The sequence below is a fragment of the Streptomyces sp. SLBN-31 genome, assembly GCF_006715395.1.
In the GTDB taxonomy this organism is placed as follows: Bacteria; Actinomycetota; Actinomycetes; order Streptomycetales; family Streptomycetaceae; genus Streptomyces.
Genome location: NZ_VFNC01000001.1, coordinates 508,460 through 565,929 on the forward strand (window position 1 = coordinate 508,460; position 57,470 = coordinate 565,929).

51 protein-coding genes (1 of these 51 cut by a window edge) are annotated in these 57,470 nt (G+C 70.7%); 33 read left to right on the forward strand and 18 right to left on the reverse strand.

Annotated elements, in window-relative coordinates; genetic code table 11:
- Positions 1 to 722, reverse strand: partial view of a serpin family protein gene (locus FBY22_RS02460; protein WP_142142247.1) — the 5' portion only. The gene continues 481 nt to the left of window position 1, outside the view; only the first 722 of its 1,203 coding nucleotides appear in the window; its start codon is at positions 720 to 722; its stop codon lies beyond the left edge, outside the window.
- 132 nt (positions 723 to 854) lie between these two features.
- Between FBY22_RS02460 and FBY22_RS02465 the strand changes: the two genes are divergently transcribed.
- From FBY22_RS02465 to FBY22_RS02490, 6 genes are all read left to right on the forward strand, one after another.
- Entirely contained in the window at positions 855 to 2,027 is a 1,173-nt protein-coding gene (locus FBY22_RS02465; RefSeq protein WP_142142248.1) for a DUF4190 domain-containing protein, read from the forward strand.
- Positions 2,028 to 2,174: 147 nt separating this feature from the next.
- Positions 2,175 to 2,927, forward strand: coding sequence for a GntR family transcriptional regulator (locus FBY22_RS02470; RefSeq protein WP_142142249.1), 753 nt, complete (start codon positions 2,175 to 2,177; stop codon positions 2,925 to 2,927).
- 304 nt (positions 2,928 to 3,231) lie between these two features.
- Positions 3,232 to 3,423, forward strand: coding sequence for an SPOR domain-containing protein (locus FBY22_RS02475; protein ID WP_142142250.1), 192 nt, complete (start codon positions 3,232 to 3,234; stop codon positions 3,421 to 3,423).
- Positions 3,424 to 3,447: 24 nt separating this feature from the next.
- Positions 3,448 to 3,840 (forward strand): (deoxy)nucleoside triphosphate pyrophosphohydrolase, encoded by a 393-nt coding sequence (locus tag FBY22_RS02480; protein ID WP_142142251.1) that lies wholly within the window; start codon positions 3,448 to 3,450, stop codon positions 3,838 to 3,840.
- Between the two features lie 125 nt (positions 3,841 to 3,965).
- Positions 3,966 to 4,373, forward strand: coding sequence for an ATP-binding protein (locus FBY22_RS02485; protein ID WP_260844956.1), 408 nt, complete (start codon positions 3,966 to 3,968; stop codon positions 4,371 to 4,373).
- A 256-nt stretch (positions 4,374 to 4,629) separates the two neighbouring features.
- Positions 4,630 to 7,341, forward strand: a complete 2,712-nt coding sequence (locus tag FBY22_RS02490) for a SpoIIE family protein phosphatase (RefSeq protein WP_142142253.1) — start codon at positions 4,630 to 4,632, stop codon at positions 7,339 to 7,341.
- A gap of 64 nt (positions 7,342 to 7,405) precedes the next feature.
- Here FBY22_RS02490 and FBY22_RS02495 read toward each other — a convergent pair whose 3' ends face one another.
- Positions 7,406 to 8,791 carry a hypothetical protein gene (locus FBY22_RS02495; RefSeq protein WP_260844698.1) on the reverse strand — a complete coding sequence of 462 codons (1,386 nt, stop codon included), beginning with the start codon at positions 8,789 to 8,791 and terminating at the stop codon, positions 7,406 to 7,408.
- Between the two features lie 97 nt (positions 8,792 to 8,888).
- Here FBY22_RS02495 and FBY22_RS02500 point away from each other — a divergent pair, with 97 nt between their 5' ends.
- Positions 8,889 to 9,983, forward strand: coding sequence for a glycosyl hydrolase family 18 protein (locus tag FBY22_RS02500; RefSeq protein WP_142142254.1), 1,095 nt, complete (start codon positions 8,889 to 8,891; stop codon positions 9,981 to 9,983).
- Positions 9,984 to 10,013: 30 nt separating this feature from the next.
- On the opposite strand, the gene FBY22_RS02505 is transcribed toward FBY22_RS02500, so the two are convergent.
- The 4 genes from FBY22_RS02505 to FBY22_RS02520 are packed head-to-tail and all read right to left on the reverse strand — an operon-like array spanning position 10,014 to position 13,904.
- Positions 10,014 to 10,790 (reverse strand): succinate dehydrogenase/fumarate reductase iron-sulfur subunit, encoded by a 777-nt coding sequence (locus FBY22_RS02505; RefSeq protein ID WP_142142255.1) that lies wholly within the window; start codon positions 10,788 to 10,790, stop codon positions 10,014 to 10,016.
- Positions 10,787 to 12,730 carry a fumarate reductase/succinate dehydrogenase flavoprotein subunit gene (locus tag FBY22_RS02510; protein ID WP_142142256.1) on the reverse strand — a complete coding sequence of 648 codons (1,944 nt, stop codon included), beginning with the start codon at positions 12,728 to 12,730 and terminating at the stop codon, positions 10,787 to 10,789. The genes FBY22_RS02505 and FBY22_RS02510 overlap by 4 nt, the downstream gene beginning before the upstream one ends.
- Positions 12,731 to 12,753: 23 nt before the next feature.
- Positions 12,754 to 13,575, reverse strand: a complete 822-nt coding sequence (locus tag FBY22_RS02515) for a hypothetical protein (protein ID WP_142142257.1) — start codon at positions 13,573 to 13,575, stop codon at positions 12,754 to 12,756.
- 32 nt (positions 13,576 to 13,607) lie between these two features.
- The gene (locus FBY22_RS02520) at positions 13,608 to 13,904 is read right to left on the reverse strand and encodes a hypothetical protein (RefSeq protein WP_142142258.1); all 297 of its coding nucleotides are present in this window, start codon (positions 13,902 to 13,904) and stop codon (positions 13,608 to 13,610) included.
- A gap of 335 nt (positions 13,905 to 14,239) precedes the next feature.
- Between FBY22_RS02520 and FBY22_RS02525 the strand changes: the two genes are divergently transcribed.
- The 9 genes from FBY22_RS02525 (at position 14,240) to FBY22_RS02565 (ending at position 26,393) form a co-directional block, all read left to right on the forward strand.
- A complete protein-coding gene (locus FBY22_RS02525) occupies positions 14,240 to 16,435 on the forward strand; it encodes an ABC transporter family substrate-binding protein (RefSeq protein ID WP_142142259.1) in 2,196 nt (731 codons plus the stop codon).
- A gap of 123 nt (positions 16,436 to 16,558) precedes the next feature.
- Positions 16,559 to 17,176 carry a hypothetical protein gene (locus FBY22_RS02530; protein WP_142142260.1) on the forward strand — a complete coding sequence of 206 codons (618 nt, stop codon included), beginning with the start codon at positions 16,559 to 16,561 and terminating at the stop codon, positions 17,174 to 17,176.
- Between the two features lie 154 nt (positions 17,177 to 17,330).
- Positions 17,331 to 19,238 (forward strand): translational GTPase TypA, encoded by a 1,908-nt coding sequence (gene typA, locus FBY22_RS02535; protein WP_142142261.1) that lies wholly within the window; start codon positions 17,331 to 17,333, stop codon positions 19,236 to 19,238.
- A gap of 638 nt (positions 19,239 to 19,876) precedes the next feature.
- Positions 19,877 to 21,502, forward strand: coding sequence for an ABC transporter substrate-binding protein (locus tag FBY22_RS02540; protein ID WP_142142262.1), 1,626 nt, complete (start codon positions 19,877 to 19,879; stop codon positions 21,500 to 21,502).
- Positions 21,503 to 21,640: 138 nt separating this feature from the next.
- Positions 21,641 to 22,573: an ABC transporter permease gene (locus tag FBY22_RS02545; RefSeq protein WP_142142263.1), complete on the forward strand. Its 933-nt coding sequence runs from the start codon at positions 21,641 to 21,643 to the stop codon at positions 22,571 to 22,573.
- Positions 22,566 to 23,516, forward strand: a complete 951-nt coding sequence (locus FBY22_RS02550; protein WP_142142264.1) for an ABC transporter permease — start codon at positions 22,566 to 22,568, stop codon at positions 23,514 to 23,516. The genes FBY22_RS02545 and FBY22_RS02550 overlap by 8 nt, the downstream gene beginning before the upstream one ends.
- A gap of 11 nt (positions 23,517 to 23,527) precedes the next feature.
- Positions 23,528 to 24,577 (forward strand): ABC transporter ATP-binding protein, encoded by a 1,050-nt coding sequence (locus FBY22_RS02555; protein WP_142142265.1) that lies wholly within the window; start codon positions 23,528 to 23,530, stop codon positions 24,575 to 24,577.
- A complete protein-coding gene (locus FBY22_RS02560; protein WP_142142266.1) occupies positions 24,570 to 25,715 on the forward strand; it encodes an ABC transporter ATP-binding protein in 1,146 nt (381 codons plus the stop codon). The genes FBY22_RS02555 and FBY22_RS02560 overlap by 8 nt, the downstream gene beginning before the upstream one ends.
- A gap of 288 nt (positions 25,716 to 26,003) precedes the next feature.
- The gene (locus tag FBY22_RS02565; protein ID WP_142142267.1) at positions 26,004 to 26,393 is read left to right on the forward strand and encodes a VOC family protein; all 390 of its coding nucleotides are present in this window, start codon (positions 26,004 to 26,006) and stop codon (positions 26,391 to 26,393) included.
- On the opposite strand, the gene FBY22_RS02570 is transcribed toward FBY22_RS02565, so the two are convergent.
- From FBY22_RS02570 to FBY22_RS02595, 6 genes are all read right to left on the reverse strand, one after another.
- Entirely contained in the window at positions 26,386 to 27,375 is a 990-nt protein-coding gene (locus tag FBY22_RS02570; protein WP_142142268.1) for an ABC transporter ATP-binding protein, read from the reverse strand. The two genes, FBY22_RS02565 and FBY22_RS02570, sit on opposite strands and share 8 nt — an antisense overlap.
- Positions 27,372 to 28,370, reverse strand: a complete 999-nt coding sequence (locus FBY22_RS02575) for an ABC transporter ATP-binding protein (protein ID WP_142142269.1) — start codon at positions 28,368 to 28,370, stop codon at positions 27,372 to 27,374. Before FBY22_RS02575 ends, FBY22_RS02570 begins: the two co-directional genes overlap by 4 nt.
- Positions 28,367 to 29,278, reverse strand: a complete 912-nt coding sequence (locus FBY22_RS02580) for an ABC transporter permease (RefSeq protein WP_142142270.1) — start codon at positions 29,276 to 29,278, stop codon at positions 28,367 to 28,369. Before FBY22_RS02580 ends, FBY22_RS02575 begins: the two co-directional genes overlap by 4 nt.
- Positions 29,275 to 30,306 carry an ABC transporter permease gene (locus tag FBY22_RS02585; RefSeq protein ID WP_142142271.1) on the reverse strand — a complete coding sequence of 344 codons (1,032 nt, stop codon included), beginning with the start codon at positions 30,304 to 30,306 and terminating at the stop codon, positions 29,275 to 29,277. Before FBY22_RS02585 ends, FBY22_RS02580 begins: the two co-directional genes overlap by 4 nt.
- Before the next feature lie 7 nt (positions 30,307 to 30,313).
- Positions 30,314 to 32,185: an ABC transporter substrate-binding protein gene (locus tag FBY22_RS02590; RefSeq protein WP_142142272.1), complete on the reverse strand. Its 1,872-nt coding sequence runs from the start codon at positions 32,183 to 32,185 to the stop codon at positions 30,314 to 30,316.
- A 228-nt stretch (positions 32,186 to 32,413) separates the two neighbouring features.
- Entirely contained in the window at positions 32,414 to 33,154 is a 741-nt protein-coding gene (locus tag FBY22_RS02595) for a trans-aconitate 2-methyltransferase (RefSeq protein ID WP_142142273.1), read from the reverse strand.
- 214 nt (positions 33,155 to 33,368) lie between these two features.
- Between FBY22_RS02595 and FBY22_RS02600 the strand changes: the two genes are divergently transcribed.
- From FBY22_RS02600 to FBY22_RS02620, 5 genes are read left to right on the forward strand one after another with little or no spacing between them, the layout of a single operon-like run.
- Complete coding sequence (locus FBY22_RS02600; RefSeq protein ID WP_142142274.1) at positions 33,369 to 35,006, forward strand: ABC transporter substrate-binding protein; 1,638 nt, start codon at positions 33,369 to 33,371, stop codon at positions 35,004 to 35,006.
- Positions 35,007 to 35,012: 6 nt separating this feature from the next.
- Positions 35,013 to 35,936, forward strand: a complete 924-nt coding sequence (locus FBY22_RS02605) for an ABC transporter permease (RefSeq protein ID WP_142142275.1) — start codon at positions 35,013 to 35,015, stop codon at positions 35,934 to 35,936.
- On the forward strand, positions 35,929 to 36,909 hold the full coding sequence (locus tag FBY22_RS02610; protein WP_142142276.1) for an ABC transporter permease: 981 nt from the start codon (positions 35,929 to 35,931) through the stop codon (positions 36,907 to 36,909). The genes FBY22_RS02605 and FBY22_RS02610 overlap by 8 nt, the downstream gene beginning before the upstream one ends.
- 9 nt (positions 36,910 to 36,918) lie before the next feature.
- On the forward strand, positions 36,919 to 37,893 hold the full coding sequence (locus tag FBY22_RS02615; RefSeq protein ID WP_142142277.1) for an ABC transporter ATP-binding protein: 975 nt from the start codon (positions 36,919 to 36,921) through the stop codon (positions 37,891 to 37,893).
- Positions 37,886 to 38,971: an ABC transporter ATP-binding protein gene (locus tag FBY22_RS02620; RefSeq protein ID WP_142142278.1), complete on the forward strand. Its 1,086-nt coding sequence runs from the start codon at positions 37,886 to 37,888 to the stop codon at positions 38,969 to 38,971. Before FBY22_RS02615 ends, FBY22_RS02620 begins: the two co-directional genes overlap by 8 nt.
- Positions 38,972 to 39,081: 110 nt before the next feature.
- Here FBY22_RS02620 and FBY22_RS02625 read toward each other — a convergent pair whose 3' ends face one another.
- Positions 39,082 to 41,223 (reverse strand): S9 family peptidase, encoded by a 2,142-nt coding sequence (locus FBY22_RS02625; protein ID WP_142142279.1) that lies wholly within the window; start codon positions 41,221 to 41,223, stop codon positions 39,082 to 39,084.
- A 187-nt stretch (positions 41,224 to 41,410) separates the two neighbouring features.
- On the opposite strand from FBY22_RS02625, the gene FBY22_RS02630 reads away from it, so the two are divergent.
- The 8 genes from FBY22_RS02630 to FBY22_RS02670 all read left to right on the forward strand — a co-directional run bounded on the left by FBY22_RS02630 (position 41,411) and on the right by FBY22_RS02670 (position 49,003).
- On the forward strand, positions 41,411 to 41,605 hold the full coding sequence (locus FBY22_RS02630) for a hypothetical protein (RefSeq protein ID WP_142142280.1): 195 nt from the start codon (positions 41,411 to 41,413) through the stop codon (positions 41,603 to 41,605).
- A gap of 19 nt (positions 41,606 to 41,624) precedes the next feature.
- Positions 41,625 to 42,491, forward strand: coding sequence for an N-acetyl-1-D-myo-inositol-2-amino-2-deoxy-alpha-D-glucopyranoside deacetylase (gene mshB / locus FBY22_RS02635; protein WP_142142281.1), 867 nt, complete (start codon positions 41,625 to 41,627; stop codon positions 42,489 to 42,491).
- A complete protein-coding gene (locus FBY22_RS02640) occupies positions 42,488 to 42,898 on the forward strand; it encodes a DUF6113 family protein (protein WP_142142282.1) in 411 nt (136 codons plus the stop codon). The genes mshB and FBY22_RS02640 overlap by 4 nt, the downstream gene beginning before the upstream one ends.
- A gap of 154 nt (positions 42,899 to 43,052) precedes the next feature.
- Positions 43,053 to 45,413 (forward strand): hypothetical protein, encoded by a 2,361-nt coding sequence (locus FBY22_RS02650; RefSeq protein WP_174267068.1) that lies wholly within the window; start codon positions 43,053 to 43,055, stop codon positions 45,411 to 45,413.
- A 125-nt stretch (positions 45,414 to 45,538) separates the two neighbouring features.
- Positions 45,539 to 46,468 (forward strand): ABC transporter ATP-binding protein, encoded by a 930-nt coding sequence (locus FBY22_RS02655; protein ID WP_174267069.1) that lies wholly within the window; start codon positions 45,539 to 45,541, stop codon positions 46,466 to 46,468.
- Entirely contained in the window at positions 46,465 to 47,196 is a 732-nt protein-coding gene (locus tag FBY22_RS02660) for an ABC transporter permease (RefSeq protein WP_142142286.1), read from the forward strand. Before FBY22_RS02655 ends, FBY22_RS02660 begins: the two co-directional genes overlap by 4 nt.
- 5 nt (positions 47,197 to 47,201) lie before the next feature.
- On the forward strand, positions 47,202 to 48,392 hold the full coding sequence (locus FBY22_RS02665) for a sensor histidine kinase (RefSeq protein ID WP_142147305.1): 1,191 nt from the start codon (positions 47,202 to 47,204) through the stop codon (positions 48,390 to 48,392).
- Positions 48,389 to 49,003 (forward strand): DNA-binding response regulator, encoded by a 615-nt coding sequence (locus tag FBY22_RS02670; RefSeq protein WP_142142287.1) that lies wholly within the window; start codon positions 48,389 to 48,391, stop codon positions 49,001 to 49,003. Before FBY22_RS02665 ends, FBY22_RS02670 begins: the two co-directional genes overlap by 4 nt.
- 128 nt (positions 49,004 to 49,131) lie before the next feature.
- Here the strand turns inward: FBY22_RS02670 and FBY22_RS02675 are convergent, their stop codons facing one another.
- On the reverse strand, positions 49,132 to 49,983 hold the full coding sequence (locus FBY22_RS02675) for a transglutaminase-like domain-containing protein (RefSeq protein ID WP_142142288.1): 852 nt from the start codon (positions 49,981 to 49,983) through the stop codon (positions 49,132 to 49,134).
- Between the two features lie 30 nt (positions 49,984 to 50,013).
- Positions 50,014 to 51,021 carry a GNAT family N-acetyltransferase gene (locus FBY22_RS02680; protein ID WP_142142289.1) on the reverse strand — a complete coding sequence of 336 codons (1,008 nt, stop codon included), beginning with the start codon at positions 51,019 to 51,021 and terminating at the stop codon, positions 50,014 to 50,016.
- A gap of 140 nt (positions 51,022 to 51,161) precedes the next feature.
- Between FBY22_RS02680 and fdxA the strand changes: the two genes are divergently transcribed.
- Both fdxA and FBY22_RS02690 read left to right on the forward strand, forming a co-directional pair.
- Entirely contained in the window at positions 51,162 to 51,479 is a 318-nt protein-coding gene (gene fdxA, locus FBY22_RS02685) for a ferredoxin (RefSeq protein WP_004926152.1), read from the forward strand.
- 115 nt (positions 51,480 to 51,594) lie between these two features.
- A complete protein-coding gene (locus tag FBY22_RS02690; RefSeq protein WP_142142290.1) occupies positions 51,595 to 52,689 on the forward strand; it encodes a bifunctional succinyldiaminopimelate transaminase/glutamate-prephenate aminotransferase in 1,095 nt (364 codons plus the stop codon).
- A gap of 84 nt (positions 52,690 to 52,773) precedes the next feature.
- Here FBY22_RS02690 and FBY22_RS02695 read toward each other — a convergent pair whose 3' ends face one another.
- A complete protein-coding gene (locus FBY22_RS02695) occupies positions 52,774 to 53,229 on the reverse strand; it encodes an ATP-binding protein (protein ID WP_142142291.1) in 456 nt (151 codons plus the stop codon).
- 284 nt (positions 53,230 to 53,513) lie between these two features.
- Positions 53,514 to 54,485 carry a heavy metal transporter gene (locus FBY22_RS02700; RefSeq protein WP_142142292.1) on the reverse strand — a complete coding sequence of 324 codons (972 nt, stop codon included), beginning with the start codon at positions 54,483 to 54,485 and terminating at the stop codon, positions 53,514 to 53,516.
- A gap of 85 nt (positions 54,486 to 54,570) precedes the next feature.
- Here FBY22_RS02700 and dapE point away from each other — a divergent pair, with 85 nt between their 5' ends.
- Together dapE and FBY22_RS02710 are read left to right on the forward strand one after the other, a co-directional pair.
- Positions 54,571 to 55,650: a succinyl-diaminopimelate desuccinylase gene (gene dapE / locus FBY22_RS02705; RefSeq protein WP_142142293.1), complete on the forward strand. Its 1,080-nt coding sequence runs from the start codon at positions 54,571 to 54,573 to the stop codon at positions 55,648 to 55,650.
- Between the two features lie 68 nt (positions 55,651 to 55,718).
- On the forward strand, positions 55,719 to 56,477 hold the full coding sequence (locus FBY22_RS02710) for a TIGR00730 family Rossman fold protein (protein WP_142142294.1): 759 nt from the start codon (positions 55,719 to 55,721) through the stop codon (positions 56,475 to 56,477).
- Between the two features lie 19 nt (positions 56,478 to 56,496).
- On the opposite strand, the gene folP is transcribed toward FBY22_RS02710, so the two are convergent.
- Positions 56,497 to 57,357, reverse strand: a complete 861-nt coding sequence (gene folP, locus FBY22_RS02715; protein ID WP_142142295.1) for a dihydropteroate synthase — start codon at positions 57,355 to 57,357, stop codon at positions 56,497 to 56,499.
- Positions 57,358 to 57,470: the final 113 nt, after the last annotated feature.

Consider the following 57,470-nt stretch of genomic DNA (forward strand, 5'->3'; position numbering starts at 1 on the left):
CACCTGCGCGCCAGGACCTCGACCCCCGCCGCCAGGACCTGCCCGGCCGTCATCCGCTCCTCCCCGAGCAGCAGATGGACGTCGACGGCGTTGTCGCCCAGCACCTTCAGCTCGGTGACGTGCCCCCACCGGGTGTCGGCCACGCCGATCCGGTCCAGGACCTCGGTGCGCCGGTGAAGCCCCAGCAGGGTCCGGCCGAACCACGGACCCGCCTCCGGCTCCGTCGCCCTCTCGGTGAAGGGGCGCAGCCAGCGGGTCCGCAGCGCCAGCGCGCTCGCCAGCACCAGGTCGGTGTCCTCGTACAGCGCCACCGGCATCCGCTCGATCAGTCCGCCCGTCCGCTCGGCCGCCCACGCGTCCAGCGCCGCCTTGTCGGCCACCGGGTCCGCCGTCAGCACGCCGTGCGCCCCGGCCGGCAGCCCCGCCGCCCAGGCCTCCCGCAGCTCCAGCGTCCGCCGGGTCCACAGCCCGAGCGCACGGTCGAGCCCGCGCATCGCGCCCATCGCTCCGAGCAACTCCCGTGCCGCCGCGCCCGCTTGCCCGTCGGGCACACCCAGCGCCTCCACCAGCTCCGTCCGGGCCGCGCCCCCGGCCCCGTCGGCCAGGAGACCGAGCAGCGGCCACACCCCGGCCGCGGAGAACACCGTGCCGCCGGGCGCCACCGCCGCCCACCGGGCGGTCAGGTCGTTGACCGCCCGGATCGTCTGATTCGTGATCCGCATTCCGCCCCCACCAGCCCCGCGCTTACCATGCGCCCAGCCGTACACCGCTCCCGCAAGGCCGGTCGTTACGTACGTCTCCGCACCCCTGCGCGCAGCTCCCGCAGCGCCGCCCGAACCAGGAGCACGGTACCCATGTCCATACCGCCGCCCCCAGGGCCCCAACAGCCCCAGGAGCCCCAGCTCCCCGCGCAGCCGCCGTATCCGCACCCGTACCCGTACCAGCCCTGGGGCCAGGGCTACAGCCCGTACAACCGCCCCGCCCCGGTCAACGCTCTCGCCATCGCCTCCCTGGTCCTGGGCATCCTGTGCTGCGTCCCCGCCCTCGGGCTGCTGTTCGGCCTGATCGCGCTCGGGCAGATCCGCCGGAAGGGCGAGCGAGGCAAGGGCATGGCGATCGCCGGGTCGGTCCTGTCGTCGGTCGGACTCGCCCTGTGGGTACTGGTACTGGCCACGAACGGCATCTCCGAGTTCTGGTCCGGCTTCAAGGAGGCCGCGCACGACAACGGCAGCGCCTACACCCTCACCAAGGGCGAGTGCTTCGACTCGCCGGACGGGTCCCTGGAGGGCGTGGCCTACGACGTCGACAAGGTGCCCTGCGCCGGACGGCACGACGGCGAGGTCTTCGCCGCCTTCAAGATGTCCGGCCCTGCCGTCTACCCCGGCGACGAGAAGGTCACCGGCATCGCCGACACCCGCTGCTACGCGCTGCGTTACTCCTATGCCATGGACGTCTGGGCCGTGCCGGACGACGTCGACGTGTACTACCTCACCCCGACCCGGGACAGCTGGCGCTACGGCGACCGGGAGGTCACCTGCGTGTTCGGCAGCACCGACGACGGTGGCAACCTGACCGGCTCGCTGCGCAACGACGGACGCTCGCTGGACACCGATCAGATCGCCTACCTCAAGGCCGTCAACATCGAGAACAAGGCCCTCGACACCCAGCCCGTGGACGGCCCCGACGACGATCTGCGGGCGAGCACGGACTGGGCCGTGCGGATGGCCGGGGCGCTCGCCGAGGAGTCCCGCACGCTGCGCGGCCACACCTGGCCCGCCGACGCCAGGGGCCCGGTCACGGCCGTCGCCAAGGAGGTGGAGACGATCCGCAAGCAGTGGACCCGGGCCGCCGCGGCGACCGGCGCGGACGGCTTCTACGCCGCCTACGACCGGATCATGGTGCTGTCCGCCCCCGGCAGGTCCGTCACCGCCCGCAAGGCTCTGGGTCTCGCCACCACCCCGCCTTCCGGCGACGCGCGGGACGGTGGAGGGGGTGGCGGGGGAGACACTTCCGAACTGGAGGTGTGACGGCGGCTATAGCGGAGAGAAAGTGCCTGCGTAAAGCCCTCACCCGGCACATGTCATCACATCGAGTGATTCCCTGGCCTTTGCTTGCATGGCGGAACCCACGGTTGCCAGGCTGTTGCTGTCTGTACAACCTGATGGGAGTGGCCAGTGACTTTCGGTGAGCAGCCGGCGTACTTGCGTGTCGCGGGTGATCTCCGCAAGAAGATCGTCAGCGGTTCACTGCCACCCCACACCCGGCTGCCCTCCCAGGCGAGAATCCGCGAGGAGTACGGCGTCTCGGACACCGTGGCCCTGGAGGCGCGCAAGGTCCTCATGGCCGAGGGTCTGGTCGAGGGCCGCTCGGGTTCGGGCACGTACGTCCGCGAGCGGCCGGTGCCCCGCAGCATCGCCCGCTCCGGCTTCCGTCCGTCGGGCGGGGCGACGCCCTTCCGGCAGGAGCAGGCCGACGGTGATGCGCGCGGCACCTGGGAGTCCCGCAGCGAGCAGACCGAGGCCGGCGGCGCGATCGCCGAGCGGCTGTCCATCAAGCCCGGCGACCGGGTGATGTGCACCCGGTACGTCTTCCGGGAGGCCGGCGAGGCGATGATGCTCTCCACCTCCTGGGAGCCCCTCGCGGTTACCGGCCGCACCCCGGTGATGCTGCCCGAGGAGGGCCCGCTCGGCGGCATGGGCGTCGTCGAGCGCATGGCGGCGATCGACGTGATCGTCGACAACGTCACCGAGGAGGTGGGCGCCCGCCCCGGCCTCGCCGAGGAACTCCTCGCCCTCGGCGGAGTGCCCGGCCATGTCGTCCTCGTCGTCCAGCGGACCTTCTACGCCTCGGGCCGCCCCGTCGAGACCGCCGACGTGGTCGTCCCGGCCGACCGCTACCGGGTCGCGTACCACCTGCCGGTGAAGTAGCGCACACCTTTACGGCTGTTACCGCCGGAAGCGCCCCCCTGGAGGTCTGCTCCGGTGGTGCCCAGGGCCGCCCGCGCGCCGGTGGAATCTGGCCGTTTTCGCAGGTGGTTCCCTTCCTGTCCGGAGTGCCCCTGACCGGATGCGTCGCCCCTCACGGACGGCGCATCCGGCGTCGTGCGCCCCCTTCGGTCTGGCCGGTTGCGTACCTCTTTGTGAAAAGCCGTATTCGCTGCGTGAAGCGAAGGCGTAGGCTCGGGCATATGCGGATTGCGGTTTCCTCAGCGGGCGGGGGCGGTGGAGCGCGGTGAACGACGGCACGATCACTCTTCCCTGGCTCGTCATACGACAGGACGACAACGGCAATCGCTACCGAGTGGGCCGGTACGCGACTCGCGCGGAGGCCCAGAAGATCGCGGACAGCCTCGACGACCGCGGTCACAAACAGCTCTACTGGGTCGAGCGGATCGGCCAGAACGGAGCGAGCGCGGTCAACTGATCCCGGTGCCGTAGGCTCCCGCGCATGACGGATCGGATCGTGGTGGTGGGTGCGGCCCTGTTCGACGGCCCCCGCCTCCTGGCCGCCCGCCGCAGCGCGCCCCCCGCCCTCGCCGGACGCTGGGAACTCCCCGGCGGCAAGGTGGAGCGGGGCGAGACGCCCGACGCGGCCCTGGTGCGGGAACTGCGCGAGGAACTGGGCGTCGAGGCGGAGGCCCTGGCGCGCGTGACGGGCGAGTGGCCGCTGAAGCCGCCGTACGTCCTCCAGGTCTGGACGGCCCGTCTGCTCTCCGGCTCCCCGGCACCCAAGCCGCTCCAGGATCACGACGAACTGCGCTGGCTCGGACCGGACGAGATCTGGGACGTCGACTGGCTCGACCAGGACGTGGAGGCGGTCCGCCAGGTGACCGCCGGCTGAGCCCCACATCTCTTCTGCGCCGTTCGTGCCACAGTGCGCCCCACTTGACGGTACTCGCCCCTCGATATCGGGTATGTGCCCATTAACCCCAAGAAACCGGACATGGGGTGTATCTGGCCCGGGAAGTGATCGGCGTGATCGACACCGACGGCGACTGCGCCGAGTGGAGCTTCCCCGCCCAGCCCGGCGCGGTCAGAACCGCCCGCCACGCCGTTCGCGGCCAACTGCACAGCTGGGCCCTGGACACCCTGGGAGACCTCACGGCCCTGCTGGTCAGCGAACTCGTGACCAACTCCCTGCGGCACGCCACCGGACCCATCGGCGTCCGTCTCGTCCGGCCCGCCGGCCTGCCCGGCGTGCTCCTCGTCGAGGTCTCCGACCCGCTCCCGGACCCGCCCCGCGAGCGCGCCGCCCACCCCGAGGACGAGAGCGGCCGCGGCCTGCAACTGGTCGCTCATTCATCCCGTCGCTGGGGTACCCGGCCCGGACAGTCGGGCAAGACCGTGTGGTTCGAACTGGCGGTCCCCGGATAGGGCCTGCGGACGCTGTACGCGGGCGCCCTCCGTGTCGGTCGCGGGACGGGCCCCGTCGACGGTTGGAGGAGAGTGGGTTCGACGCCGTGTCCGCTGGTTAGAAGACTGGAAGTGTTGTCACGGCCGGGACCGAAAACCGCCGGGAACGTGCTGTGATCGTGAACACCGTGTTGTGCGGCGCCGTAGTGCTGGATACTGCGGGCAGCCGCCCCCGGTGACCGGTGCCGGGCGCGGTGAGCTGGAGGGGACGGTTCGCGTGAGCGAGATACCAGCGAAGGCCACGGAGTCCGAGGACCCGTCGGACGGCGCGAGGAGGAGCGCCGCGGGCGATGCCGCGGCGTCCACCATCCGCGCGACGACGGGCGGGCCCGGGCCGACCTCGTCCGGTGCGTCCTCCCCGGACAGGGCGACCCGCGACACCGGCCTCGGGGACGAGCCCACCGCCGACGCCATGTGGCAGAGCAGCCCGCCCGGCTCGATCTACGACTACATCAAGGTCGCGTCCTTCTCCATCGGCCCCGACGGCCTCGTCGACCAGTGGAGCCTGCGCGCCGAGCAGCTCTTCGGCATCCCCGCCCGGCGCGCCCTCGGCATGGACCCCATCAAGGCGTTCGTCGACCCCGACCTGCGCGAACACGGCCAGCGCAAGATGGCCGAGATCCTCGACGGCCGGGAGTGGACCGGCGTGGTGCCGTTCCGGACGCCCGGGACCGCCGGGGAAGCGGACGAGAAGGAGGGCCTGGCCGAGGTCTACGTCATGCCGACGCGGACCGAGGAGGGCGAGAAGGCCGCCGTCTGCATCGTCGTCGACGTGCGCACCCTGCGCAGCATCGAGACCGACCTCGCCGCGTCGCAGTCGATTTTCGGTCAATCCCCCTTCGGCTTCCTGCTGATCGACCCCGATCTGCGGATCCGCCGCGCGAACCAGCAGTTCGCCCAGACCTTCGGCGGCGCCTACGGCAGCTCGCCCGAGGACCACCGCGGCCGCGGCGTCCACGACTACCTGCGCAGCCCAGAGGCCGAACGCGTCGCCGCGACCCTGCGCCGGGTCCTGGAGACCGGCGACTCCATCACGGACATGCACGTCACTGGCTTCCTGCCGGGCTCGGAGGAACGCCGGCACTGGTCGGTCAACCTCTACCGGGTGCACAGCGGCTCCGGACGCCCGATCGGTATCGCCTGGCTCGGAATCGACATCACCTCCCGTCGCGCCGCCGCCCGCGAGGCGGCCGCCGCACGGCGCAATCTCGCCCTTCTCAACGAGGCCGGCGCCCGCATCGGCAACTCCCTCGACCTCGAGACCACGGCCCGCGAACTCCTCGACGTCGTCGTCCCCGGCTTCTGCGACCTCGCCACGGTCGACCTCTACCAGGGCCTGCTGGCCGGCGACGAGACACCGCCGGGCCTCGCCGACGGCAGCGCGGAGCTGCGCCGGGTCGCCTTCGCCAGCGCGGTCTCCGACGCCCCCTTCATCGGCTCCGGGCCGCCCGTCGCGGTCGGCGCCGTCCACCACTACCCCTTCAACTCACCCTGCGCGGACGCCCTGCGCACCGCCCGCCCCCAGCTGGTGCCCGCCGAGGAGGGCGGCCTCGTCCAGTCCACCCTGGCCGTCCCGATGGTCGCCCACGACACCGTCGTGGGACTCGCCCAGTTCGCCCGGACCAAGGGCAGCGAGCCGTTCGGCGACCGGGACCGCGATCTGGCGGTGGAGCTGGCGGCCCGGGCCGCGGTCTGCATCGACAACGCGCGCCTGTACCGCCGCGAGCACGAACGGGCGTTGATACTGCAGCGCTCCCTGCTCCCGCCGGGCGACCCGGTCGCCGCCGGCCTCGACATCGCCTGCCGCTACCTGCCCGGCAACTCCTCCTCCGACCGCCCCAGCGAGGTCGGCGGCGACTGGTTCGACGTCATCGAACTGCCCGGTCACCGCACGGCCTTGGTCGTCGGCGACGTCATGGGCCGCGGGCTGCGCGCCGCGGTGGCCATGGGCGAACTCCGGTCCGCGGTCCGGACGCTCGCCCTGCTCGACCTCGAACCCGCCGAGGTGCTCAGCGCGTTGGACGAGATCGCCCGGGGCCTCGGCGCGCCGGGCGGGGTCCAGCAGGCGACCCGCGCGGCCCGCCGCCCGCGCGAGGCGGACCTCTCCGAGGTGTATCTCGCGACCTGCGTGTACGCGGTCTACGACTCGGTGACGCGCCGCTGCACGTTCGCCAACGCGGGGCATCTGCCGCCGGTTTTGGTCGAGCCGGGCGAGGACGCGTTGATGCTGGACGTGCCGCCCGGGATGCCCCTGGGCGTGGGCGGGGAGCCCTTCGAGGAGGTGGAGGTCGAACTGCCCGAGGGCGCCCTCCTCGCGCTCTACACGGATGGACTGGTCGAAAGCCGCGATCACCCCCTGGACGAGGGTCTCCAGGCGTTCGTCGGCGCCCTGACCGATCCGGCCCGCCCACTGGAGGACGTCTGCGACCACGTCCTCAACACCCTCGACACCCACCACGGCGAGGACGACATCGCCCTGCTGATGGCCCGCGTCCAGGGCCTGCCGGCCGACTCCGTCGGCGACTGGACGCTGCCGCGCGAGCCGCGCAGTGTCGGGCGGGCACGGGAGTACGCGCGCGGTCAGCTGCTGTCGTGGGACCTGGAGCCGCTCGTCGACACGACGGAACTGCTGGTCAGTGAGCTGGTGACGAACGCCCTGCGGTACGGCGAGGGGGAGATCCGGCTGCGGCTGCTGCTCGACCGGACCCTGGTGTGCGAGGTGTGGGACTCGGGGCTGGTGCAGCCGCGCCGGCGGCGGGCCCGCGACACCGACGAGGGCGGCCGAGGGCTCCAGCTGGTGGGGTTGCTGAGCGCGGCCTGGGGATCGCGGCGGACCCCGCGGGGCAAGACGGTCTGGTTCGAACTGCCGCTGCCGGACGGGGAGACGGGGCTCACGGACCCGGCGGAGGCATTGCTGAGCCTGTTCTGAGACACATCCGGTCGTCGCAGCGCGTGCGGGTCCGTTGTGGCTGGTCGCGCAGTTCCCCGCCCCCCTAAGGGGGCGCCTGGGGCGAACGGCGGGTGTCCTGTTCCGCCAGTTTCAGGGCCAGGACTGCCATCGTGTCCGCCGTCGGCGGTTCGGAGAGGAGGAGCCTGCGGGCCTCCGCCAGGCGGGTGCGGGCCTCGGCGCCCACCAGTCCTCGGTGCGTGATGACGAAGTCGTCCGCGGTGCTGACGGAGGTGCGCGCGACCAGCCACGCGGCGGCAGACAGCACACCGTCCCGTGGTGCTCCGGCCGCCCGCACGATGTGCCGCAGGGCGTCGAGCGGATCGTACGGCCCGCCGGTCAGGTCCTCCCGCACCGCGGCGAGCACCCGGTCGGCCGCGGGGTCCGGCCTCCCGGCGAGTGCCGCCTCCGCGCCCGTGAGCGCGGCCGGAACCAGGGACGCGGCCGAGGTCAGCGCCGACTCGAGGCGGTCGATGCCGGTGACGAGCGACGCGGCCAGCGCGATGTCCTCCTCGGCGGTACGAAGGTGTTGCGCGGCCTGCTCCGCCTCGCCCAGGTCGGAGCTCTGACGGGCCTGGTTGAGGCGGGTCGTGGCGGACACCAAACGGTCCTTGGCCTGCTCGACGTGGCCGGTGACGGAGGTGGTCGCGGTGCGGCCGTGGCGGCCGGTGAGGCCGGCGACGGTCGCCTCCGCGGCCGCGATACGGCCGGTGAGGTCCCGGAAGCGGGCCTCCGCGATCTCCAGCGCCGACCCCAGCCCGTCGCTCTCCAGAGCGCGCAGCCGGTCGAACGCCTCCCTCTCCGCGTCCAGGCGCCGGACCGCCTCCGTGCACCGGCCGACGATCCCGGCGAGCGTGTGCCGTCGGGCTGTGTCGTCGTCCGGGACCCCGTCGTCGTACCGCTGCCGCATCCGGAAGGCGGCGGAGAGTTCGGCCTCGGCGCTCTCCAGCGCCCGCGCGAAGGGTGCGACGGCCTCGGCGCCCGCCCGTTCACCGGCGAAATCGAGTTCCTCCCCGGCCGCCCGCACCCGGTCGTCCGCCTCGGCGAGCAACTCGCGCGTGCGTCCGTCCAGTTCGGAGGGGTCGGGCAGGGCGGCGGGCACCAGGTGGCCCCCGGCGGGTGTCGTACGGGTCCGGCCCCGGCGGAGGCGCCGTACGTACCCGTAGCCGGCGAGTATCCCCGCCGCCCCCACGGCGGCCAGCGGCAGCACCAGATCGGTGGCCGACGTCTCGTCCCGCACGGCGGCGCTCGCGCTCGCGGCCGGCGGATGCGCACGTGTGTCCGGAACCGGGACGGCGGCGTTGATCGTCATCCCCGGCAGCACCAGCCACACCACCCCGGCCAGTCCGCCCACCAGGGTGGGCACGACCCGCACGGGTATGTGGGACGGCGTGGCCCGCCGCGGCCGTCCCCGGATCAAGGATGACGTCACATTTCGGAGCGTATGGGCAGGAATGCGGGCCCGCGACCGGTATGCGTCCGGGGCGGCGGAGGGGCGGCGCACCGGGACGGGCGAGGGGGGAGACGGGATGGACACCGCGGAACGCACGGAGAACACCGGCGAGGAGGTGACGGGACGCCGCCGCTGGAACCTCCGGCCCCGGTTCCCCCGATGGCCCCGCTGGGCCCGTCGGGTCCGTCGGATCACGGTCGGTGTCCTCCTCGCCGTGCTCCTCCCGCTGCTGGCCGCCGAGGCCACCCTGCGCGTGAACTACACGGGAGATCCGGCCGAGGGCACCCGCACCCGCGACCGCGACGCCCTCTGGCTCGGCCACGCCTGGGTCGACGGGCGCAGGACCGACGCGGACGTCACCGCCCTCGCGCGCCGGCTGCGGGACACCGGCGTGCGCGACCTGTACGTCCACGCCGGTCCCCTGGAACACGACGGCACACTGCCGGAGTCGGCCTACCCGAAGGCGCGTCGGCTCGTCGACAGCCTGCGGCGAAAGGCGCCGCGGCTGCGCGTGCAGGCCTGGCTGGGCGACGAGGTCGCCCCCGAGAAGCCGTACGCGATGCATCTGGAGCGCCCGGCGACCCGCGCGGCCGTCGTCGCCTCCACCCGGCAGATCCTGGCCGCCGGATTCGCCGGCGCGCACTTCGACCTGGAGCCCCTGCACTCCGGCGACCGGAACTACCTCACCCTCCTGGACGCGCTGCACCGCGTCACCCACGCCCATGGCGCCGTGCTCTCCGTCGCCGCCCACCAGATCGACCCGCTGCCCGGCTTCCACTCCTTCTGGGGCACGGTCACCGGCCACCCCAAGTGGTGGTCGCAGGCGTACTTCGGGCAGGTCGCGCGCCGGGTGGACCAGATCGCCGTGATGTCGTACGACACGATGCAGCCGACGCAGAGCCTGTACGGCGGCTATGTGGCGCAGCAGACCTCGCTGGCCCTGGAGGTCACCCCGGACTCCACCGACCTCCTGATGGGCCTGCCCTTCTACCACGAGAACCGCTTCGGCCACTGGGCGCGTGCCGAGACCGTCCCCGCCGCCGTCCGCGGTGTCCGCCTCGGCCTGTCCCGCACGGACGCACACCGCCCCGCCTTCGGTGTCGCGCTGTACGTCGACTTCGCGGCGACGGAGGCGGACTGGACGGCGTACGAGGAGGACTGGGTCCGGTGAGCCGTACGGTCCGTCGACCCGGGCGCTCCCTCAGTCCGCTGCGGAGCGTCTCCTGATCTTCGAGCCCAGCCACACCAGGGGGTCGTACTTGCGGTCCACGGCCCGCTCCTTCAGGGGGATCAGGGCGTTGTCCGTGATTTTGATGCCCTCGGGGCACACCTCTGTGCAGCACTTGGTGATGTTGCAGTAGCCGAGACCGTGCTCGTCCTGGGCGGTCTTCTTGCGGTCGAGGCCGTTGTCGGCGGCCGCGTCCAGCGGGTGCATGTCCAGCTCCGCGACCCGCATCAGGAAGCGCGGCCCGGCGAACGCCGGCTTGTTCTCCTCGTGGTCGCGCACGACATGGCAGGTGTCCTGGCACAGGAAGCACTCGATGCACTTGCGGAACTCCTGCGAGCGGTCCACATCCTCCTGCATCATCCGGTACTCGCCGGGGCCGAGACCGGCGGGCGGCACGAAGGCCGGGACCTCCCTGGCCTTCTGGTAGTTGAAGCCCACGTCGGTCACCAGGTCCCGGACCACCGGGAAGGCGCGCAGCGGGGTGACGGTGATCGTCTCCTCCGGCGTGAACACCGACATCCGGGTCATGCACATCAGCCGCGGACGTCCGTTGATCTCGGCGGAGCACGAACCGCACTTGCCCGCCTTGCAGTTCCAGCGGACCGCCAGGTCGGGCGCCTGGGTGGCCTGGAGGCGGTGGATGATGTCGAGGACCACCTCACCGTCGTTGACCTCGATCTCGAAGTCCTCCAGGCCGCCGCCCTTGACATCGCCCCGCCACACCTTGAAGCGGGCCTTGTAGCTGCTCACTCGTACAGCTCCTCTTCGGCGAGGTACTTGACCAGCTCTTCCTTGTCGAAGAGGGCGAGCAGGTCGGCGCGGATGGGGTCGGTGGTCTCGCGGGTGAGCTCGATCTGACCGCGGACGGGGTCCGTCGCGGCCAGCCCGCCCGTGGGGTCGGTCAGCCGGCACAGCAGGTTGATGTTGCGCCACTTGCGGTCCATCGCCCCGAAGTCCTCGCGGGTGTGGCCGCCGCGCGACTCGGTGCGCTCCAGCGCCGCCCGGGCCACGCACTCGCTGACCAGCAGCATGTTCCGCAGGTCGAGTGCGAGGTGCCAGCCGGGGTTGAACTGGCGGTGCCCCTCGACGCCGGCCCGGCGGGCCCGTACGCGAAGCTCCGCGAGCTTCTCGAGGGCCTGCTCCATCTCGCCCTCGCGACGGATGATGCCGACCAGGTCGTTCATGGTCTGCTGGAGTTCCTGGTGCAGGGTGTACGGGTTCTCCGGCGGCCTGCCGTCGTCCTCGCCCGGCGCCGGGCCCTCCGCGGAGAACGGCCGCAGCGCCTCCGCCGCCGCCGTGTCCACCTGCACGTCGTCCACCGCCGGGCGCGATTCGGCCGGTCCGGTCGCGTACTCGGCCGCGTGCCAGCCGGCCCGGCGTCCGAAGACCAGCAGGTCGGACAGGGAGTTGCCGCCGAGGCGGTTGGAGCCGTGCATGCCGCCCGCGACCTCGCCGGCCGCGAACAGGCCGGGGACCCCGCGCGCAGCCGCCGAGTCGGAGTCGACGGCGATGCCGCCCATCACGTAGTGGCAGGTCGGCCCGACCTCCATCGGCTCCGCCGTGATGTCGACGTCCGCCAGCTCCTTGAACTGGTGGTACATCGACGGCAGCCGGCGCCGGATGACCTCGGCCGGCATACGCGTCGACACGTCCAGGAAGACACCGCCGTGCGGCGAGCCGCGGCCGGCCTTCACCTCGGAGTTGATCGCGCGCGCCACCTCGTCACGCGGCAGCAGTTCCGGGGGCCGCCGGTTGTTGTCCGGGTCCTCGTACCAGCGGTCGCCCTCCTCCTCCGACTCCGCGTACTTCTCCTTGAAGACGTCGGGGACGTAGTCGAACATGAACCGCTTGCCCTCGGAGTTCCTGAGCACCCCGCCGTCACCGCGGACCGACTCGGTGACGAGGATGCCCTTCACCGAGGGCGGCCAGACCATGCCCGTCGGGTGGAACTGCACGAACTCCATGTTCAGCAGGGGCGCGCCCGCCAGCAGCGCCAGCGCATGGCCGTCGCCGGTGTACTCCCACGAGTTCGACGTCACCTTGAAGGACTTGCCGATGCCACCGGTGGCGATCACGACGGCGGGCGCCTCGAGGACGAAGAAGCGGCCGGTCTCCCGCTCGTACGCGAAGACACCGGAGACGCGCGAGCCGTCCTTGAGGATCCGGGTGACCGTGCACTCCTGGAAGACCTTCAGCCGGGACTCGTAGTCGCCGGTCTCGCGGTGGTCCTCCTGCTGCAGGGAGACGATCTTCTGCTGGAGCGTGCGGATCAGCTCCAGGCCCGTCCGGTCGCCGACGTGCGCCAGGCGCGGGTACTCGTGGCCGCCGAAGTTGCGCTGGGAGATCTTTCCTTCCTTCGTACGGTCGAAGAGCGCGCCCCAGGTCTCCAGCTCCCAGACCCGCTGCGGGGCCTCCTGGGCGTGCAGCTCGGCCATCCGCCACTGGTTGAGGAACTTGCCGCCGCGCATGGTGTCGCGGAAGTGGACCTGCCAGTTGTCGTGCGGATTGGCGTTGGCCATCGCGGCCGCGATGCCGCCCTCGGCCATCACCGTGTGCGCCTTGCCGAACAGCGACTTGCAGATCACGGCCGTACGGGCGCCTCGCTCGCGCGCCTCGATGGCGGCCCGGAGGCCCGCGCCCCCGGCGCCGACCACGACGACGTCCCACTCCTGGCGGTCGACCACGGACATCAGTTAGGCCCCACTCATCTCAGTCAGAAGAAGCGCGGATCGTCGAAGGCACCGGACGCGAGCAGATAGACGTAGAAGTCGGCGAGTGCCACGCTCACCAACGACGCCCAGGCGAGCAGCATGTGCCGGGCGTTGAGCTTCCCGACGAACTGCCACGCCTTGTAGCGCACGGGGTGTTTGGAGAAGTGCTTGAGCTTGCCGCCGACGATGTGCCGGCAGGAGTGGCAGGAGATCGTGTACGCCCAGATCAGCACGATGTTGATCAGGAAGACGACCGTCCCGAGGCCCATGTGGCCCCAGTTCTCGTCCGTGTCGCGGAAGGACAGCACGGTGTCGTAGGTCAGCACGCCGGCAACCAGGATCGCCGCGTAGAAGAAGTACCGGTGGATGTTCTGCAGGATCAGCGGGAAGCGGGTCTCGCCGGTGTACTTCTTGTGCGGTTCGGCGACCGCGCAGGCCGGGGGCGAGGCCCAGAAGCCCCGGTAGTAGGCCTTGCGGTAGTAGTAGCAGGTCAGGCGGAAGCCCAGCGGGAAGATCAGGATGATGATCGCCGGGGAGATCGCCCACCAGCTGCCGAAGAGGTCGGCGTTGGGGCCCGAGGGCATGTCCCTGCAGTTCTCCGCCAGACACGGCGAGTAGAACGGCGAGACGTACGGCGCCGAGTAGTAGTCCGCGTTCGCGAACGCCCGCCACGTCGAGTAGACGATGAAGGCGAGCAGACCGGCCGCGGTGGCGGCAGGCGCCAGCCACCAGCGGTCGGTGCGCAGGTGCGGTGCGCCGATCGCGGCGCGCGTACCGGTGCGTACGCCGCCGCTGTTCAGATGTGGTTCCGTACCAGTGGCCAATTCTTGACTCCGGTCGGTTTCGGGGGTGCTGCTCAGCGGCGGTGTTCGGGCCCGTGGTGCGCGCCGAGACCCTCGTCGTCGCAGTCCGTCCACTGAGTGTCGTCGTACGGCTGGTCGGGGATCGTGACGAGCTCGGGCTTGCGGGGGGAGGCCTGGAGCGTGGCCGACGCGCGCAGCAGCGCGACGCTCTCCCGCAGATGGTCCGCGTCGGCGCGGACACGACGTATGTCCAGGCCACCGCTGCCGAGCTGCTGCTCCAGGCGGCCCACCGACCGGCTCAGGTCGTCGAGGCAGCGCTGGACTGACGTCAGGTCGTCTTGCACGGACATGACGTGACCTCACTTCCTTGGGCCCTGCGGGCCTCAGGTGGCAACGTTCATGCGCCTGCGAGTGTTGCGCGTCACACCTGTCGGTGGGAAGGGATGTGCAGCGATTGGCGGATTGCACGCCTCCAGTGCACGCCCGCAGGCGCTTCTTGTGCGCCGGGATGCGCGTTGCGCCCATCGGGTGGCCTTGGCCGCCCCGTCGCCGTGTCGCCCCCGGCAGGCGAACCCTTTCCTCTTCAGTGGGGCCGTACATCTGATCAACACCAAAATACCGCCAAATGTGATCAGAAGCCTTATTCGTGGCTTGGGCGGGAGCGGCTCCCCGGAGGTAACCAGAGATGTCCCACGACGGCGTCGGACCGCGCGCAGTGATGCGATCGGTCGCCTTCCTCACCGCGGGCGCCCTGGCGGTGCCCCTGCTCGCCGGATGCGGTTCCGACGACGAGGCGGGCAAGCCGCTCGCCGAGCCGGACATCGCCCCCGCCGCCCGTGCCCTGGTCGCCGACGGCGGCACCCTGCGCTGGGCCGTCGACGACGTGCCGGAGACCCTCAACACCTTCCAGGCGGACGCCGACACCGTCACCGGCCGGATCGCCCAGGCCGTCCTGCCGTCCATGTACCGGCAGGACGCGGCCGGCCGGCCGGTGCGCAACGCCGACTACCTGGAGTCCGCCAAGGTCGTCGACACCGAGCCCAAGCAGGTCGTGCTGTACAGGCTGAACCAGCAGGCGGTGTGGAGCGACGGCCGCGAGATCGGCGCCGCCGACTTCGCCGCCCAGTGGCGCGCCCTGTCCGGCAAGGACGGCGCCTACTGGACCGCCCGCAACGCCGGCTACGACCGCATCGAGAAGATCGAGCGCGGAGCCAACGACCTCCAGGTCAAGGTCACCTTCGCCCGGCCGTACGCCGACTGGCAGTCGCTGTTCTCGCCGCTGTACCCCAAGGACGTCATGGGCACCCCCGACTCCTTCAACGACGGGGCCCGCCGCGCGCTCAAGGTCAGCGCGGGGCCGTTCGCCGTCAAGAAGGTCGACCGCAAGGCCGAGCGGGTCACCCTCGTGCGCAACCCGCGCTGGTGGGGGCGCCCCGCCAAGCTCTCCGAGATCGACCTCGAGGCCGTAGCGCTCGACAAGCGCGCCGATGCGCTGGCCGCCGGGAAGATCGACCTGGCCGAGATCGACCCCGCCGGCGCCGAACGCATCGACCTCGCGGCACGGTCCAAGGGCACGAGCACCCCCCTGCAGGGCTCGTCCCCGCTGCTCGGCCCCGGCGGCGGGCGGCTCTCCGCCAAGTCGCTGCGCTCCTGGACGCGGGCCCACGAGGACGAACTGTCCGACAGCCGGCTGCGCGCCCTGAAGAAGCGGCTTCGCACGCTCGAGCGGTACGAGAAGCAGGCGAACCTGCGCGGCTTCGAGGTCCGCAAATCGCTGGAGCCCGCCTACACCCAGCTCGCCCTCAACGGCTCCGCGGGCCCCCTCGCCGACGAGCGCGTCCGCCGTGCCGTCGCCCGCGCCCTGGACCGCAAGGCCCTCGCCGCGGCAGTCCTCAAGCCGCTCGGGCTGCCCGCCCAGCCGGTCGGCAGCCACCTCGCGCTGGCCGGACAGGCCGCCTACGCCGACAACAGCGGCGCCGTCGGCGGCCAGGACACCGCGGAGGCGCAGGCCCTGCTCGCCGACGCCGGATGGGTGCGCGGCGGCCCCGTGAAGCCGCAGAAGAAGAAGGGCGACAAGGCCGCGGGCCCCCAGAGCAAGAAGGCCCGCGAAAGGTCCGAGGACGGCGACGGCACCTACATCGTCGGCGAGGACAACAAGGCGGACGACCGCAAGGAGCGCGGCGGCGAGGACGGTGCCAAGCACCTCGCCGACGGCAAGCAGTACGGCGACGGACACCTGCGGCAGGGCGGCGCGGCCGGCGCCTACGCCCCCAAGGGCACGGCCGCGCCGGCCGGTGCCTCCTCCGGTCTGCTCGCCAAGGACGGCAAGCCGCTCGTCCTGCGCTTCGTGATCCCCTCCGGCCCCGGCTCCGAGAGCCTGCGCACCGTCGCCGACCGGATCGGCCGCATGCTGGCGCGGGTCGGCATCCGTACCGACATCAGCAAGGTCTCCGACGACAGCTACTTCAAGGACCACATCGCCAGCGGCGAGTACGACCTCGCCCTGTACTCCTGGCCCGCGTCCGCCTTCCCCGCGACCGACGCCCGGCCCATTTACGCCAAGCCGGTCCCGGCCGCCGACGGCTCCCTGAACGTCGAGCAGAACTACACCCGCGTCGGCACCGATCAGGTCGACCAGCTCTTCGACCAGGCGGCGGCCGCGCTGGACAGCGGTGAGAACCACGCCCTGCTCCGCAAGGCCGACTCCCGCATCTGGGCCGCGGCCGGCTCCATCCCCCTCTACCAGCGTCCCCAGCTGGCGGCGGCCCGCAAAACCCTCGTCAACACCGGCGCCTTCGGCTTCCGGACCCCGCTCTACGAGGACATGGGCTTCCTGAAGAAGGGAGCGAAGCCGTCGCCGAGCGGGTCGCCGAAGGGGTGAGGGGGCGGTAGCTCAGGGTTGGCTCAAATCGCTTGCCGTGACCGTCCGGCGCCCGCAGCATGAGTCACTATTGATCATGCGGCGGGCGCCGGACGTCCGCGCACGGGGGAACGGGGACAGGACGTGCGGGGTATCACACGGGGGACGTGGGCGGCGGGGCTGGTCGCGGTGACGTTGGCGGCGGGACTGACCGCCTGCACCGGGGGCGAGAGCACGCAGGGGACGAAGGCCTGCTCGAAGGGGACGTACGCCTGGTCGGGCGTCCGGCGCACCGAGCGGCTGACCGCGCTCGGCGCCCCCGTCTCCTTCAAGAAGAAGACGGCGTCCTACCGGGCGCACCTCAAGCCCGTGGGCGACGCCGTCCACCGGCCCACGGTGACCGGCGTGCCGGCAGGCGCCGGCGCGGCCGGAGTGATCAAGGCGCTGGGCGCGCATCTGAAGGTGAGTGAACCCCTCGCCGGTCCGTCCGAGACGGATGACGCCGAAGCCGACCACTACTTCGAGGCGGCCACCGGCGACCTGAAGGGCGCCTACTACTCCTGGTCGTGGATCGGTCTGGTGGACGCCGACTTCACGTACACCTGCGGGGGAGACGCGCCGGTCAGGGGCCATGTCCGCACCTGGGACAAGAGCGGAAGCGGCTTCATGTCCTGCTCCGACGGCCCCGCGGACCGGGCCTCCGGACGGACGGCCGCCCGCCAGACGTGCCCGGACGGATCCAAGGCCACGAAGGACGCCTGATACCGCCCGTCGGCGCCGCCCCCGGCGGCCCGCGGAGGCCCCTCACCCCGATGCCCCGTACCATGGGGTGAGGCCGTGGCGTGTCCAGCCCGGCAGGGTCCGCGTATCACCGACGTACGTGCTGGCCTTCCTCACACTCCAGGAGTACGCCTTCATGGCCACGCGCCACGACATCCGTAACGTCGCCATCGTCGCCCACGTCGACCACGGCAAGACGACCATCGTCGACGGAATGCTGAAGCAGGCCGGTGCCTTCGCCGCCCACCAGCTCGACTCGGTCGACGACCGCATGATGGACTCGAACGACCTGGAGCGTGAGAAGGGCATCACGATCCTCGCCAAGAACACGGCGGTGAAGTACCACCCCAAGGACGGGGGGGACGTCATCACCATCAACATCATCGACACCCCCGGCCACGCCGACTTCGGCGGCGAGGTCGAGCGCGGTCTGTCGATGGTCGACGGTGTCGTCCTCCTCGTCGACGCCTCCGAGGGCCCGCTCCCGCAGACCCGGTTCGTGCTGCGCAAGGCGCTCCAGCAGCGCCTGCCCGTCATCCTGTGCATCAACAAGACGGACCGCCCGGACTCCCGCATCGACGAGGTCGTCAACGAGACCTACGACCTCTTCCTCGACCTGGACGCGGACGAGGAGCAGATCGAGTTCCCGATCGTCTACGCCTGCGGCCGTGACGGCATCGCCTCGCTGACCAAGCCGGAGAACGGCACCGTGCCGGCGGACTCCACCAGCCTGGAGCCGTTCTTCTCCACCATCCTGGAGCACATCCCGGCCCCCACGTACGACGAGGACGCCCCGCTCCAGGCCCACGTCACCAACCTGGACGCCGACAACTTCCTCGGCCGTATCGCTCTGCTCCGCGTCGAGCAGGGTGAGCTGCGCAAGGGCCAGACCGTCGCCTGGATCAAGCGGGACGGCTCCATCGCCAACGTCCGCATCTCCGAGCTGATGATGACCGAGGCGCTGACCCGCAAGCCGGCCGAGAAGGCCGGCCCCGGTGACATCTGCGCCGTCGCCGGTATCCCGGACATCATGATCGGCGAGACGCTGGCCGACCCGGAGAACCCGATCCCGCTGCCGCTGATCACGGTCGACGAGCCCGCGATCTCCATGACCATCGGCACCAACACCTCGCCGCTGGTCGGCCGTGGCGGCACCGGCAAGGGCGCAGAAAACAAGGCGGCCGTCAAGGACCGCAAGGTGACCGCCCGTCAGGTCAAGGACCGGCTGGACCGGGAGCTGGTCGGTAACGTCAGCCTGCGCGTGCTGGAGACCGAGCGCCCCGACGCCTGGGAGGTCCAGGGCCGTGGTGAGCTGGCGCTGGCCATCCTCGTGGAGACCATGCGCCGGGAGGGCTACGAGCTGACGGTCGGCAAGCCGCAGGTCGTGACGAAGGACGTGGACGGCAAGGTCTACGAGCCCGTCGAGCGCATGACCGTCGACGTGCCCGAGGAGCACATGGGCGCGGTCACGCAGCTCATGGGCGTCCGCAAGGGCCGGATGGACAACATGTCCAACCACGGCTCGGGCTGGGTGCGCATGGAGTTCGTCGTGCCCTCGCGCGGACTCATCGGCTTCCGGACCGAGTTCCTGACCCAGACCCGCGGCACCGGCATCGGGCACTCCATCCACGAGGGCTTCGAGCCCTGGTTCGGCACCCTGCAGACCCGTAACAACGGTTCTCTGGTCGCCGACCGCGCGGGTGCCGTCACGGCCTTCGCCATGACGAACCTTCAGGAGCGCGGCGTGCTGTTCGTCGAGCCCGGCACCGAGGTGTACGAGGGCATGATCGTCGGCGAGAACTCCCGCGCCGACGACATGGACGTCAACATCACCAAGGAGAAGAAGCTCACCAACATGCGGTCCTCGACGGCCGACGTGGCCGAGTCGATCGTGCCGCCGCGCAAGCTGTCGCTGGAGCAGTCGCTGGAGTTCTGCCGCGACGACGAGTGCGTCGAGGTGACCCCGGAGGCCGTCCGCATCCGCAAGGTGAACCTGGACGCCCGCGAGCGCGCCCGCGCGGCCAGCAGGGCCAAGCACGGCTGATCCGGGCCGTCGTACGACGTTGCCGGGCGTTCCGCGAGGCGGGGCGCCCGGTTTCGCGTTGTGACGGGGCCACCGGGATGCGGGGTCGGCGATGCAGGGGCGCAGACGCAGGGATAGGGAAAACCCTACTTCTGGTTCCGGATCGGCAAAACGCGGAAGTGGCCGCATTACCCTGCTGGCAGTGTGGTCCTTTGCTCCCCCTGTGAATGCCGTTCAACGGCATTACGGCGCAGGTCCGTTGGCCGGAAGCCGTGCGGGCGGAGGAGCTGTCGGCGTCGATACACAGCCGCTGCGGATCCGCAAGCGAATTTTCATGCCCTCCGCGTCCGGTATACGGACATGCGGGTCCGATAGGTGTGTAACAAGTCCGTTTCGCAGGGATCTTTCGGCAAACCCTTTGTCCGGATTTTGGAAGATGTACGCGTCAGGTGTGATCGAACCGAGACCTTGTGGGTGTGGTTCGGCCACGGCGCATGGCAGATAGTTAGGCGCGTAGAGCTCGGATCAACGGGTCACGCGCTGCAGGCGGCGCCGACTCACGAGCGCGGGGGACACCTGACCGTTTCAGGCACCGGTGACGGTGACGTGTCATGTGTCCCTCCATGCGGTGAACCAATGGACTCATGAGGAGGAGCCCCATGCGTGGTGCCAAGAGCGCCAAGTGGGTTGCGATAGCTGCGGTTGTGGCGCTGGGGGCCACTGCGTGTGGCGGTGGCGGCGACAGCAAGGGCGACAGCAAGGCCGCGGTCGACCCGAACGGGATTTTCTCGGTCGAGTCCGGTGAGCCGCAGAACCCGCTGCAGCCGGCCAACACCATGGAGTCCTACGGCAGTCTCGTCGTCAAGTCGCTGTTCTCGCAGCTGGTCAGCTACGACTCCGCGGGCAAGATCGTCATGGTCAACGCCCAGTCGGTGGACAGCAAGGACAACAAGACCTTCACGGTCAAGCTGAAGTCGGGCTGGAAGTTCCACGACGGCACCCCGGTCACCGCCACGTCCTACGTCAAGGCGTGGAACTGGGCCGCGAACCCGGCCAACAAGCAGACCAACAGCTTCTGGTTCTCCGACATCCAGGGCTACGACGAGGTCGCCCCGGCCAAGGGCAAGCCCAAGGCCACCGAGATGTCCGGTCTGAAGGTCGTCGACGACAACACCTTCACCATCACGCTGTCCAAGGCCATGCCGTACTTCGTGTACAAGCTCGGCTACGAGGTCTTCTCGCCGCTGCCGGAGTCCTTCTACAAGGACCCGAAGGCCGCGGGCGAGCACCCGATCGGCAACGGCCCGTACAAGTTCGTCAGCTGGCAGCACAAGAAGCAGATCCAGGTCGCGAAGTACGCCGACTACAAGGGTCCGGACGCGGCCAAGAACGGTGGCGTGATCTTCAAGAACTACGCCAGCCCCGAGACGGCGTACGAGGACCTGAAGTCCGGCAACGTCGACGTCCTCACCCAGATCGCCCCGAAGGACCTGCCGGTCTACAAGCAGGACCTCGGCAGCCGCGCGATCGACCAGTCGTTCTCCGCGATCCAGACGATCGCCGTGGCGTACTACACCAAGCAGTGGAAGAACATCGACCCCAAGGTCATCCAGGGCCTGTCGATGGCGATCGACCGCAACACCATCACCAAGACCGTCCTGAACAACACCCGTGAGCCCGCCACCGGCTGGGTCGCCAAGGGTGTCCTGGGCTACAAGCCGAACGTCGCGGGTGACGTCACCACGTACAACCCGACGAAGGCCAAGCAGCTCATCAAGGAAGGCGGCGGCGTTCCGGGCAACAAGATCTCGATCCAGTTCAACGCCGACGGCGGGCACAAGGACTGGGTGGACGCGGTCTGCAACTCCATCACCAACGCGACCGGCGTGAAGTGCGTCGGCGACTCCAAGGCCGACTTCCAGGCCGACCTGAACGCGCGTGACGCGAAGCAGGTCAAGTCGCTGTACCGCTCCGGCTGGGTGCTCGACTACCCGTTCATCGCCAACTTCATCCGTGACCTCTACGGCACGAAGTCGGACGGCAACCAGGGCGGCTTCTCCAACAAGAAGATCGACGACGAGATCGCCGCCGCCGACAGCGCCAGCACGCTGGAGGAGTCGGAGCAGAAGTACCAGGAGATCGAGGCCCAGCTCAAGGACTCGATGCCGAGCATTCCGCTCTGGTACTACAAGGTCAACGCGGGCTACTCCGAGAAGGTCAGCGGCGTCAAGTTCAACCAGGCCGGCGACCCGGTCCTGGAAGGCGTTCAGGTCGCGAAGAAGTAACCACAAGCCCGTATCCGGGGCGCGGAGGAGTCGCGCCCCGGCAACGGCCGTGGCTGGGGGGCCCTTTCCGCACGCATCATTCAACGGTGCGCGGGGAAAGGGCCCGTCGGCTGCCGCTGTGACTGACATGGAGGCACGATGGGGCGCTACGTCGCACGACGACTGCTCCAGATGATCCCGGTTTTCATCGGGACAACCCTGCTGATTTTCCTCATGGTCTACGCCCTGCCCGGTGACCCCGTGCGCGGGTTGTTCGGCGACAAGGGCGGCAGCCCGCAGGTGATCGCCCAGTTGAGACATCAGTACGGTCTGGACCAGCCGATCCTGGTCCAGTACTGGCATTACATGAAGAACATGGTTCTGCACGCCGACTTCGGCACGCAGATCGCGAGCGGCCGTCCCGTCACCGACGTACTCGGCGACGCCTTCCCCGTCACCCTCCGTCTGGCCGCTCTCGCGTTCCTCATCGAGATGGTGTTCGGCATCGCGCTCGGCATCGTCGCCGGCCTGCGCGCCGGGCGGATCACGGACAACGCGATCCTGCTGGTCACCCTGCTGCTGATCTCGGTGCCGGTGTTCGTCCTCGGTTACATCCTCAAGGTCATCTTCGCCTTCGACCTGAACTGGCTGCCACCGAACGTCAACGACTCCACGAACGTCAACGAGTTGCTGATGCCCGCGATCGTGCTGGCGACCGCGTCACTGGCGTACGTGACCCGGCTCACCCGCACCTCGATCGCCGAGAACCTGCGCGCCGACTACATCCGCACGGCCGTCGCCAAGGGTCTGCCGAGGCGCCGCGTCGTGGGCGTGCACCTGATGCGCAACTCGCTGATCCCGGTGGTCACTTACCTGGGTACCGACATCGGCGCGCTGATGGGCGGCGCGGTCGTCACCGAGGGCCTGTTCAACATCCAGGGCGTGGGAGGCACGATCTACCAGTCGATCGTGCGCCGCGAGGGCACGACCCTGGTGGGTCTCGTGACCATCCTGGTCCTCGTGTACCTGCTCGCCAACCTGCTCGTCGACCTGCTTTACGCGGTCCTTGACCCGAGGATTCGCTATGCCTGACGTGACCAAGACCGTGCCCGAGGCCGCCGCCGAGGACGCCGCAGTCGCGGCGGCCGGCGGAACGCTGCCCGAGCCGAAGCCGGAGAAGACCCGCAGCCTGTGGGGCGACGCCTGGCAGGACCTGCGGCGCAGCTGGATCTTCATCGTCTCGGCGGTGCTCATCCTGCTGCTGCTGACGATCACCTTCTTCCCCGGCTGGTTCACCAGCGTCGACCCCGCCCACGGCGACCTGGCCAAGCACTTCCTGCAGAAGCCGAGGCTGGGCAAGTTCTTCGCCCCGGACTGGCTGGGCTACGACCAGCAGGGCCGCAGCGTCTACGCCCGCGTCATCTACGGCGCCCGGGCCTCCATCGCGGTGGGCTTCGGCACCACCGTCGCGGTGACGCTGGTGGGTGGCCTGGTCGGGATGATCGCCGGCTACTTCGGCGGGGTCGTCGACTCGATCCTGTCCCGGCTGACCGACGTGTTCTTCGGCATCCCGTTCCTGCTCGGCACCATGGTCGTGCTCAACTCCTTCCAGGACCGCACGACCTGGGTCGTCATCGGCGCGCTGAGCTTCTTCGGCTGGACGCAGATAGCCCGCGTGATGCGCGGCGCGGTGATCACCACCAAGCAGGCCGACTACGTGCACGCGGCCCAGGCGCTGGGCGCGAGCACGCCGCGGATCATGTTCCGGCACATCCTGCCGAACACCCTGGCCCCGGTGATCGTCGTCGCCACCATCTCGCTCGGCATCTACATCTCCGCCGAGGCGACCCTGTCGTACCTGGGCCTCGGCCTGAACGGCGTGTCCTGGGGCAACGACATCTCGGACGGCGGCAGCCAGATCCGAGTCGCCCAGTGGATCATGATCTACCCGTCGATCCTGCTGATCATCACCGTGTTGGCGTTCATCATGCTCGGTGAGGCCGTCCGCAACGCCCTCGACCCGAAGATGCGCTGAGGGAGGCGTACGTGACCATCATCGAAGAAGTTTCCGTGCCCTCGCCGCGCGAGGGCGACAACGGCCCGCTCCTCGAAGTGCGTGACCTGCACGTCGAGTTCCACACCCGCGAGGGCGTGGTCAAGGCCGTCAACGGCGTCAACTACAGCGTCGCCGCGGGCGAGACGCTCGCCGTCCTCGGCGAGTCGGGCTCCGGCAAGTCGGTGACCGCGCAGGCCATCATGGGCATCCTCGACATGCCCCCGGCGAAGATCCCGCAGGGCGAGATCCGCTTCCTGGGCGAGGACATGCTCCAGATGTCCGGTGAGGACCGCCGCAAGATCCGCGGCCGGCGCATCGCCATGATCTTCCAGGACGCGCTCAGCTCCCTGAACCCGGTACTGTCGGTCGGCTACCAGCTCGGCGAGATGTTCCGCGTTCACCACGGCATGTCCAAGAAGGACGCCAAGGCCAAGGCCATCGAGCTGATGGACCGGGTGAAGATCCCGGCCGCCGCGGCCCGGGTGAACGACTACCCGCACCAGTTCTCCGGCGGTATGCGCCAGCGCATCATGATCGCCATGGCGCTGGCCCTGGAGCCCGAGCTGATCATCGCCGACGAGCCGACCACGGCTCTCGATGTGACGGTCCAGGCCCAGGTCATGGACCTGCTCGCGGACCTGCAGCGCGAGTACAACATGGGTCTGATCCTCATCACCCACGACCTCGGCGTGGTCGCCGACGTCGCGGACAAGATCGCCGTGATGTACGCGGGCCGGATCGTGGAGACGGCCCCCGTCCACGAGCTGTACAAGCGGCCCGCGCACCCCTACACGCGCGGTCTGCTGGACTCGATCCCGCGCCTGGACCAGAAGGGCCAGGAGCTGTACGCGATCAAGGGTCTGCCGCCCAACCTGCTGCGCATCCCCACCGGTTGCGCCTTCAACCCGCGCTGCCCCAAGGCGCAGGACATCTGCCGCACGGACATTCCTCCGCTGCTGCCGGTGACCGAGCAGGACGGCGCGGAGCTGCCGGGCCGCACCTCGGCCTGCCACTTCTGGAAGGAGACGCTCCATGGCTGAGCTCAGCAAGAACGACGAGCCGCAGGACGTCACTCCGAACGTCTCCGAGGTGGACGTGGTGGACGCCCACTCCGAGGCGGAGTCCGTCGCCGCCATCGAGGCGCCCGTCGAGCGGGGCGAGCCGATCCTGCAGGTGCGTGACCTGGTCAAGCACTTCCCGCTGACCCAGGGCATCCTGTTCAAGAAACAGGTCGGCGCGGTCAAGGCCGTCGACGGCGTCTCCTTCGACCTGCACCAGGGCGAGACCCTGGGCATCGTGGGCGAGTCCGGCTGCGGCAAGTCGACGGTGGCCAAGCTCCTGATGAACCTGGAGCGGGCGACGGCCGGCGAGATCTTCTACAAGGGCCAGGACATCACCAAGCTGTCCGGGCGCGCGCTGAAGGCGGTCCGCCGCAACATCCAGATGGTGTTCCAGGACCCTTACACCTCGCTCAACCCCCGTATGACGGTGGGCGACATCATCGGCGAGCCCTTCGACATCCACCCCGAGGTGGCCCCGAAGGGCGACCGGCGCCGCAAGGTGCAGGAGCTGCTGGACGTCGTCGGCCTCAACCCCGAGTACATCAACCGCTACCCGCACCAGTTCTCCGGCGGCCAGCGCCAGCGCATCGGCATCGCCCGCGGCCTGGCGCTCAACCCCGAGATCATCATCTGCGACGAGCCGGTCTCGGCCCTGGACGTCTCCGTCGAGGCCCAGGTCATCAACCTGATGGAGCGACTGCAGGACGAGTTCAACCTCTCCTACATCTTCATCGCGCACGACCTGTCGATCGTCCGGCACATCTCGGACCGGGTGGGTGTGATGTACCTCGGCAAGATGGCCGAGATCGGCACCGACGAGCAGATCTACGACCACCCGACGCACCCCTACACCCAGGCGCTGCTCTCCGCCGTGCCCGTGCCCGACCCGGAGGCCCGCGAACACCGGGAGCGCATCATCCTCACCGGTGACGTGCCCTCCCCGGCCAACCCGCCCTCCGGTTGCCGCTTCCGCACCCGGTGCTGGAAGGCCCAGGACAAGTGCGCCGAGGAGGTCCCGCTGCTCGCGATCCCGGAGCGCTTCAAGGACACCGACTCCCCGGCGGCCCACGAGTCGGCCTGCCACTTCGCGGAGGAGAAGGACGTCGTCCACGCGTAGCCTGCGGCGGCTGAGCAGTTGTCCCCGGTACCCGGTGTTGTAGGGGTGCCGGGGACTTGCGTTCAGGGTGCGGGCCGTCGCGCGACCGCGGGGCGCTTGTGGCTGGTCGCGCAGTTCCCCGCGCCCCTTGGGTGATTCGGGCGTCTCTGCTCGTGGGGTGCCAGGTGCCGGCGACTTGGGTTTCGGGTGCGGTGCCGTCGTGGCTGGTCGCGCAGTTCCCCGCGCCCCTTGGGGGGTTCAGGCGCGCCCTTCTGTGGGGTGCCGGCGTTTTCGTTGGAAGAGGGCGAGTTGCTGCATCACGTCGAGTTGTGGGTGCCGGATCTGGGGCGGGCAGTGGGGGAGTGGGGCTGGCTGCTGGGCAGGCTCGGCTGGGCGCCGTACCAGGAGTGGGAGCGGGGCAGGAGCTGGCGGGCGGCCGGGACCTACCTGGTCGTCGAGGAGTCCACGGCGATGAGCGGCACCGCCCATGACAGGATGCGGCCGGGCCTCAACCACCTGGCCTTTCACGCCGGTTCGCGGTCCGACGTCGACGCGCTGGCCGAGGACGGTCCGGCCCACGGCTGGCGGCCCCTCTTCGCCGAGCGCTACCCGTATGCCGGCGGACCTGGCCACTACGCCGCCTATCTCGCCAACTCGGACGGCTTCGAGGTCGAGTTGGTGGCGGCCGAGGCTACGTAGTCACCCGGGCCAGGGCCCAGTGGCAGGCTACCTGGGTCTCGTCGGAGCCGGTCAGGATCTCCAGGTCCTGGGTGCGGCAGGCGTCCGCCACCCCGGCGCGTTCCGCCTCGCCGCTCGCCAGGATCTGGCAGCGGGCGTGGAAGCGGCAGCCGGAGGGGATGCGGGAGGGGTCGGGGGGCTCGCCGGTCAGGACGACCGGGGCGCCGGGCGCCTCCGGGAGGACCGACAGCAGGGCCTGGGTGTACGGGTGCCGGGGCGCCGTCAGGACCTGCTCCACCGTGCCCGTCTCCACGATCCGCCCCAGGTACATCACCGCCACCCGGTCGGCGACGTTCCACGCCAGCCCCAGGTCGTGCGTCACCACCAGTGCGGACAGGCCCAGTTCGGTGCGCAGACGCAGCAGCAGGGCGAGGATCTCCCCGCGTACGGAGGCGTCCAGCGAGGCCACCGGCTCGTCGGCGACGATGAGTTCGGGCTGCAGGACCAACGCGCCCGCGATGACGACCCGTTGGCGTTGACCGCCGGACAGCTCGTGCGGATAGCGCAGGAAGAACCGTTCGGGTGGGCGGAGCCCCGCGCGGGACAGGGCCTCGGCCACCGCCGTGCGTTCGTCGCCCGGATGCCCGTGGATGCGCAGGCCCTCGGCGACCGCCTCGTACACCGTGTGCCGCGGGTTCAGCGAGCCGCTGGGGTCCTGCAGGACCAGCTGGACGCGCCGGCGGTAGGCCTTCAGTGCCCGGGAGGAGTACTCCAGCGGCTTCCCGTCGAAGCGGACGCTGCCCGAGGACGGTTCGACCAGCCCCAGCAGCGAGCGCGCCAGCGTCGTCTTGCCGCAGCCCGACTCGCCGACCAGCGCCACGATCTCCCCGGCGCCGATGTCGAGATCCACGCCGTCCACAGCCCGGGCGGGCGCGGCGCCGTGGCGGCCGGGGAAGGTCACGTGCAGGTCCCGTGCGCTCAGCAGGGGTGCCGGAGTCGTCATGTCGTGCTCCTCACGTCCTCCGTCGGACCGGCAGGCGGCGAAACCGTCGCCCCGACGTGTACACACGCCGCCCGCCGGCCGGGTCCGGCCTCCCTGAGCGGCTGGTCCAGCACCGCGCACTCGTCCAGGGCGACCGGGCAGCGCGGGTGGAAGGTGCAGCCGGACGGCAGGTCCGCCGGGTCGGGCGGGTCACCGGCCAGCCCGCGCGGGGCGAACCGGGACACCGGGTCGCCGATGCGCGGGAACGCCGACGACAGGGTCTTGCCGTAGGGGTGCAGCGCGTCCTCGTACACGGCCCGCGCCGGGCCCTCCTCGACCACCCGGCCCGCGTACATCACGGCCAGCCGGTCGCAGGTGTCGGCGAGGACCGCCAGGTCGTGGCTGATCATGATCAGGCCCAGCTCCTGCTCGGACACGAGCTGTTCGATGAGCCGGAGGATCTGCGCCTGGATCATCACGTCCAGGGCGGTGGTCGGCTCGTCGGCGATGACGAGCCGCGGGGCGCAGGCCAGCGCCATGGCGATCATGACGCGCTGCCGCTGACCGCCGGAGAGCTCGTGCGGATACGCCCTCGCCCGCGCGCCCGGCAGGCCCACCTGTTCCAGCAGCTCACCGGCCCGCCGCTTCGCCGCCGCCGGCGTCGCGTCGCCGTGCAGCAGGATCGGCTCGGCGATCTGGTCGCCGACGCGGTGCACGGGGTTGAGCGAGTGCATGGCCCCCTGGAAGACGATCGAGGCGCCCGCCCAGCGCACCGCGCGCACCCGGCCCCACCGCATCGTCAGGACGTCCTCGCCGTCGAGCAGGACCTCACCGCCCACCTTCGTGCCGGCCGGCAGCAGCCGCAGCAGGGCGAGTGCCAGCGTGGACTTGCCGCAGCCCGACTCACCGGCGACCCCGAGCTTGCGGCCCGCCTCCAGGGACAGGTCCACACCCCGTACGGCCTCGGCCCCGCCCGGATACGTCACGGTCAGACCCCGGACCTCCAGCAGCGTCAACGGGTCACCCCCAGCCTGGGATTGAGCACGGACTCCACCGCCCGCCCGCACAGCGTGAACGCCAGCGCCACCAGCGCGATCGCGATGCCCGGCGGCACCAGGTACCACCAGTCGCCGGCGCTGACCGCGCCCGCCTCGCGCGCGTCCTGCAGCAGCCCGCCCCACGAGATCACCGTGGGATCGCCGAGCCCGAGGAAGGCGAGCGTCGCCTCGGCGAGGACGGACGAGGAGATCATCAAAGTGGTCTGCGCCAGCACCAGCGGCATCACGTTGGGCAGCACGTGCCGGCTCATGATGTGCCAGTGCCCGCCGCCCAGCGCCTTCGCCCGTTCGATGTACGGCCGTGACTCCACCGCCAGTGTCTGGGCGCGCACCAGCCGGGCGGTCGTGGGCCACGAGGTGACGCCGATCGCGAGGATCACCGTGCCCAGGGAGCGGGTCATCACGGTGGCCAGCGCGATGGCGAGCACCAGCGCCGGCATCACCAGGAACCAGTCCGTGATCCGCATCAGCACGGTCGCGTAGGCGCCCTTGAAGTGCCCGGCGGTGACCCCGACGACCGTGCCGATCACCACCGACAGCACGGCCGCGAGCAGCCCGACCAGCAGCGAGATCCGCGAGCCCCACACCACAAGCCCCAGCACACTGCGCCCGAAACGGTCGGTGCCCAGCGGGAGGTCGAGGCTCGGCGCCTGCAGCGGAGCGCCGGGAGCGTCGGTCACGCCGGCCACACCCGAGCCGACGGTCAGCGGCGCGGTCAGCGCCATCAGGGCGAACAGGACGAGCGCGGCCAGGCCGATCACTCCGGCGCGGTGGGTGCGGTAGCTGCGCCAGAACCGGGCGGCGGACCGGCGGCGGCGCTGCCAGGTGAGCCGGCCGGGGGTCGCGGGTGCCGCGTCGGCCGTCATCGGCCCACCCGGGGGTCGAGCAGCGGATAGAGCAGGTCGGCCAGCGTGTTCATGACGATCACCGCCGAGGCGAAGAAGAGGAACAGGCCCTGCACGAGCGGCAGGTCGGGCACGCTCAGCGCCTGGTAGAACAGTCCGCCCAGGCCCGGCCAGGAGAAGACGGTCTCGACCAGGATGACGCCCGCGACGGTCCGGCCGAGGTTGACGAAGACGAGGGTGACCGTGGGCAGCAGCGCGTTCGGTACGGCGTGCCGGCGGCGCACCAGGTCGTCCCTGAGCCCCTTGGCGCGGGCCGTCGTGAGGTAGTCGCTGCCCATCTCGTCCAGCAGCGCCGAGCGGGTGACGAGCAGCGTCTGGCCGTACTCGACCGCGACCAGGGTGATCACCGGCAGGACCAGGTGATGGGCGACGTCGCCGACGTAGGCGAAGCCCTCCTTGCCGCCCGACTCCATGCCGCCGGTCGGGAACAGTCCGGGGATCGGGCCGAGCCCCACGGCGAACACGATGATCATCAGCAGGCCGAGCCAGAAGGACGGGACGGAGTAGAGGGTGAGCGCCAGGCCGGTGTTGAGCTTGTCGCCGAGCCTCCCGTGCCGCCAGGCCGAGCGGGTGCCGAGGAACATACCGAGCGCCGTGTAGAGCACGAAGGCGGTGCCGGTCAGCAGCAGGGTGTTCGGCAGCGCCTCCGTGATCTTGTCGATGACCGGGGCGCGGAACTGGTACGAGGTGCCCAGGTCACCGGTGAGCGCCTTGCGGCAGTAGTCGGTGAACTGTTCCCACATCGGCAGGTCGAGCCCGAACTCCTTGCGATACTCGGCCAGTTGGGTGGCCGAGACCGGCCGGCCGCCCGTCATGGTCTTGACCGGGTCGCCCGGGATCAGCCGGAACAGGAAGAACCCGGTCACCAGGACTGCCAGCAGCGAGACGGCGGCACCGCCCGCCTTGCCGGCCACGTACCGGGGATAGGCGGTGCCGGTACGGGGCCGTCTCGCCCGGGCGACGGGCGCGGTGACTGCGTCGGAGACCATGAACCACCTATTCGCGGTCGTCGGCGGTCGTACGGCGGCGCATCGCGAAGAACACCCCGGCGGCGGCGAGGACCACGACCCCCGCGACGACACCGACGATCACCCCGGTCGAGGAACCCCCGGAGGAGGAACCGGAGTCCGCCGGCACGGCCGACCACCAGCTCCAGTAGCCGTCCTGGCCGTAGATGTTGCCTGCGGACTTCGGCATCGTCGTGATCGACTTGATCTGGTCGGTGCGGTAGGCCTCGACGGCGTTCGGGTACGCCATGACGTTCATGTACCCCAGGTCGTACAGCCGCGACTCCATCTGCTTGACGATGTCGGCCCGTTTGGCGGAGTCGTACTCGGCGAGCTGCTTGGCGTACAGCTCGTCGTAGGTCTTGTCGCAGATGAAGTTGTCGGTCGCCCCGGTGTCCTTCGGGGCGGCCGGCAGGGCCCCGCAGGTGTGGATCGACAGCACGAAGTCGGGGTCGGGGTTGACCGACCAGCCGTCGAAGGCGAGGTCGTACTTCCCGGCGAGCCAGGGGTCGGTGACGTTGTCCAGGCAGTCCAGCGTCATGCCGATGCCGAGCTTGCCCCACCACTCCTTGAGGTACTGGCCGACCGCCTTGTCGTTGGGGTCGGTGGCGTGGCACAGGACGCGGTAGTTCAGCGGCTTGCCGTCCTTGCCGGTCCGCTTGCCGTCGGCGTTCTTCTTGTAGCCCGCCTCATCGAGGAGTTGAGCGGCCTTGGCGGGATCGTAGGAGAGGTCCTGGCTCGCGGAGGGCTTCCAGAAGTACGTCGAGAAGCGGGGTGGGATGTAGCCCTGGCCCTCGACCGCGTGGCCCTGGAACACCTTGTCGATGACGGCCTTGCGGTCGACCGCCATGAACAGCGCGTTGCGCACCCGCTGGTCCAGCAGGGACGGGTCGCCGTCGCCGAACTTCTGGCCGTTCCGCGCCTTCGCGCCCGGGTTGGTGGCCAGGGCGTAGAAGCGGCGGCCCGGGCCCTCGTTGACCTGGATGTCCTTCTGGCCCTTGAGGGACGACGCCTGAGCGGGCGTCAGGGCGGGCTGGCCCGCCACGAAGGAGACCTCGCCCTTGCGCAGAGCGGCCACCGCGGCGTCCTGGTCCTTGTAGTACTTGAAGACCAGCTCGTCGAACTTGGGCGCCCCGCGCCAGAAGTCCTTGTTGGCCTTCAGCCGGACGTAGCTGTCCGCCTTGTAGTCGGTGAGCACGAACGGGCCGTCACCGACGATCGGGAACTTCTTGTCGTTGTTGAACTTCGAGAAGTTCTTGACGTCCTTCCAGATGTGCTCGGGCACGATCGGCACGTCCAGGGCCGTCATCGTCGCCTGCGGCTTCTTCAGCCGGATGACCAGCTGGGTGGGGCTCGGGGCGGACACGGTACGGAAGTTGGCGACGAAACTGCCGTTCGCGGTGGCCGCCGCCTCGTCGGTCATCATCTTGTCGAACGTCCAGGCCGCGTCCTTGGCGGTCACCTTCTGCCCGTCCGACCACTTGGCGTCGGAGCGGATGGTGTACGTCCAGGTGAGCTTGTCGGCGGACGGCTTCCAGCTGGTGGCGAGGCCCGGCACCGGGTGCGCGTCCCCGGGGTCGTAGTCGGTGAGGTACTCGTACGTCAGCCGCAGGATGCTCGTGCTGAGCAGTCGGACCGCGAGGAAGGGGCTGAGCGAGTCGACGCTCTGGGCGACGGCGACGGTGAGTGTCTTCTTGCCCTCGGCCGCCTGGGCCCGCTGGGGCGCCGGGTTGAGCGGGGTCGCGAGGCCTGCCGAGACGGTCAGGGCGACGGCGCCGGCGGCCGCGACGAGCCGGGCCGTGCGGTGACGTGGGCTTCTCGTCTGTGAACGCCTGGTGCCGTGCTGGTCTTGTGGACTCATGAATCGTGACCTCGCGTCATCGCTCGCACAGGGAGGGCTTGTTCGGACTTCAGGACCGGGTTCCGCCTGGTGACGCCAGCTGGGTGATGAGTGTGTCTATCAGCGGGTGTCTGCGCCCGTCAACGGCCCGCCAAACATGATGTGGCCTGCGGAAACGATGATTTGATGTTCGATCCGGCCAATATTGGTCGAGACCGGTGAAGGGGCCCTGGTGGAGGGCTGGCGCTGTCAGCGGACGGATTCGGCCACCGTGATGATCTCGTGACTGTCGGCCCTCAGGGGGCCGCGTTCCCAGTCGCCGTACTGTTCCGTCACGCGAAGCCCCGCGCCGCGGAGCGTCCTTGACAGGGCGTCGGCCGAAAAGAAGCGCCGGGTGGCGCGGCAGGTCTGCGGGCGGGGCCAGGGGCCGCCCTCGAACGTCGTCGTGAAGGTCACCCGCTCGCCGCCGCCGGTCCCCTCCACCTCGCGCCACACCCGTACGGCACGGCCGTCCGGGCCGGTGACGCGGCGCACGTGCTCCGGCGTCCACTCGGCCCAGGCGCCCGCCGCCGGATTCCGGGTGCCGAACACGAACCGCCCGCCGGGAGCCAGGGCGGCGCGCACACCGCTCAGCGCGAGCCGCAGCTCCTCGTCGCCCACGAACACCTGGAAGGTGTGCCCGGTCATCAGGACCAGTTCGAACTCGCCGTTCCACGCCCGCGACCGCAGATCCCCGAGCACCCATTCGACCCCGGGCTCGCGACGCCGTGCCTGGACGAGCATCGCGGCGGCCGGATCCAGACCGGTCAACCGCCCCCGGTGCCCCTCCCGGCGGGCCCGCGCGAGCAGCCGGCCGGTGCCGCAGCCCGCGTCGAGCACCGACCGGGCGGACATCACCAGCCCCAGACAGAAGTCGTCGCCCGGCCCCCACGGGTGGAGGGCGTCGTAGAGGGAGGCGAGGGAAAGATCGGCGAACGATCGGTCGACCACGCGCGGAAGTGTGTCACAAGCCACCGAACGCAAGGACGTGAACAACCGTCTTCTCACCACCCCCGAGCCCGCATCTTGCCTTGCCCGGATATCGGGCCCCGCCCGGCAAGCCGGAACCGGCCACCGTCCTGCGAACGGGTGCGTCGGAGTGCGGGGGGTTCGTGTTGATCACATATTGACCGGTAACGGACCGGCATTCCTGAGGAGGCACTCCATGCGCGGAGCCACGCACGCCAAGTGGGCCGCATGCGCGACGGCGGTCGCGCTCGCCGCGACTGCCTGCGGAGGCGGTGGGAGCGACAGCGGGAGCGGGAGCGGGTCCGGCGGTGGGGTGCTCAGCTCGTCCTGGGGCGATCCGCAGAACCCGTTGGAACCGGCCAACACCAACGAGGTGCAGGGCGGCAAGGTCCTGGACATGATCTTCCGCGGGCTGAAGCGGTACGACCCCAGGACGGGCGCCGCCAAGGACATGCTCGCCGAGAAGATCGACACCACGGACTCACAGAACTTCACTGTCACCGTCAAGAGCGGCTGGAAGTTCAGCAACGGTGAGGCCGTCAACGCCAAGTCCTTCGTCGACGCGTGGAACTACGGCGCCAGCCTGAAGAACAACCAGAAGAACGCGTACTTCTTCGGATACATCGAGGGCTACGACAAGACGCACCCGGACACCGGCAAGCAGACCGCGGACACCCTCTCCGGTCTCAAGGTCACCGGCGACCGCACCTTCACCGTCAAGCTCACCCAGAAGTTCTCGACCTTCCCCGACACCCTCGGCTACGCGGCCTACTCCCCGCTGCCGCAGGCGTTCTTCACCGACCACGCCAACTGGATCAAGAAGCCGGTCGGCAACGGCCCGTACACCGTGCAGTCGTACACCAAGGGCTCGATGATGTCGCTGCGCAAGTGGGACACCTACCCCGGCAGCGACAAGGCGCAGAACGGCGGCGTCGACCTCAAGGTCTACACCGACAACAACACCGCCTACACCGATCTGATGGCCGGCAACCTCGACCTCGTCGACGACATCCCCGCCGCCCAGCTCAAGAACGTCAAGAACGACCTCGGCGACCGCTACCTCAACACACCCGCCGGCATCATCCAGACGCTCGCGTTCCCGTACCACGACAAGAACTGGAACACCAGCGGCTCGGTGAAGGTCCGCAAGGGCCTGTCCATGGCGATCAACCGCAAGCAGATCACCGAGACGATCTTCCAGAAGACCCGCACACCCGCCACCGACTGGACCTCGCCCGTACTCGGCACCAAGGGCGGCTTCCAGGACGGGCTGTGCGGAGACGGCTGCACCTACAACCCGAGCGAGGCCAAGAAGCTCGTCCAGGAGGGCGGCGGCCTGCCCGGCGGCCAGGTCAAGATCACGTACAACGCGGACACGGGCTCGCACAAGGAGTGGGTGGACGCCGTGTGCAACTCCATCAACAACGCCCTCGGCAAGGACAAGGCCTGCGTCGGCAACCCGTTCGGCACCTTCGCGGACTTCCGCAACCAGATCGGCCAGCACAAGATGACCGGGCCGTTCCGCACCGGCTGGCAGATGGACTACCCGCTCATCCAGAACTTCCTGCAGCCGCTCTACTACACCAACGCCTCCTCCAACGACGGCCAGTGGTCCAACAAGGACTTCGACAAGCTCGTGAACCAGGCCAACGCCGAGACCGACACCGCCAAGGCGATCGGCATCTTCCAGAACGCCGAGAAGGTCGTCCGCGACAACATGGCCGCCATCCCGCTGTGGTACCAGAACGGCAGCGCCGGCTGGTCCGACCGCCTCTCGAACGTGGCCCTCAACCCGTTCAGCGTCCCGGTGTACGACGAGATCAAGGTCGGCTGAGCCCGCATGGGCAGGTACGTGCTCCGGCGTCTGCTCCAGATGATCCCGGTGTTCATCGGGGCCACGCTGCTGATCTTCCTGATGGTGAACGTGATGGGCGACCCCATCGCGGGCCTGTGCGGCGAGCGGCAGTGCGACCCGGCCACGGCCGCCCAGCTGAAGAAGGAGTTCGGGCTCGACAAGCCCGTGTGGCAGCAATACCTGACCTACATGGGGAACGTCTTCACCGGTGACTTCGGCACCGCCTTCAACGGGCAGAAGGTCACCGAGCTGATGGCGACGGCGTTCCCCGTCACCATCCGGCTGACGATCGTCGCGATCCTCTTCGAGATCGTCATCGGCGTCACGCTGGGCGTCATCACGGGCCTGAAGCGGGGCCGCCCCGTCGACACCTCCGTCCTCCTGCTCACCCTCGTCGTCATCTCCGTCCCCACCTTCGTCACCGGCCTGCTGCTGCAACTGCTGCTCGGCGTCGAGTGGGGCTGGATCAAACCCTCGGTCTCCCCGGAGGCCACCTTCAGCGAGCTGATCGTGCCGGGCCTGGTACTCGCCTCGGTCTCCCTCGCCTACGTCACCCGGCTGACCCGCACCTCCATCGCGGAGAACCGCCGCTCCGACTACGTCCGCACCGCCGTCGCCAAGGGCCTGCCCCGGCAGCGGGTGATCGTCCGGCACCTGCTGCGCAACTCCCTGATCCCCGTGGTCACCTTCATCGGCACCGACATCGGCGCCCTGATGGGCGGCGCCATCGTCACCGAGCGGATCTTCAACATCCACGGCGTCGGCTACCAGCTCTACCAGGGCATCCTCCGGCAGAACACGCAGACCGTCGTCGGCTTCGTGACCGTCCTCGTCCTCGTCTTCCTGGTCGCCAACCTGCTCGTCGACCTGCTGTACGCCGTACTCGACCCGAGGATCCGCTATGCCTGAGCAGCCGTACGAACAGGAGGGCGCCATCGCCGGCACCGGAATGGGCGGCGCGATGGACCTCGCGGCGAGCGAGGCGACGACGCTCGAGAAGACGCCGGGCGGACCGGATGGCACCGGCCCGGCCGGCAAACCCCGCTCGCTGTGGTCCGACGCCTGGCGCGACCTGCGCCGCAACCCCGTCTTCATCATCGCGGGTGTCGCCATCCTCTTCCTGGTCTTCATCTCGCTGTGGCCCTCGGCCATCACCTGGATGAGCCCCCTCAAGTGCGACCTGGCCAAGGCCCAGCAGGGCTCCCAGTCCGGCCACCCCTTCGGCTTCGACGGCCAGGGCTGCGACGTCTACACACGCACCGTCTACGGCACCCGTACGTCCGTCACGGTCGGCGTCTGCGCCACGCTCGGGGTCGCGATCCTCGGCTCGGCACTCGGCGGCCTCGCGGGCTACTTCGGCGGCGCGTGGGACTCGTTCCTCTCCCGCGTCACCGACATCTTCTTCGCGATCCCGGTCGTGCTGGGCGGCCTGGTCCTGCTGTCGGTGGTGACCAGCAACACCGTGTGGCCGGTCGTCGGTTTCATCGTGCTGCTGGGCTGGCCACAGATCGCCCGCATCGGCCGCGGCTCCGTCATCACCGCCAAGCAGAACGACTACGTCCACGCCGCCCGCTCCCTGGGCGCCTCCAACTCCCGCATCCTGCTCAGGCACATCGCGCCCAACGCGGTCGCCCCGGTGATCGTCGTCGTCACCATCGCGCTCGGCACCTACATCGCCCTGGAAGCCACCCTGTCCTTCCTCGGCGTCGGCCTGAAACCCCCGAACGTCAGCTGGGGCATCGACATCTCCGCCGCCTCCCCCTACATCCGCAACGCCCCGCACATGCTCCTGTGGCCGGCCGGCGCCCTCGCCATCACCGTCCTCGCCTTCATCATGCTCGGCGACGCGGTCCGCGACGCCCTCGACCCGAAGCTGAGGTGAGCCGTCGTCATGCTGCTCGAAGTGCGTGACCTGCACGTGGAGTTCCGGACCCGGGACGGGGTCGCCAAGGCCGTCAACGGGGTCGACTACAGCGTGGACGCGGGTCAGACGCTCGCCGTGCTCGGGGAGTCCGGGTCCGGCAAGTCGGTCACCGCGCAGGCCGTGATGGGCATCCTCGACATCCCGCCCGGGAGGATCACCGGCGGCGAGATCCTCTTCCAGGGCCGGGACCTGCTGAGGCTCAAGGAGGAGGAGCGCAGGAAGGTCCGCGGCGCCGAGATGGCGATGATCTTCCAGGACGCCCTGTCGTCCCTGAACCCCGTTCTGACCGTGGGCGACCAGCTCGGCGAGATGTTCGTCGTGCACCGCGGGATGTCCAGGAAGGACGCGCGCGCCCAGGCCGTCGAGCTGATGGACCGGGTCCGCATCCCGGCCGCGGCGGCCCGGGTCGGGGACTATCCGCACCAGTTCTCCGGCGGTATGCGCCAGCGCATCATGATCGCCATGGCGCTGGCCCTGGAGCCGGCTCTCATCATCGCCGACGAGCCCACCACCGCCCTCGACGTCACCGTCCAGGCCCAGGTCATGGACCTGCTCGCGGATCTGCAGCGCGAGTACAACATGGGGCTGATTCTCATCACCCACGACCTCGGCGTGGTCGCCGACGTCGCGGACAAGATCGCCGTGATGTACGCGGGCCGGATCGTCGAGTCGGCGCCGGTGCACGACATCTACAAGGCTCCCGCCCATCCCTACACGCGCGGACTCCTCGACTCCATCCCGCGTCTGGACCAGAAGGGCCAGGAGCTGTACGCGATCAAGGGTCTGCCGCCCAACCTGATGCACATCCCGCCGGGTTGCGCCTTCAACCCGCGCTGCCCGATGGCCCAGGACGTGTGCCGCACCGACGAGCCGCCGCTGTTCGAGGTCGACGAGGACCGGGGCAGTGCCTGCCACTTCTGGAGGGAGTGCCTCGATGGCTGAACGGGCCGAGCCGATCCTCGAAGTGAGCGGACTGGTCAAGCACTATCCGTTGACCCGGGGCATCGTGATCAGGAAACAGGTCGGTGCCGTCAAGGCGGTCGACGGCGTGGACTTCACGCTCCACAAGGGCGAGACCCTCGGCATCGTCGGGGAGTCCGGCTGCGGCAAGTCGACCGTCGCCAAGATGCTCGTCAACCTCGAGCGGCCGACCCAGGGACTGATCAGGTACAAGGGCGAGGACATCGGCAAGCTGTCCGCCAGGGCCCTGAAGTCCGTCCGCCGCAACATCCAGATGGTGTTCCAGGACCCCTACACCTCGCTCAACCCCCGTATGACGGTGGGCGACATCATCGGCGAGCCGTACGAGATCCACCCCGAGGTGGCCCCCAAGGGCGACCGGCGCAAGAAGGTCCAGGAGCTGCTCGACGTCGTCGGCCTCAACCCCGAGTACATCAACCGCTATCCGCACCAGTTCTCCGGCGGCCAGCGCCAGCGCATCGGCATCGCGCGCGGGCTGGCGCTGCGCCCGGAGGTCATCGTCGCCGACGAGCCGGTCTCCGCGCTCGACGTCTCCGTGCAGGCCCAGGTGGTCAACCTCCTCGACCGGCTGCAGAGCGAGTTCGAGCTCAGTTACGTCTTCATCGCGCACGACCTGTCGATCGTCCGGCACATCTCCGACCGGGTGGGCGTGATGTACCTCGGGCGGATCGTGGAGATCGGCAGGGACGAGGAGATCTACGACCACCCCACGCACCCGTACACCCAGGCGCTGCTCTCCGCCGTCCCCGTGCCCGACCCGGAGGCGCGCGAACACCGGGAGCGCATCATCCTCACCGGCGACGTCCCCTCCCCGACGAACATCCCTTCCGGCTGCCGCTTCCGCACCCGCTGCTGGAAGGCGCGGGAGCGGTGCGGGCTGGAGGTGCCGGCGCTGGCGGTGCCGGCGGAGTTCAGGCACACGGGCGGCCCGGCCGCCCACGCCTCCGCCTGTCACTTCGCCGAGACGCTGACGATGAGGCGCTCCGCGCCGGGGCAGGTGGTCCCGCCCGAGGAGGCGCAAAGCAACGGACCGGGGTGACATGGCGCACCCCGGTCCGTTCACGGCACCCGCACGGCCGTACGTTCTTCAGAGTGGCGCGTCCGTATATCGGGACCGGGTCGGCCAAGTTGCCTGTGTGTTAACGCGGTTCATGCGGATTTGTGCGGATGCGCAAGCCCCAGTGACCGCTTGAGGAAGTCGACCTGGAGCAGCAGCAGGTTCTCCGCGACCTGTTCCTGCGGGGTCATGTGCGTCACGCCGGACAGCGGCAGCACCTCGTGCGGACGGCCCGCGGCCAGCAGTGCGGAGGACAGGCGCAGGGCGTGCGCGACGACCACGTTGTCGTCCGCCAGGCCGTGGACGATCATCAGCGGGCGGTGCGGTTCGGCGGGCGCCGACAGGCCGTCGTCGGTGACCAGCGAGCTGTTCGCGTACGCCTCCGGGCTCGCCGCCGGGTCGCCCAGGTACCGCTCCGTGTAGTGCGTGTCGTACAGCCGCCAGTCGGTGACCGGGGCGCCGGCGATGCCCGCGTGGAAGACGTCCGGCCGGCGCAGCACCGACAGGCCCGCCAGCCAGCCGCCGAAGGACCAGCCGCGGACGGCCACCCGGGAAAGGTCCAGCGGGAAGGTCTTCGCGAGGGCCTGCAGTGCCTCCACCTGGTCGTCCAGGGAGACGGTGAAGTCGCCGTGGACGGCCTTCTCCCAGGCGGGGGAGCGGCCCGGGGTGCCCCGCCCGTCGGCGACGACCACCGCGAAGCCCTGGTCGGCGAACCACTGCGAGGTGAGATGGGCGTTGTGCGCGGCGACCACGCGGGGTCCGTGCGGACCGCCGTACGGATCCATGAGGACCGGCAGGGGGGTCTCACCGTCGTGATCACGGGGGAGCAGGACGGCGCACGGGATGCGCCGTGCGCCCCCCTCGGTGAGCCTCACGCGCGGGGACATACCGGGATCTTCCGCGTACGAGGTGATCGTCGCCATGTGCTTGTCGCCGCGCAGCACCCGCACGCGGGCGCCCGGCCGGTCCAGTGCGGACGACGCCAGCACGGTCACGCCCCCGGCGCGCACCGCGGAGTGCACGCCGGGTTCCTGCGAAAGGCGCTCCACACCGAGTTCGTTGACGCGATAGACGTGCACCTCGCCGACCTCGGCGGCGCCCTCGGGGGCCTCCGCGCCGGCCGAGGCCGAGACCAGCACGTCCTCGGCCGTTACGTCCAGGACCGCCCGGACGTGCAACTGCGGTCCCGTCAGCGGGCGTTCACCCACCGCGAGCACGCGCGCGCCGCCCTCGTCGGCGATCCGCACGAGCTGCCCCGAGGGACTCCAGCAGGGCACCCCGGGGAAAAGATCCAGCCAAACTGGATCTTCGTCCGCGTGCACCAGCCGGGTCGCCCCGGTGCCCGGGTCCACGGCCAGGTAGAGCTGACTCCGCTGGTCGCGCGCCTGTACGAGCAGCAGGGGTGCCCCCGCCTCTGACCAGTGGACATGCGCCAGGTACGGATAGCGCGCCCAGTCCCAGACGACCTCCGTGCGCGACCCGTCCAGGCCGATCACGAACAGCCGTACGTCCGCGTTGTCGGTGCCCGCCGCCGGATAGGGGACGTGCTGTGGATCACGTTCCGGATGGGCGGGGTCGGAGATCCACCAGCGCCGCACCGGCGTGTCGTCCACGCGCGCCACCAGCAGCCGGTCCGACTCCGGCGACCACCAGAAGCCCCGCGAACGGCCCATCTCCTCGGCCGCGACGAACTCGGCGAGACCGTAGGTGACGTTCTCCGACTCCGGCTCCGCGAGCGCCCGTCCGCCCTCGCCCTCGGCGCCCACGACCCGCAGGGCGCCCCGGGCGACGTACGCGACGAACCGGCCGTCGGGGGAGGGGCGCGGGTCGATCACCGGTCCTGGCGCGGGCAGTTCACGTGCGGTGCCGGCCCTCAGCTCGGCCGTGAAAAGCCGCCCTGACAACGCGAAAGAGGCCAACTCCACGGCCGCGTCGGTGGCATAGCCGACGATGCCCGCACCGCTCTCGCGGCTGCGCTCGCGGCGTGCCCGCTCCTCGGCGGACAGCTTCTCGTGATCTCCTCCGAGCAGGGCGCGCGGATCGGCCGCGACGCGCTCCCCGCCCCCCGACCCGTCCAGCACCCACAGGGAACTCGCCCTGTCCGTACCGGAGGTGGAGCGCAGGAACACGACACGGGCGCCGTCGGGCGCCACCGTGAAAGCCCGCGGCGCGCCGAGGGTGAAACGCTGGGTGCGCGCGTGCCGGCGGGGGAAGGAGTCGGACCTCGTCGTCATGGACCGACCATATTGGCCATGCGCCCCCTTGTGCGGCCGTGCGCCGATCGATGCGCAGGCCCGGATAGTTATGATCACTAGCGCATAGTGGGTATGAACCTGCTGGTCCTTGTGGATTTATCTGCGAGGAATGCGTTGCCCCTTGGTCCGACCCCCGTGTACTTGGGATCTTTGGAGGTGAGCCGCCGTGGCACTCTCGATTTCGGCGGTGGTGCTGCTGGCGATCGTCGTCTTCCTGTTGGTCAAGAAGTCCGGACTCAAGGGCGGGCATGCGCTCGTCTGCATCCTGCTGGGGTTCTATCTCGCCTCATCGACCGTCGCACCCACGATCAACGATCTGACGACGAACATCGCCAGCATGATCGGCAGCATCAAGTTCTGACATGCGTAGGGTGGGGGCCATGACGGAATCCCCCGCCCGGCGCCTCCTCCTGGTGCACGCGCACCCGGACGACGAGTCGATCAACAACGGCGCGACCATGGCCAGGTACGCGGCCGAGGGTGCCCGGGTGACCCTGGTCACCTGCACGCTCGGCGAGCGCGGCGAGGTCATCCCGCCCGAGCTGCGCCACCTCACCGGCGCGGCCCTGGGCGAGCACCGGCTGGCCGAGCTGACCGCGGCCATGGGCGAGCTGGGCGTCGAGGACTTCCGTCTGCTGGGCGGCCCGGGCCGCTACGGCGACTCGGGAATGATGGGCATCGCCGACAACGACGACCCCGCCTGCTTCTGGCAGGCCGACGTCGACGAGGCCGCCGCGCTGCTCGCCGAGGTGATCCTGGAGGTGCGCCCCCAGGTCCTCGTCACCTACGACGAGAACGGCGGCTACGGCCACCCCGATCACATCCAGACCCACCGTGTCGCCATGCGCGCCACCGAACTGGCCGCCGCGCAGGGCTGGGACATCCCCAAGGTGTACTGGAACCGGGTGCCCCGGTCGGTCGCCGAGGAGGCCTTCGCCCGGCTCGCGGGCGAGTTGTCCGGTACGCCCTTCTCCAAGGCCGCCGCCGTCGACGACGTACCGGGCGTGGTGGCCGACGACCGTGTCACCGCGGAGATCGACGGCACCGCGTACGCGGTCGCGAAGGCCGCCGCGATGCGCGCGCACGTCACGCAGATCGACGTCGCCCCGCCGTACTTCGCCCTCTCCAACGAGCTCGCGCAACCCCTCTTCACCACCGAGTACTACGAGCTGGTGCGCGGGAAGGCCGCGGCGCATTGGGAGAACGACCTGTTCGCCGGACTGGGCCCCGGCAAGGAGGAGTCATGAACGACCGGGGCTCCGCGCTCGCCCAGCCCCTGCGGCCCCCGTCCGTGGGGCGGGTCCTGCTGTACCTCGGCCTCTTCCTGCTCGGCGCGGTCGTCGGGGCGGCCGGTTCGCTCGTGCAGGGCGGCTGGTTCCCCGGCGGGCTGTTGCTCGCGCTCGCCGGCGAGGCAGGGCTCTGCCTCGGCGGCGGATGGGCCGTCCGCGGCCGGGGCGGGGCCGTCGCGCCGGCCGCCGGCTGGATCGTCGCCGTCATCCTGCTCACGGCCAGTCGGCCCGAGGGCGACTTCCTTTTCGGCGCGGGAGGCGGCTCGTACCTCTTCCTCCTCGGTGGCATGGCCGTTGCTGTGATCTGCGCCACCATCGGGCGGGGGTGGCAACCGGGTGGCGGTGACGTCCGACTTGGCAAGTGACGTACCACTTCGCCATTAACCATGCGTGGGAGTCCCGTGTGGGTTTCCCCGGCGGTCGTGGGATACGGGCCAGAAGTGGCCAGTATGGTGGTGCGCGCCGCCGAGCTGCCCGTGAGGTCGTGTCGGGCGGTGGAGCCAACCGGGAGAACCTGCCTTGAGTCGTGAAACTGACACTCCGTCCTCCGGGCCCAACGGGCGCGGCGGAGCCGCATACCCGTCGGGGACGCCCCCGTACGGCACCCCCACGGCTTCCGATGCCGGTGCGGACGCGGCCCGTTCGGCCGAGCGGCCGGAGGAGCGCAAGACCGAGACCACGCTGACGACCCGGATCCGGATCAACATCCCCGGGTCGCGGCCCATCCCGCCGGTCGTCGTGCGCACGCCCGTGGCAGAGGCCGAGGGCGGCTCCGAGGAGACCGGCGAGACCGAGCTCCCCACGTCGGGGACGACCCAGACCATGGGCGTCGTCGAGGCCCCCGCCGAGCCGGCCGGGCCCGCCGACGACAAGACGAGCGACTGGTTCGCGCCACGCAAGTCCGGTCCGGCCAAGGGCGGTCAGGGCGCCGGCGCCACCAACGGCGCGGGTCTGCCGGGCGGTTCGCCTCCGGCCCTGCCCGGCGCCGCGGGCGCTCCCGCGGCCGGTGCGCGACCGAACGGTCCCGCGCCTTCCGGTGGTCCGCGGCAGAGCGGCGGCCGCCCCGGCGGTGTGGTCGGCTCCATGAGCGTGCCCGGCGGCTCCCGGCCCGGCGGCCCGGGTGCACGGCCCGGCGGGACGAACGGCGCCGGACTCCCCGGCGCGACCGGCGGACCCGTGGCTCCCGGGCACGGCGGCGGCACCGGCTCCTTCGACGTGACCGAGGCACTGGCCGCCGGACCGCTCGGCGGCAACGGCGCCCGCACCGGCGGCGAGCCGCGCCGTGACGAGCTGCCGTACTTCGCCGAGGGCGACCGCGGCGGACAGAACGGGCACAACGGCCAGAACGGTCAGGCTGGTTACGGCGGCCAGGGCGGCGCCGACGGCTTCGACGCCCAGGGCGGCCAGGGCGGTGCCCAGGGCCCCGCGGGACCGACCGGCGGCCCAGTGACCGGCGACGGCCCGAACGTGCCGCCCATCAGTGCCGGCCCCTCCGGCTTCGCGGGCCCGTCCGGCCCCGGCACGGGCACCGGACCGCTGGGCCCCGGCGCCGGCCATCGCCCCGGCCCCCTCGGTCCGGGCGCCGACACCGGCGCGGGCCCCTTCGGCCCGGGCTCCGGCAACGGCCCCCTCGGTCCTGGCTCCGGCATCGGCGTCGGCCCCCAGGGCGCCGGCCTCGGTCCCGGCGGCGGCCTCAGTGACGACACCGCGATCCTGACCCCGCAGAAGCCGGCCCCCGAGCCCGGTCCGCAGGGCTACCCGGCTCCCGACAACATCTCCGGGCAGACCGTCACCAGCGGCATCCCGGTCGTGCCGCCGGGCGCCGGCTCGCCGTTCGGCCAGAGCGAGCGTCCCGAGGGCTCTGGGCCGCACACGCCCCCGAAGCTGCCCGAGCCGAAAGCGCAGAAGCAGAAGGCGTCCGGGACCTCCGCCCCGAAGAAGAAGGGGCGCAACAAGCTGGTCCTCCTCGCCGGTGTGGCGGTCGTCGTCGGCGTCGGCGCGTACGGTGCCGGGCTGCTGATGAACCACTCCGACGTCCCCAAGGGCACCACCGTGCTGGGCGTCGACATCGGCGGCGGCACCCGCGACGAGGCCGTCAAGAAGCTCGACGCCGCCTTCGGCGACCGGGTCGACAAGCCGCTGAAGCTGAACGTCGGCGGCAAGACCGTCGCCCTCAAGCCGGACCAGGCGGGCCTGCAGTTCGACGAGCAGTCCACGGTCGCGAACGCCGCGCAGGCCGACTACAACCCGGTCTCCGTCATCGGCTCCCTCTTCGGCAACCACCGGGTCGTCGACCCGGTCATGCCGGTCGACGAGGAGAAGCTGAACGCCGCCCTGCAGTCCGTGGCCGGCGGCTCCGGCTCGATGACCGAGGGCACGATCAAGTTCGAGTCCGGCAAGGCCGTCGCCGTCTACGGCAAGGCGGGCAAGGGCATCGACGCCGCCAAGTCCGCGCAGGCCGTCGTGGAGGCGTACCGCAACCAGGTCGAGACCGACTCCACCGACCCCGTCGCGGTCGTCACCACGACCAAGCAGCCGACGATCTCCAACGCCGAGGTCGACCGCGAGATGAAGGCCTTCGCGAAGCCGGCGATGTCGGGGCTCGTCTCGGTCAAGACCGACACGGGCGTCACGCTGCCGCTGAGCCCGCAGAACTCCCTGTGGAAGTTCCTCAGGGTCGAGGCCGTCAACGGCAAGCTCGTCGACAAGCCCGACCTCAACGCGCTCAAGCAGCTCTACGGCGGTCAGTTCGACGGCGTACTGATCACCCGCGGCACCGGCAAGAAGACGGCCGTCACCCCGCAGGACGTCTACGTCGCCCTGCGCCAGGCCCTGCTGAGCAAGACCAACCGGGTCGGGGTCATCCAGACCAACCCCTGACCTCAGGCCCGCGAAGGGGCACCCGGCACACGCCGGGTGCCCCTTCGTCGTATGACATCTGTCATCCGGCAGTCAGGACCGCCGACACTGCCGGGGCCCGGGCCGTCGCGGCCACGATGGATCACATGACGACGACAGCGAAAGCCGCCACCGGCACCCCGGTGGTCGGCTTCGACCAGGTGAGCAAGACCTACGGGACCGTACGGGCCGTCGACGGGCTGACCCTCGCACTGCACCCCGGGGAGACGGTGGCCCTGCTCGGCCCGAACGGGGCCGGCAAGTCGACCACCCTCGACCTGCTGCTCGGCCTGAAGAACGCCGACAGCGGATCGGTGCGGGTCTTCGGCACCAGCCCGCGCGAGGCCATCGTCGCCGGACGCGTGGGCGCCATGCTGCAGAGCGGCGGGCTGATGGACGAGGTGACGGTCGCCGAACTGGTCCGGCTCGGCTGCGACCTGCACCCCAGGCCCTACAAGCCGGCCGACGTCCTCGCCCGCGCCGGCATCACCCAGATCGCCGACCGCAAGGTCAACAAGCTCTCCGGCGGCCAGGCCCAGCGCGTCCGTTTCGCCCTCGCCGCCGCCGGAGACAGCGACCTGATCGTCCTGGACGAGCCGACCACCGGCATGGACGTCTCCGCCCGCCAGGCCTTCTGGGCAACCATGCGCGAGCAGGCCGACCAGGGGCGGACCGTGCTGTTCGCGACCCACTACCTGGAGGAGGCGGACGCGATCGCCGACCGCGTGCTCGTCCTGCACCGGGGACGGCTCCTCGCGGACGGCACCGCGGCCGAGATCAAGGCGAAGGCCGGGGCGCGCAGGGTGTCGTTCGACCTGGAGGGCCCCATCGACGAGGCGCCCCTGCGCGAGCTGCCCTTCCTGACTTCCCTGGACGTCTCCGGCCAGACCGTCCGCATCCAGTCCGCCGACGCCGACGCGACCGTGCACGCCCTCTACGGCCTCGGCCTCTACCCCCGCAACCTCGAAGTCGCCGGCCTCGGCCTGGAGCAGGCCTTCGTCGCCATCACCGCGGCCGAGGAGGCCAAGCAGTCGTGAACAGTCTCATCAAGCTGGAACTCACCCGCGCCCTGCGCAACCGCAAGTTCCTGTTCTTCTCGGTGATCTACCCCTCGGTGATCTTCCTCCTCGTCTCCAACCAGACCGGGAACGTCGACGGCTCCGGGCTGAGCGTCGCGAAGTACGTCATGGTCTCCATGGCCTCCTTCGGCGCCCTGACCGCCGTCCTGATGGGCAACAGCGAACGCATCGCCAAGGAACGGGAGGGCGGCTGGGTACGGCAGCTGCGGCTGACCACGCTGCCCGGGCGCGGATACGTCCTCGCCAAGACCGCCGGCGCCGCAGTGATCAGCCTGCCGTCGATCGTGGTCGTCTTCCTGGTCGCCGCCGCCGTGAAGGACGTACGGCTGGACGCCTGGCAGTGGTTCGCCCTCACCGGCGCCATCTGGGCCGGCAGCCTGGTCTTCGCCGCGCTCGGCGTCGCCATCGGCTACCTCGCCTCCGGGGACGCGGTCCGCCCGATCACGATGATCGTCTACTTCGGACTGTCGATCCTCGGCGGGCTGTGGATGCCCTCGTCCACGTTCCCGGACTGGCTGCAGGACATCGCCAAGTGGCTGCCCACGCACGCGTACGCTGCCCTCGGACGGGCCATCGAACAGAGCCGGGCCCCCCACGCCCAGGACATCGCCATCCTCGTCGCCTTCTTCCTACTCTTCGCGGGCGGCGCGGCCTGGCTGTACCGGAAGGACACGCTGAAGGCGTGAGCACGATGACGGACGACGGGCTGCCCGAGGAACTCCGGGCCGAGAACGCGATCCGGGTGGGGCAGCCGCCCCGCAACCGGGCCGAGGCGATGCGCAAGATCGTCTGGATCCTGCCCTGGCTGATCTTCCTCGGTTCGCCGGTGCAGGACCTGAACTCCGGCCACCACACCCCCGCCGCGACCGCGGCGGGCTGGGTGGCCCTGGCCTGCTTCACCGGCATCTACTTGACCCTGGTCTTCCGGAACATGGGCCGGCCGTTCTCCGGCGGGGCCGTGGGGGCGTTCGTCGTCCTGCTCGGCGCGCTCGCCGTGGCCCTGACCCTCACCCTCGGCGGCAACTGGATCGGGCTGTTCGTGTACGTCTCCGTCACCTGCGGCGCGACCCTGCCGCAGCGGATCGCGTACTGGGCGGTCGGGGCGAACACCCTGGCGATGATCCTGGTCGGACTGCGCGTCGGCGAGGACGACTGGAGCCTGGTCCTGGTCGTGCTGCTGCTCGGCTTCGCGATGATGGGCGTCAAGCAACTGGTGCGCACGACGATCGAGTTGCGCAAGGCACGCGCGACGGTGGCCCAGCTGGCCGCCAACGAGGAGCGGCTGCGGCTCGCCCGCGACCTGCACGACCTCCTCGGCCACTCGCTCTCCCTGATCACGCTGAAGAGCGAACTCGCCGGCCGGATGCTCCCCGACCACCCCGACAAGGCGGCCCAGCAGGTCGCCGACATCGAACAGGTCAGCAGGCAGGCCCTCGTCGACGTCAGGGCGGCCGTCTCCGGCTACCGGCGCACCCGCCTGACCGACGAACTCGCCGGCGCTCAGGTCGCCCTGAAGGCGGCCGGTGTCATCGCCGAGGTACCCGCCGAGCCAGACCTCACGGACGTCCCGGAGGAGAGCGAGTCCGCCCTCGCCTGGGCGCTGCGCGAGGCGGTCACCAACGTCGTACGGCACAGCGGCGCCGCGCGCTGCACGGTGGAGCTGCTGCGCCGCCAGACACTGGACGGCGCGGTGCTCGAACTCTCCGTGGAGGACAACGGCTCGGGCGGCTCCGGCAAGGGCCCCGGCAACGGGCTGACAGGCCTGAGCGAGCGGCTGGAGAAGGTCGGCGGCACCCTGGAGGCGGCCCGCGTCAGGAAGGGCTTCCGGCTGGTCGCCCGCGTCCCCCTGGGGGCCGCACCGGCCGTAGGATCCGGTGCATGAGCCCTACGATCAAGGTGCTGCTCGCCGAGGACCAGTCGATGGTCCGCGAGGCCCTGGCCGCCCTGCTCGGCCTGGAGGCCGACATCGAGGTCGTCGCCCAAGTGGCGCGCGGCGACGAGGTGCTGGCCGCGGTGCGCGAGCACGAGGTGGACGTGGCCCTCCTCGACATCGAGATGCCGGGCTGCACGGGCATCGAGGCGGCGGCCCAGGTCCACAAGGCACTTCCGGCGGTCAAGCTGGTGGTCCTCACCACCTTCGGCCGCCCCGGCTATCTGCGCACCGCCATGGAAGCGGGCGCCGACGCCTTCCTGGTGAAGGACGCTCCCGCCGCCCAACTGGCGCAGGCGGTACGGAAGGTGCTCGCGGGGGAGCGGGTCATCGATCCGACGCTGGCGGCGGCGGCCCTGGCGGAGGGCGCCAACCCGCTGACCGACCGCGAGCGCGAGGTGCTGCGCGCGGCGGCCGACGGCTCGACGAACGCGGAACTGGCCGCGACCCTGCACCTCTCGCAGGGCACGGTCCGCAACTACCTCTCCACGGCGATCCAGAAACTGGCGGTCCGCAACAGGGCGGAGGCGGTACGGATAGCGAGAGAGAAGGGCTGGCTGTAACACCCTAGGGGCGCGGGGCTGTTTCGATATGCGGCTCCGCCGCGTGGGCGCGACAAGCCACGACTCACCCGCACTCGCGCCGCCACCGAAACCCCGACGGCGAACCGGCGAACGGCGGAACGCCAACCTCAGTTGAGCATCGCCCGCGCCGACCGGGCCTGCCCCCGCACCCGCTCCGCCGCCCCCTCGTCCACCGCACCGATCAACTCCGCGTACTCCTCCAGCTCCACGGCCCCCTCGACGAAGTCACCCCGTTGGACGAGCAGTTGCGCCCGCTCGTACCGCAACCGTGCCGGATGCGCGGGCAGCAACAGCGACAGCTCCACCGCCCACAGCGCCACGTCCGACCGCTCCGGCCGGGCGGCGGCCCAGGCGCGGATGTTGTTCAGGATCCGCAGGATCACCTCCAGCGGGTCCGCGGGCGTGAGCATCGACGGATGCAGCGGCGCCCCCGTGGCCCCGGCGACCAGCAGTTCGGCATCGCTGCCGCTCAGCACCCGGCCGCCGTCGAACGGGTCGGCGAGCACCTGCTGTTCCTGCGGACCGAAACCGACCACGAAGTGCCCCGGCAGCGCCACCCCGTACACCGGCGCGCCGGCCCGCCGCGCGACCTCCAGCCACACGACCGACAGCAGGATCGGCAGCCCGCGCCGCCGCAGCAGCACCTCGTGCAGCAGTGAGGACTCCAGGCGCTGGTAGTCGGCCGGGGAGCCGCGGAAACCCTCCCTCTCGCCCAGCAGGTGCCGCAGCGCCGTCGCCCACGACAGGGGGCCGCCGGGCCGGTACGGCAGCTGCCCGGCCAGCCGGTCCAGCTCCATCTGTGCCGCGTCCATGCCCGTCTCGTCGAGCGCCCCGTCGGCCTCGGCACCCAGCAGCAGGCAGAGCGTGGACAGGTCGGGCCGCTCGGACCGGGCCTCTTCGGCGAACCGCCGCCGCAGTTCCGCGGACCGCTCGGGCGGCGGGGGATTGGGGGGACGCATAGCAGGCTCGTGCCCTCTCACGGCGATCCGTTACCGGCCGGCGTCGCCGGCGGCCGGTTCCCGGTAGTGGTGGTACGCGTGGTGCGCGGCGAACCCCATTCCGGCGTACAGCGCCCGCGCCCCCGCGTTGTCCTCCTCGACCTGCAGCCAGGCGGCCGAGGCGCCCTCGTCCAGCGCCCGCCGGGCCAGCGCGGCCATCACGGTCGTCGCGAGGCCCCGGCGCCGCATCGCGGGATCCACCTCGACGGCGGCGAAGGAGGCCCACCGCCCGTCCACGACACACCGCCCGATCGCGGCGGGAGCCCCGGCCCCCGGCACGGTCGCGAACCACACCGAGGGGCCGCTCCCCAGCACCTTCAGCGCCACCTCGCTCACTCCCTTGCGCCGGTACCGCGCGAGCCACGCCTCGTCGGCCTCCCGGGACAGCACGACACCGGTGCCCTCCGCCCGGTCGGCGAGCGGCGCGAGCGCCCCGGTCCACAGCTCGGCCGTCACCTCACGCACCCAGCCGCGCCGCTCCAGCTCGGCACAGAGCAGCTCCTGGGTGCCCTCGCCGCCGGTCGCGGTCTGGACGTACGCGGGCAGCCCGCGGTCGCCGTACCAGCGTCGTACGACGGTCAGGGCCTCGTCGAGGGGCAGGCCGGGGTCGCCGAGCGGCAGCACGGAGTTGGCCCGGCGCGTGAAGCCGGCGGCCGCCCGCAGCTCCCACTCGCCGAGCCGCTCGCTCTCCACCGGCCGCCACGCGCGCGCGGCGACGAGCGCCAGCTCCTCGTAGGAGGCGGCGGGCCCCCGGCGGCGGGCCGGAGCCGCCGGCACCACCTTTCCCGCGACCAGCGAGGATTCCGGGATGCGGACGCCCTCGCCGCTCTTTCGTGTGATCAGCAGCACACCGTCGTCCCATGATGTGAGAACACCCACCGTGTCGGTGAACTTCTCGACGGAGTCCCCAGGATCGCTCAAGCGTCGTACAGAGACACGTTTTCCCACGTCAGCAGCGGTGATACGGACCTCGAGACGTCCGCCGGCCGAGATTTCCACAGGTCAGTTCACCCCTCCTGTTCGGATCATGCCCCGGAACGGAGATACTAGGGGCGGGCATCGACGACGCCGCGCTCCCGCGCGCCAGGCGGCGGAGCCTGAGGAGGCCCGCCAGCGCCCTATCGAGGAGGAACGACAGCGTGACCTACGTCATCGCGCAGCCTTGTGTCGACGTCAAGGACAAGGCGTGCATCGAGGAGTGCCCGGTCGACTGCATCTACGAGGGCCAGCGGTCCTTGTACATCCACCCGGACGAATGCGTCGACTGTGGTGCCTGTGAGCCGGTATGCCCGGTCGAGGCGATCTTCTACGAGGACGACACTCCGGAGGAGTGGAAGGACTACTACAAGGCGAACGTCGAGTTCTTCGACGAGCTCGGCTCCCCGGGCGGCGCAAGCAAGCTGGGTCTGATCGAGCGCGACCACCCCTTCATCGCCGCGCTGCCGCCGCAGGCCTGACGGGGCGGCGAGCCCGCAGCATCTCTGCCGCCTCGGTCCCGTACGGCCCGATCACCCCTGATCGCCGCACGGGACCGAGGCGTTGCCGTACGACCCGAAAGCGAGCGTTGGTCCCGTGTCCGCAGTCTCCGACCGCCTCCCCACCTTCCCCTGGGACAAGCTGGAGCCGTACAAGAAGACGGCCGCGGCGCACCCCGGCGGCATCGTCGACCTCTCCGTCGGCACCCCGGTGGACCCGGTCCCCGACCTGATCCAGAAGGCCCTGATCGACGCGGCGGACTCCCCGGGCTATCCGACGGTGTGGGGCACCCCGGCGCTGCGCGACGCGATCACCGGCTGGGTCGAGCGCCGTCTGGGCGCCCGCGAGGTCACCCACCGGCACGTGCTGCCGATCGTCGGCTCCAAGGAGCTGGTCGCCTGGCTCCCCACCCAGCTGGGCCTGGGCCCCGGCGACAGGGTGGCGTACCCGCGCCTGGCCTACCCCACCTACGAGGTCGGCGCCCGCCTGGCCCGCGCCGAGTACGAGGTCTACGACGACCCGACCGAGCTGGACCCGCGAGGCCTGAAGCTCCTGTGGCTCAACTCGCCGTCCAACCCGACCGGCAAGGTTTTGTCCAAGGCGGAGCTGAACCGGATCGTCGCCTGGGCCCGCGAGCACGGCATCCTCGTCTTCTCCGACGAGTGCTACCTCGAACTGGGCTGGGAGGCCGACCCGGTCTCGGTCCTGCACCCGGACGTCAACGGCGGCTCGTACGAGGGCATCGTCTCCGTCCACTCCCTGTCCAAGCGCTCGAACCTCGCGGGCTACCGCGCCGCCTTCCTGGCCGGCGACCCGGAGGTCCTCGCCCCGCTCCTGGAGATCCGCAAGCACGGCGGCATGATGACGTCGGCTCCCACGCAGGCGGCCGTGGTCGCGGCCCTCGGCGACGACACGCACGTGCGTGAGCAGCGGGAGCGGTACGCGGCCCGCCGCACGGCCCTGCGCGCGGCGCTCCTCGCCCACGGCTTCCGCATCGAGCACAGCGAGGCCAGCCTCTACCTGTGGGCGACCCGGGACGAGTCCTGCTGGCAGACGGTGGCCCACCTGGCCGAGCTGGGCATCCTGGTGGCCCCCGGCGACTTCTACGGCACGGCGGGCGCGAAGTTCGTCCGAGTGGCGCTGACGGCGACGGACGAGCGCGTCCGCGCGGCAGCCGAACGACTGGCGTGAGATGACGCCCCCGGGGGCGCGGGGAAGCACACGACGAGAAGGGGCCCAGGGAATCACCCTGAGCCCCTTCGACGCGCGGTGGCGTCAGCCGACCGGCAGTCCCTTCAGCGGCAGCGTCTGGGCCGACGGCAGGCCGCCGCCCTTGGCCACCGAGTCGGTCGGCAGGGCGCCGCCCTTGGTCGCCGACTTGGCGGTGTCGCCGAGCAGGTGCCCGGCCGACCTCGCGGCCTGGCCCGCGGTCTTCTGCGCGGTGGGCGTCGCCTTCTTCACGGCCTGTCCGCCGGTCTTGCCGGCGACGGGCACAGCCTGCTTGACCGCCTTGCTGCCGGCGTCGCCCGCGAGCCCGGTGACGTGCTGCGTCGCCCCGTCGGCGGTGCCGCCGACATTCGCGCCGTCCAGGGCGGTCAGCCCGCCGAGGCCGGGGGTGGCGGGCAGTTCGGTGGCCGCGCTCGCGGAGCCGGCCGCACCTACCCCGGCAGCCGCTCCCGCTGCGACGAGCAGCGCGGCACGGGCGATCCGACGGGTCAGGGGGAGGGACATGATGCTCCTGTTGATCGACTTGATGTTGATCGTCCGGGCTCGGACGCAGTGACTACCGCTCGAAGCCCGCGAAGGTTGCGGAGCACAAACGTAAAGAGTTGGCAATGTGTCGCATTATCGGCTGCGGATAAAACCGGGCAAAGGTCGCGCGGTCCGAAAGTGTGCGGAATCCTTCCCGCCCTTTGTTCCCAAGGGTTTTTGCAGTTGCGAGGGTGACGGCGCGAAAACCTGCGCACAGCACCGTGCCGACGGCTTCGGCTAACTCGCCCGGGTGAATCCCCGCACTACTGCCCAGTGACGATTCGGACGGCTCCCGTGTCCTTTTCCGACCCGTCGCCGCCACGCGCGGAGGTCGTGCGCCACTGGCTGTCGGTGTTCCCGGCGACCCACTCGCGCCCCCCGAACGAGACGCGCTCGATGTGCAGGGCGGTGGCGTTGGCCACGGCCCAGTGCGCCAGCTGCCAGCCGCGTCGGTGGGCCGTGGCCCCCTTCGCGGGACTGGTGCCGGCGTCCACCGGCAGCGTGACCGTCCGGGCGCTCGCGCTCGGAGCCGGCGAGGACGCCGACGTGCCGCCGCCCACCTCGGCGCCGGCCGGCTGCAGCACGTCGCGGCCGAAGTCCCGTACGAGGGCGGCCCGTACCGCGTCCGGCCCGGCCGCCCGCACCGTGCCGGCGTCCACGCGGCCCTGGCAGGTCAGCGTGGCCGGCGAGGACCCGGTGAGGGCGGCGGCGAGCAGCGTGGCGTCCGGCTCGTGCTTGGCGTACGCCTCCGGGAAGCCGCTGCGCTGCACCCGCTGGGCGGCCACGGTCAGCGGCAGCTCGGTGTAGTCCGGCACCTTGGCGAGGTGCTCGTAGAAGATGTTCGCCGCGTACGTCGGGTCCAGGATCTGCTTCGTGGTGCCCCAGCCCTGCGAGGGGCGCTGCTGGAAGAGACCGAGCGAGTCCCGGTCGCCGTGCTCGATGTTGCGCAGCCCCGACTCCTGGATGGAGGTCGCCAGCGCGATGGCCACCGCCCGCTCGGGCATGCCGCGCCCGGTGCCCACGGCGGCGATCGTCGCGGCGTTCACCGCCTGCTCCGGCGTGAACTCGTACTCCTCCCCGTCATGCCTGACCGAGACCACCTTGCAGCCCGGCCCGTGGCCTCCGGTGACGTACTGCACGACGAGGTAGCCCGCGAGGGCGAGCAGGACCACGAGCGCCGCCCCGATTCGCACGAGGCGGCCACGGCGCTTGAGGGTGGATGACGGCTCCGGCACGCCGTACAAGGTAGCCGAGGCGGTCGAGGCCCCGGCGTCTGGTACGGGCCAGTGGGCCGGCGCCCGGCGGGTTAGGGTCGAGGCCATGGCCGACAGCCCCCTTGATCTCACCCTGAACGCCGCCGAGCTCACCGCGCGGCTCGTGGACTTTCCTTCCGAGAGCGGCTCCGAGAAGCCTCTCGCCGACGCGATCGAGAGCGCCCTGCGCGCCCTGCCCCACCTCACGGTCGACCGCCACGGCAACAACGTCGTGGCCAGGACCGACCTGGGGCGCCCGGAGCGGGTGATCCTGGCCGGCCACATCGACACGGTCCCCATCGCGGACAACGTGCCCTCGCGGCTGGACGAGGACGGCGTCCTGTGGGGCTGCGGCACCTGCGACATGAAGTCCGGGGTGGCGGTCCAGCTGCGCATCGCGGCCACGGTCCCGGCCCCCAACCGCGACCTGACGTTCGTCTTCTACGACAACGAGGAGGTCCAGGCCGAGCTCAACGGCCTCAGGCACGTCGCCGAGGCCCACCCCGAGTGGCTGGTGGGCGACTTCGCGGTGCTGCTGGAGCCGTCGGACGGCCAGGTCGAGGGCGGCTGCCAGGGCACACTGCGGGTGCTGCTGAAGACGAAGGGCGAGCGCGCCCACTCCGCGCGCGGCTGGATGGGCTCCAACGCGATCCACGCGGCGGCGCCGATCCTCGCGAAGCTCGCCGCGTACGAGCCGCGCCACCCGGTGATCGACGGCCTGGAGTACCGCGAGGGCCTGAACGCGGTGGGCGTCTCGGGCGGCGTGGCGGGCAACGTCATCCCCGACGAGTGCGTCGTGACCGTGAACTTCCGCTACGCCCCCGACCGCACGGAACAGGAGGCGATCGCGCACGTCCGCGAGGTCTTCGCGGACTGCGGGGTCGAGGAGTTCGTGATCGACGACCACAGCCCCGGCGCCCTGCCCGGCCTCTCCCACCCCGCGGCGGCGGCCTTCATCGAGGCCGTCGGCGGCACCCCGATGCCGAAGTACGGCTGGACGGACGTGAGCCGCTTCTCGGCACTCGGCGTCCCGGCGGTCAATTACGGCCCCGGAAACCCGCACTTGGCACACAAGCGGGACGAAAGGGTGGAAACCACCAAGATCCTCGCCGGTGAGGAACGCCTGCGCAACTGGCTGACACGCTGAGGTCCCTCCTCCGTAACCCGCGTAGACCTACGCTGAGGTGGAAACACCCGCAAGTGGAGGGAGCGCATATGGCTACCGGGAACCCCGAGGGCAAGAAGGTGCCACCGCACGAGCAGCGCCTGGGCCCCGTCCTCCGGAGGCGGGGTCAGGTGACGGCGAGCACCACCGACCAGCGGCTGCTGGACGCGGGCGGCCCCTCGGACTGGGTGCACACCGACCCCTGGCGGGTGCTGCGCATCCAGTCGGAGTTCATCGAGGGCTTCGGCACCCTGGCCGAGCTCCCGCCCGCGATCAGCGTCTTCGGTTCGGCCCGCACACCCGTCGACTCGCCCGAGTACGAGGCGGGCGTGCGGCTGGGCAGCGCGCTCGTCGACGCCGGCTGGGCGGTCATCACCGGCGGCGGCCCGGGCGCCATGGAGGCGGCCAACAAGGGCGCCTGCGAGGCGGGCGGCACCTCGGTGGGCCTCGGTATCGAGCTCCCCTTCGAACAGGGCCTCAACCCCTACGTCGACATCGGCCTGAACTTCCGCTACTTCTTCGTCCGGAAGATGATGTTCGTCAAGTACGCGCAGGGCTTCGTCGTCCTGCCCGGCGGCCTCGGCACCCTCGACGAACTCTTCGAGGCCCTCACCCTCGTCCAGACCCAGAAGGTCACCCGCTTCCCCATCGTCCTGTTCGGCACCGAGTACTGGGGCGGCCTCGTCGACTGGCTGAAGAACACCCTGATCGCCCAGGGCAAGGCCTCCGAAGCGGACCTGCTCCTCTTCCACGTGACGGACGAGGTGGAGGAGGCCGTGGCCCTGGTGTCCAAGGAGGCGGGCCGCTAGAGCGTGTGTCGAGCGGGGGCTACGCCAGCCCCCGCCGGGCCACCGCGGGCGGGCGGTGCCCCGCGATCGACGCCACCATGTCCAGCACCTGGCGGGTCTCCGCGACCTCGTGCACCCGGTACACCTGCGCCCCCAGCCACGCGGAGACGGCGGTGGTGGCCAGCGTGCCCACCACCCGCTCCTTCACCGGCTTGTCCAGCGTCTCGCCCACGAAGTCCTTGTTGGACAGCGACACGAGCACCGGCCAGCCGGTGTCGACCATCTCGCCCAGCCGCCGCGTCGCCTCCAGGCTGTGCCGCGTGTTCTTGCCGAAGTCGTGCCCGGGATCGATCAGCACGGACTCCCGCGGCACCCCCAGGGCCACCGCCCGCTCCGCCAGCCCGAGCGTCACCCCCAGGATGTCCGCCATGACGTCGTCGTACGTCACCCGGTGCGGCCGCGTCCGGGGCTGCGCGCCCCCCGCGTGCGTGCACACCAGCCCCACCCCGTACCGCGCCGCCACCTCCGCGAGCCCCGGGTCCACACCGCCCCACGCGTCGTTCAGCAGGTCCGCCCCCGCCTCGCACACGGCCTCGCCGACCTCGGCCCGCCAGGTGTCGACGCTGATCACGACGTCGGGGAACCGCCGCCGCACCTCCGCCACGAAACCGACGGTCCGCCGCGCCTCCTCCTCGGCGGTCACCTCCTCGCCCGGCCCGGCCTTCACGCCCCCGATGTCGACGATGGCGGCCCCCTCGGCCACCGCGTGCTCCACGCGCGCGAGGGCGGGCTCGTCGAGGAACGTCGCGCCCTGGTCGTAGAAGGAGTCCGGAGTCCGGTTCACGATCGCCATGATCACCGGCTCGTGCGCCCCGAACTCACGCCCGCCCAGCCTGAGCATCCGCTGTGACCTCTCGTAGTACGACCTGGGTGTCCTGGCCTTTCGGCCGTCTGCGACCCTAACTGTCAGACTCGCATGGCACGATCGGACCCTGACACACGAGGCTTCGTCGA

Excerpts from the sequence above, each read along its gene's own strand:
- FBY22_RS02625 (WP_142142279.1), bottom strand. The coding sequence starts at position 41,223 with ATGACGACGAGGTCCGACTCCTTCCCCCGCCGGCACGCGCGCACCCAG.
- FBY22_RS02610 (WP_142142276.1), top strand. The coding sequence starts at position 35,929 with ATGCCTGAGCAGCCGTACGAACAGGAGGGCGCCATCGCCGGCACCGGA.
- FBY22_RS02550 (WP_142142264.1), top strand. The coding sequence starts at position 22,566 with ATGCCTGACGTGACCAAGACCGTGCCCGAGGCCGCCGCCGAGGACGCC.
- FBY22_RS02695 (WP_142142291.1), bottom strand. The coding sequence starts at position 53,229 with ATGTCCCTCCCCCTGACCCGTCGGATCGCCCGTGCCGCGCTGCTCGTC.
- FBY22_RS02480 (WP_142142251.1), top strand. The coding sequence starts at position 3,448 with ATGACGGATCGGATCGTGGTGGTGGGTGCGGCCCTGTTCGACGGCCCC.
- FBY22_RS02615 (WP_142142277.1), top strand. The coding sequence starts at position 36,919 with ATGCTGCTCGAAGTGCGTGACCTGCACGTGGAGTTCCGGACCCGGGAC.
- FBY22_RS02605 (WP_142142275.1), top strand. The coding sequence starts at position 35,013 with ATGGGCAGGTACGTGCTCCGGCGTCTGCTCCAGATGATCCCGGTGTTC.
- FBY22_RS02525 (WP_142142259.1), top strand. The coding sequence starts at position 14,240 with ATGTCCCACGACGGCGTCGGACCGCGCGCAGTGATGCGATCGGTCGCC.
- folP (WP_142142295.1), bottom strand. The coding sequence starts at position 57,357 with ATGCTCAGGCTGGGCGGGCGTGAGTTCGGGGCGCACGAGCCGGTGATC.
- FBY22_RS02540 (WP_142142262.1), top strand. The coding sequence starts at position 19,877 with ATGCGTGGTGCCAAGAGCGCCAAGTGGGTTGCGATAGCTGCGGTTGTG.
- dapE (WP_142142293.1), top strand. The coding sequence starts at position 54,571 with ATGGCCGACAGCCCCCTTGATCTCACCCTGAACGCCGCCGAGCTCACC.
- FBY22_RS02570 (WP_142142268.1), bottom strand. The coding sequence starts at position 27,375 with ATGACGACTCCGGCACCCCTGCTGAGCGCACGGGACCTGCACGTGACC.
- mshB (WP_142142281.1), top strand. The coding sequence starts at position 41,625 with ATGACGGAATCCCCCGCCCGGCGCCTCCTCCTGGTGCACGCGCACCCG.
- FBY22_RS02655 (WP_174267069.1), top strand. The coding sequence starts at position 45,539 with ATGACGACGACAGCGAAAGCCGCCACCGGCACCCCGGTGGTCGGCTTC.
- FBY22_RS02710 (WP_142142294.1), top strand. The coding sequence starts at position 55,719 with ATGGCTACCGGGAACCCCGAGGGCAAGAAGGTGCCACCGCACGAGCAG.
- FBY22_RS02560 (WP_142142266.1), top strand. The coding sequence starts at position 24,570 with ATGGCTGAGCTCAGCAAGAACGACGAGCCGCAGGACGTCACTCCGAAC.
- FBY22_RS02640 (WP_142142282.1), top strand. The coding sequence starts at position 42,488 with ATGAACGACCGGGGCTCCGCGCTCGCCCAGCCCCTGCGGCCCCCGTCC.
- FBY22_RS02580 (WP_142142270.1), bottom strand. The coding sequence starts at position 29,278 with ATGACGGCCGACGCGGCACCCGCGACCCCCGGCCGGCTCACCTGGCAG.
- FBY22_RS02585 (WP_142142271.1), bottom strand. The coding sequence starts at position 30,306 with ATGGTCTCCGACGCAGTCACCGCGCCCGTCGCCCGGGCGAGACGGCCC.
- FBY22_RS02520 (WP_142142258.1), bottom strand. The coding sequence starts at position 13,904 with ATGTCCGTGCAAGACGACCTGACGTCAGTCCAGCGCTGCCTCGACGAC.
- FBY22_RS02675 (WP_142142288.1), bottom strand. The coding sequence starts at position 49,983 with ATGCGTCCCCCCAATCCCCCGCCGCCCGAGCGGTCCGCGGAACTGCGG.
- FBY22_RS02600 (WP_142142274.1), top strand. The coding sequence starts at position 33,369 with ATGCGCGGAGCCACGCACGCCAAGTGGGCCGCATGCGCGACGGCGGTC.
- typA (WP_142142261.1), top strand. The coding sequence starts at position 17,331 with ATGGCCACGCGCCACGACATCCGTAACGTCGCCATCGTCGCCCACGTC.
- FBY22_RS02620 (WP_142142278.1), top strand. The coding sequence starts at position 37,886 with ATGGCTGAACGGGCCGAGCCGATCCTCGAAGTGAGCGGACTGGTCAAG.
- FBY22_RS02545 (WP_142142263.1), top strand. The coding sequence starts at position 21,641 with ATGGGGCGCTACGTCGCACGACGACTGCTCCAGATGATCCCGGTTTTC.
- FBY22_RS02500 (WP_142142254.1), top strand. The coding sequence starts at position 8,889 with ATGGACACCGCGGAACGCACGGAGAACACCGGCGAGGAGGTGACGGGA.
- FBY22_RS02670 (WP_142142287.1), top strand. The coding sequence starts at position 48,389 with ATGAGCCCTACGATCAAGGTGCTGCTCGCCGAGGACCAGTCGATGGTC.
- FBY22_RS02590 (WP_142142272.1), bottom strand. The coding sequence starts at position 32,185 with ATGAGTCCACAAGACCAGCACGGCACCAGGCGTTCACAGACGAGAAGC.
- FBY22_RS02510 (WP_142142256.1), bottom strand. The coding sequence starts at position 12,730 with ATGTCCGTGGTCGACCGCCAGGAGTGGGACGTCGTCGTGGTCGGCGCC.
- FBY22_RS02665 (WP_142147305.1), top strand. The coding sequence starts at position 47,202 with ATGACGGACGACGGGCTGCCCGAGGAACTCCGGGCCGAGAACGCGATC.
- FBY22_RS02465 (WP_142142248.1), top strand. The coding sequence starts at position 855 with ATGTCCATACCGCCGCCCCCAGGGCCCCAACAGCCCCAGGAGCCCCAG.